The sequence below is a fragment of the Enterobacter cloacae complex sp. P14RS genome (genome assembly GCF_014895895.1).
Classification (GTDB): Bacteria; Pseudomonadota; Gammaproteobacteria; order Enterobacterales; family Enterobacteriaceae; genus Enterobacter; species Enterobacter bugandensis.
In genome coordinates this window covers 21,306-75,476 of the sequence record NZ_JADBQM010000022.1, presented here as the reverse complement: position 1 = coordinate 75,476, position 54,171 = coordinate 21,306, and the positions used below count along the sequence as shown (strand labels likewise).

68 protein-coding genes, 1 other RNA gene and 1 pseudogene (1 of these 70 cut by a window edge) are annotated in these 54,171 nt (G+C 52.8%); 21 read left to right on the top strand and 49 right to left on the bottom strand.

Annotated features, from left to right (window positions below; translation table 11 throughout):
• The 6 genes from IM295_RS18440 to ffh form a co-directional block, all read right to left on the bottom strand.
• Positions 1 to 112: the 5' portion of a DUF2946 domain-containing protein gene (locus IM295_RS18440; RefSeq protein WP_193067150.1), read on the bottom strand. Its footprint begins 293 nt before the window's first position; only the first 112 of its 405 coding nucleotides appear in the window; the start codon lies at positions 110 to 112; the stop codon falls past the left edge of the window.
• Between the two features lie 132 nt (positions 113 to 244).
• Positions 245 to 592 carry a 50S ribosomal protein L19 gene (gene rplS, locus IM295_RS18435; protein WP_002914145.1) on the bottom strand — a complete coding sequence of 116 codons (348 nt, stop codon included), beginning with the start codon at positions 590 to 592 and terminating at the stop codon, positions 245 to 247.
• A gap of 43 nt (positions 593 to 635) precedes the next feature.
• Positions 636 to 1,403 carry a tRNA (guanosine(37)-N1)-methyltransferase TrmD gene (trmD, locus tag IM295_RS18430; RefSeq protein ID WP_003863138.1) on the bottom strand — a complete coding sequence of 256 codons (768 nt, stop codon included), beginning with the start codon at positions 1,401 to 1,403 and terminating at the stop codon, positions 636 to 638.
• A 31-nt stretch (positions 1,404 to 1,434) separates the two neighbouring features.
• Positions 1,435 to 1,974 (bottom strand): ribosome maturation factor RimM, encoded by a 540-nt coding sequence (rimM, locus tag IM295_RS18425; protein ID WP_006811638.1) that lies wholly within the window; start codon positions 1,972 to 1,974, stop codon positions 1,435 to 1,437.
• A gap of 15 nt (positions 1,975 to 1,989) precedes the next feature.
• Complete coding sequence (gene rpsP / locus IM295_RS18420) at positions 1,990 to 2,238, bottom strand: 30S ribosomal protein S16 (RefSeq protein ID WP_022649067.1); 249 nt, start codon at positions 2,236 to 2,238, stop codon at positions 1,990 to 1,992.
• Between the two features lie 116 nt (positions 2,239 to 2,354).
• The gene (ffh, locus tag IM295_RS18415; RefSeq protein WP_003863132.1) at positions 2,355 to 3,716 is read right to left on the bottom strand and encodes a signal recognition particle protein; all 1,362 of its coding nucleotides are present in this window, start codon (positions 3,714 to 3,716) and stop codon (positions 2,355 to 2,357) included.
• A 166-nt stretch (positions 3,717 to 3,882) separates the two neighbouring features.
• Here ffh and IM295_RS18410 point away from each other — a divergent pair, with 166 nt between their 5' ends.
• Together IM295_RS18410 and IM295_RS18405 are read left to right on the top strand one after the other, a co-directional pair.
• On the top strand, positions 3,883 to 4,674 hold the full coding sequence (locus tag IM295_RS18410; protein ID WP_032645009.1) for an inner membrane protein YpjD: 792 nt from the start codon (positions 3,883 to 3,885) through the stop codon (positions 4,672 to 4,674).
• Between the two features lie 19 nt (positions 4,675 to 4,693).
• A complete protein-coding gene (locus IM295_RS18405) occupies positions 4,694 to 5,980 on the top strand; it encodes an HlyC/CorC family transporter (RefSeq protein ID WP_193051892.1) in 1,287 nt (428 codons plus the stop codon).
• A gap of 51 nt (positions 5,981 to 6,031) precedes the next feature.
• Here IM295_RS18405 and grpE read toward each other — a convergent pair whose 3' ends face one another.
• Positions 6,032 to 6,625, bottom strand: coding sequence for a nucleotide exchange factor GrpE (gene grpE, locus IM295_RS18400; RefSeq protein ID WP_032644906.1), 594 nt, complete (start codon positions 6,623 to 6,625; stop codon positions 6,032 to 6,034).
• Between the two features lie 122 nt (positions 6,626 to 6,747).
• On the opposite strand from grpE, the gene nadK reads away from it, so the two are divergent.
• The 3 genes from nadK to bamE all read left to right on the top strand — a co-directional run bounded on the left by nadK (position 6,748) and on the right by bamE (position 9,850).
• Positions 6,748 to 7,626 carry an NAD(+) kinase gene (gene nadK, locus IM295_RS18395; protein ID WP_008502500.1) on the top strand — a complete coding sequence of 293 codons (879 nt, stop codon included), beginning with the start codon at positions 6,748 to 6,750 and terminating at the stop codon, positions 7,624 to 7,626.
• A gap of 85 nt (positions 7,627 to 7,711) precedes the next feature.
• Positions 7,712 to 9,373 carry a DNA repair protein RecN gene (gene recN, locus IM295_RS18390; protein ID WP_045260866.1) on the top strand — a complete coding sequence of 554 codons (1,662 nt, stop codon included), beginning with the start codon at positions 7,712 to 7,714 and terminating at the stop codon, positions 9,371 to 9,373.
• A 138-nt stretch (positions 9,374 to 9,511) separates the two neighbouring features.
• The gene (bamE, locus tag IM295_RS18385) at positions 9,512 to 9,850 is read left to right on the top strand and encodes an outer membrane protein assembly factor BamE (RefSeq protein WP_028014132.1); all 339 of its coding nucleotides are present in this window, start codon (positions 9,512 to 9,514) and stop codon (positions 9,848 to 9,850) included.
• Between the two features lie 102 nt (positions 9,851 to 9,952).
• Here the strand turns inward: bamE and IM295_RS18380 are convergent, their stop codons facing one another.
• Positions 9,953 to 10,240 carry an RnfH family protein gene (locus IM295_RS18380; protein ID WP_045260867.1) on the bottom strand — a complete coding sequence of 96 codons (288 nt, stop codon included), beginning with the start codon at positions 10,238 to 10,240 and terminating at the stop codon, positions 9,953 to 9,955.
• Positions 10,230 to 10,667 (bottom strand): type II toxin-antitoxin system RatA family toxin, encoded by a 438-nt coding sequence (locus IM295_RS18375; protein WP_008502504.1) that lies wholly within the window; start codon positions 10,665 to 10,667, stop codon positions 10,230 to 10,232. Before IM295_RS18375 ends, IM295_RS18380 begins: the two co-directional genes overlap by 11 nt.
• Before the next feature lie 156 nt (positions 10,668 to 10,823).
• Between IM295_RS18375 and smpB the strand changes: the two genes are divergently transcribed.
• The 5 genes from smpB (at position 10,824) to IM295_RS18350 (ending at position 14,246) form a co-directional block, all read left to right on the top strand.
• Positions 10,824 to 11,306 carry an SsrA-binding protein SmpB gene (gene smpB / locus IM295_RS18370; protein ID WP_008502505.1) on the top strand — a complete coding sequence of 161 codons (483 nt, stop codon included), beginning with the start codon at positions 10,824 to 10,826 and terminating at the stop codon, positions 11,304 to 11,306.
• Between the two features lie 89 nt (positions 11,307 to 11,395).
• Positions 11,396 to 11,759, top strand: a transfer-messenger RNA (tmRNA) gene (ssrA, locus tag IM295_RS18365).
• 167 nt (positions 11,760 to 11,926) lie between these two features.
• Positions 11,927 to 12,847: a hypothetical protein gene (locus IM295_RS18360; RefSeq protein WP_193067149.1), complete on the top strand. Its 921-nt coding sequence runs from the start codon at positions 11,927 to 11,929 to the stop codon at positions 12,845 to 12,847.
• 262 nt (positions 12,848 to 13,109) lie between these two features.
• A complete protein-coding gene (locus IM295_RS18355) occupies positions 13,110 to 13,349 on the top strand; it encodes a DinI family protein (RefSeq protein WP_063157299.1) in 240 nt (79 codons plus the stop codon).
• Between the two features lie 225 nt (positions 13,350 to 13,574).
• Entirely contained in the window at positions 13,575 to 14,246 is a 672-nt protein-coding gene (locus IM295_RS18350) for an SOS response-associated peptidase (RefSeq protein WP_135346170.1), read from the top strand.
• Positions 14,247 to 14,305: 59 nt separating this feature from the next.
• Here the strand turns inward: IM295_RS18350 and IM295_RS18345 are convergent, their stop codons facing one another.
• Entirely contained in the window at positions 14,306 to 14,662 is a 357-nt protein-coding gene (locus IM295_RS18345) for a DUF4440 domain-containing protein (RefSeq protein ID WP_193067148.1), read from the bottom strand.
• A gap of 162 nt (positions 14,663 to 14,824) precedes the next feature.
• Between IM295_RS18345 and IM295_RS18340 the strand changes: the two genes are divergently transcribed.
• Positions 14,825 to 15,265: a GNAT family N-acetyltransferase gene (locus IM295_RS18340; protein ID WP_174259823.1), complete on the top strand. Its 441-nt coding sequence runs from the start codon at positions 14,825 to 14,827 to the stop codon at positions 15,263 to 15,265.
• Positions 15,266 to 15,327: 62 nt separating this feature from the next.
• Here the strand turns inward: IM295_RS18340 and IM295_RS18335 are convergent, their stop codons facing one another.
• A complete protein-coding gene (locus tag IM295_RS18335) occupies positions 15,328 to 16,596 on the bottom strand; it encodes a Y-family DNA polymerase (RefSeq protein WP_193067147.1) in 1,269 nt (422 codons plus the stop codon).
• Positions 16,597 to 16,598: 2 nt separating this feature from the next.
• On the bottom strand, positions 16,599 to 17,018 hold the full coding sequence (locus IM295_RS18330; RefSeq protein WP_193067146.1) for a translesion error-prone DNA polymerase V autoproteolytic subunit: 420 nt from the start codon (positions 17,016 to 17,018) through the stop codon (positions 16,599 to 16,601).
• A 340-nt stretch (positions 17,019 to 17,358) separates the two neighbouring features.
• Here IM295_RS18330 and IM295_RS18325 point away from each other — a divergent pair, with 340 nt between their 5' ends.
• Entirely contained in the window at positions 17,359 to 17,919 is a 561-nt protein-coding gene (locus IM295_RS18325) for a serine acetyltransferase (RefSeq protein ID WP_193067145.1), read from the top strand.
• A gap of 29 nt (positions 17,920 to 17,948) precedes the next feature.
• On the opposite strand, the gene IM295_RS18320 is transcribed toward IM295_RS18325, so the two are convergent.
• The 22 genes and pseudogenes from IM295_RS18320 to IM295_RS18215 form a co-directional block, all read right to left on the bottom strand.
• Positions 17,949 to 18,458, bottom strand: a complete 510-nt coding sequence (locus IM295_RS18320) for a tail fiber assembly protein (protein WP_062936141.1) — start codon at positions 18,456 to 18,458, stop codon at positions 17,949 to 17,951.
• A complete protein-coding gene (locus IM295_RS18315; protein ID WP_193067144.1) occupies positions 18,458 to 20,191 on the bottom strand; it encodes a phage tail protein in 1,734 nt (577 codons plus the stop codon). The genes IM295_RS18320 and IM295_RS18315 overlap by 1 nt, the downstream gene beginning before the upstream one ends.
• Before the next feature lie 2 nt (positions 20,192 to 20,193).
• On the bottom strand, positions 20,194 to 20,745 hold the full coding sequence (locus tag IM295_RS18310; protein WP_192979443.1) for a phage tail protein I: 552 nt from the start codon (positions 20,743 to 20,745) through the stop codon (positions 20,194 to 20,196).
• On the bottom strand, positions 20,738 to 21,652 hold the full coding sequence (locus IM295_RS18305; RefSeq protein ID WP_193067143.1) for a baseplate J/gp47 family protein: 915 nt from the start codon (positions 21,650 to 21,652) through the stop codon (positions 20,738 to 20,740). The genes IM295_RS18310 and IM295_RS18305 overlap by 8 nt, the downstream gene beginning before the upstream one ends.
• Positions 21,642 to 21,989 carry a GPW/gp25 family protein gene (locus IM295_RS18300; RefSeq protein ID WP_192979445.1) on the bottom strand — a complete coding sequence of 116 codons (348 nt, stop codon included), beginning with the start codon at positions 21,987 to 21,989 and terminating at the stop codon, positions 21,642 to 21,644. The genes IM295_RS18305 and IM295_RS18300 overlap by 11 nt, the downstream gene beginning before the upstream one ends.
• A gap of 38 nt (positions 21,990 to 22,027) precedes the next feature.
• Positions 22,028 to 23,146 (bottom strand): contractile injection system protein, VgrG/Pvc8 family, encoded by a 1,119-nt coding sequence (locus IM295_RS18295; RefSeq protein WP_192979446.1) that lies wholly within the window; start codon positions 23,144 to 23,146, stop codon positions 22,028 to 22,030.
• 1 nt (position 23,147) lies between these two features.
• On the bottom strand, positions 23,148 to 23,363 hold the full coding sequence (locus tag IM295_RS18290) for a tail protein X (RefSeq protein WP_023311224.1): 216 nt from the start codon (positions 23,361 to 23,363) through the stop codon (positions 23,148 to 23,150).
• The gene (locus tag IM295_RS18285) at positions 23,338 to 23,799 is read right to left on the bottom strand and encodes a phage tail protein (protein ID WP_370551816.1); all 462 of its coding nucleotides are present in this window, start codon (positions 23,797 to 23,799) and stop codon (positions 23,338 to 23,340) included. The genes IM295_RS18290 and IM295_RS18285 overlap by 26 nt, the downstream gene beginning before the upstream one ends.
• Before the next feature lie 5 nt (positions 23,800 to 23,804).
• Entirely contained in the window at positions 23,805 to 25,613 is a 1,809-nt protein-coding gene (locus IM295_RS18280; protein WP_193067142.1) for a hypothetical protein, read from the bottom strand.
• Between the two features lie 114 nt (positions 25,614 to 25,727).
• A complete protein-coding gene (locus IM295_RS18275; RefSeq protein ID WP_126345278.1) occupies positions 25,728 to 26,015 on the bottom strand; it encodes a phage tail assembly protein in 288 nt (95 codons plus the stop codon).
• 55 nt (positions 26,016 to 26,070) lie between these two features.
• Positions 26,071 to 26,577, bottom strand: coding sequence for a phage major tail tube protein (locus IM295_RS18270; RefSeq protein ID WP_023311220.1), 507 nt, complete (start codon positions 26,575 to 26,577; stop codon positions 26,071 to 26,073).
• Positions 26,574 to 28,043: a phage tail sheath C-terminal domain-containing protein gene (locus IM295_RS18265; RefSeq protein WP_126345277.1), complete on the bottom strand. Its 1,470-nt coding sequence runs from the start codon at positions 28,041 to 28,043 to the stop codon at positions 26,574 to 26,576. The genes IM295_RS18270 and IM295_RS18265 overlap by 4 nt, the downstream gene beginning before the upstream one ends.
• A gap of 38 nt (positions 28,044 to 28,081) precedes the next feature.
• Positions 28,082 to 28,705 carry a phage baseplate assembly protein V gene (locus tag IM295_RS18260; RefSeq protein WP_133550951.1) on the bottom strand — a complete coding sequence of 208 codons (624 nt, stop codon included), beginning with the start codon at positions 28,703 to 28,705 and terminating at the stop codon, positions 28,082 to 28,084.
• Complete coding sequence (locus IM295_RS18255; RefSeq protein WP_166720850.1) at positions 28,698 to 29,252, bottom strand: hypothetical protein; 555 nt, start codon at positions 29,250 to 29,252, stop codon at positions 28,698 to 28,700. The genes IM295_RS18260 and IM295_RS18255 overlap by 8 nt, the downstream gene beginning before the upstream one ends.
• Before the next feature lie 8 nt (positions 29,253 to 29,260).
• Positions 29,261 to 29,923 carry a hypothetical protein gene (locus tag IM295_RS18250; protein ID WP_126345274.1) on the bottom strand — a complete coding sequence of 221 codons (663 nt, stop codon included), beginning with the start codon at positions 29,921 to 29,923 and terminating at the stop codon, positions 29,261 to 29,263.
• Position 29,924: 1 nt separating this feature from the next.
• Positions 29,925 to 30,281, bottom strand: a complete 357-nt coding sequence (locus tag IM295_RS18245) for a hypothetical protein (protein WP_126345273.1) — start codon at positions 30,279 to 30,281, stop codon at positions 29,925 to 29,927.
• Entirely contained in the window at positions 30,281 to 30,616 is a 336-nt protein-coding gene (locus IM295_RS18240; RefSeq protein ID WP_133550954.1) for a DUF2190 family protein, read from the bottom strand. Before IM295_RS18240 ends, IM295_RS18245 begins: the two co-directional genes overlap by 1 nt.
• A gap of 68 nt (positions 30,617 to 30,684) precedes the next feature.
• A pseudogene (locus tag IM295_RS18235) lies at positions 30,685 to 32,763 on the bottom strand (ClpP-like prohead protease/major capsid protein fusion protein).
• Positions 32,753 to 34,273 carry a phage portal protein gene (locus tag IM295_RS18230; protein ID WP_126345271.1) on the bottom strand — a complete coding sequence of 507 codons (1,521 nt, stop codon included), beginning with the start codon at positions 34,271 to 34,273 and terminating at the stop codon, positions 32,753 to 32,755. Before IM295_RS18230 ends, IM295_RS18235 begins: the two are co-directional and overlap by 11 nt.
• An 8-nt stretch (positions 34,274 to 34,281) precedes the next feature.
• On the bottom strand, positions 34,282 to 34,497 hold the full coding sequence (locus IM295_RS18225; protein ID WP_166720847.1) for a hypothetical protein: 216 nt from the start codon (positions 34,495 to 34,497) through the stop codon (positions 34,282 to 34,284).
• Positions 34,494 to 36,611 carry a phage terminase large subunit family protein gene (locus IM295_RS18220; RefSeq protein WP_193067141.1) on the bottom strand — a complete coding sequence of 706 codons (2,118 nt, stop codon included), beginning with the start codon at positions 36,609 to 36,611 and terminating at the stop codon, positions 34,494 to 34,496. The genes IM295_RS18225 and IM295_RS18220 overlap by 4 nt, the downstream gene beginning before the upstream one ends.
• A 3-nt stretch (positions 36,612 to 36,614) precedes the next feature.
• On the bottom strand, positions 36,615 to 37,118 hold the full coding sequence (locus tag IM295_RS18215) for a DUF1441 family protein (RefSeq protein ID WP_129252749.1): 504 nt from the start codon (positions 37,116 to 37,118) through the stop codon (positions 36,615 to 36,617).
• Positions 37,119 to 37,546: 428 nt separating this feature from the next.
• On the opposite strand from IM295_RS18215, the gene IM295_RS18210 reads away from it, so the two are divergent.
• Positions 37,547 to 37,807: a hypothetical protein gene (locus IM295_RS18210; RefSeq protein WP_153852289.1), complete on the top strand. Its 261-nt coding sequence runs from the start codon at positions 37,547 to 37,549 to the stop codon at positions 37,805 to 37,807.
• Between the two features lie 36 nt (positions 37,808 to 37,843).
• Here IM295_RS18210 and IM295_RS18205 read toward each other — a convergent pair whose 3' ends face one another.
• From IM295_RS18205 to IM295_RS18135, 15 genes are all read right to left on the bottom strand, one after another.
• Positions 37,844 to 38,359, bottom strand: coding sequence for a hypothetical protein (locus IM295_RS18205; protein WP_193067140.1), 516 nt, complete (start codon positions 38,357 to 38,359; stop codon positions 37,844 to 37,846).
• The gene (locus tag IM295_RS18200) at positions 38,356 to 38,892 is read right to left on the bottom strand and encodes a lysozyme (protein ID WP_193067154.1); all 537 of its coding nucleotides are present in this window, start codon (positions 38,890 to 38,892) and stop codon (positions 38,356 to 38,358) included. Before IM295_RS18200 ends, IM295_RS18205 begins: the two co-directional genes overlap by 4 nt.
• Positions 38,892 to 39,107: a class II holin family protein gene (locus IM295_RS18195; protein WP_000286102.1), complete on the bottom strand. Its 216-nt coding sequence runs from the start codon at positions 39,105 to 39,107 to the stop codon at positions 38,892 to 38,894. Before IM295_RS18195 ends, IM295_RS18200 begins: the two co-directional genes overlap by 1 nt.
• Positions 39,108 to 39,177: 70 nt before the next feature.
• A complete protein-coding gene (locus tag IM295_RS18190) occupies positions 39,178 to 40,230 on the bottom strand; it encodes a site-specific DNA-methyltransferase (RefSeq protein WP_193067139.1) in 1,053 nt (350 codons plus the stop codon).
• A 237-nt stretch (positions 40,231 to 40,467) separates the two neighbouring features.
• Positions 40,468 to 41,070, bottom strand: coding sequence for a hypothetical protein (locus IM295_RS18185; protein ID WP_182931092.1), 603 nt, complete (start codon positions 41,068 to 41,070; stop codon positions 40,468 to 40,470).
• Between the two features lie 149 nt (positions 41,071 to 41,219).
• Positions 41,220 to 41,912: a bacteriophage antitermination protein Q gene (locus tag IM295_RS18180; RefSeq protein ID WP_193067138.1), complete on the bottom strand. Its 693-nt coding sequence runs from the start codon at positions 41,910 to 41,912 to the stop codon at positions 41,220 to 41,222.
• A gap of 21 nt (positions 41,913 to 41,933) precedes the next feature.
• Entirely contained in the window at positions 41,934 to 42,995 is a 1,062-nt protein-coding gene (locus IM295_RS18175; RefSeq protein WP_193067137.1) for a DUF968 domain-containing protein, read from the bottom strand.
• Positions 42,992 to 43,684 (bottom strand): phage antirepressor KilAC domain-containing protein, encoded by a 693-nt coding sequence (locus IM295_RS18170; protein ID WP_193067136.1) that lies wholly within the window; start codon positions 43,682 to 43,684, stop codon positions 42,992 to 42,994. The genes IM295_RS18175 and IM295_RS18170 overlap by 4 nt, the downstream gene beginning before the upstream one ends.
• Positions 43,685 to 43,698: 14 nt before the next feature.
• On the bottom strand, positions 43,699 to 44,085 hold the full coding sequence (locus IM295_RS18165) for a RusA family crossover junction endodeoxyribonuclease (RefSeq protein ID WP_032623266.1): 387 nt from the start codon (positions 44,083 to 44,085) through the stop codon (positions 43,699 to 43,701).
• On the bottom strand, positions 44,082 to 46,016 hold the full coding sequence (locus IM295_RS18160) for a DNA cytosine methyltransferase (protein WP_193067135.1): 1,935 nt from the start codon (positions 46,014 to 46,016) through the stop codon (positions 44,082 to 44,084). The genes IM295_RS18165 and IM295_RS18160 overlap by 4 nt, the downstream gene beginning before the upstream one ends.
• Positions 46,009 to 46,896 carry a phage N-6-adenine-methyltransferase gene (locus tag IM295_RS18155; protein ID WP_193067134.1) on the bottom strand — a complete coding sequence of 296 codons (888 nt, stop codon included), beginning with the start codon at positions 46,894 to 46,896 and terminating at the stop codon, positions 46,009 to 46,011. Before IM295_RS18155 ends, IM295_RS18160 begins: the two co-directional genes overlap by 8 nt.
• Positions 46,893 to 47,747, bottom strand: a complete 855-nt coding sequence (locus IM295_RS18150; protein WP_059446194.1) for a conserved phage C-terminal domain-containing protein — start codon at positions 47,745 to 47,747, stop codon at positions 46,893 to 46,895. The genes IM295_RS18155 and IM295_RS18150 overlap by 4 nt, the downstream gene beginning before the upstream one ends.
• Positions 47,737 to 47,916, bottom strand: coding sequence for a DUF4222 domain-containing protein (locus IM295_RS18145; RefSeq protein ID WP_193067133.1), 180 nt, complete (start codon positions 47,914 to 47,916; stop codon positions 47,737 to 47,739). The genes IM295_RS18150 and IM295_RS18145 overlap by 11 nt, the downstream gene beginning before the upstream one ends.
• Positions 47,917 to 48,088: 172 nt before the next feature.
• Complete coding sequence (locus IM295_RS18140) at positions 48,089 to 48,637, bottom strand: YmfL family putative regulatory protein (protein ID WP_023294083.1); 549 nt, start codon at positions 48,635 to 48,637, stop codon at positions 48,089 to 48,091.
• 22 nt (positions 48,638 to 48,659) lie between these two features.
• Positions 48,660 to 48,875: a Cro/CI family transcriptional regulator gene (locus IM295_RS18135; RefSeq protein ID WP_001515606.1), complete on the bottom strand. Its 216-nt coding sequence runs from the start codon at positions 48,873 to 48,875 to the stop codon at positions 48,660 to 48,662.
• A 99-nt stretch (positions 48,876 to 48,974) separates the two neighbouring features.
• Here IM295_RS18135 and IM295_RS18130 point away from each other — a divergent pair, with 99 nt between their 5' ends.
• The 8 genes from IM295_RS18130 to IM295_RS23100 form a co-directional block, all read left to right on the top strand.
• Positions 48,975 to 49,601, top strand: a complete 627-nt coding sequence (locus tag IM295_RS18130) for a LexA family transcriptional regulator (RefSeq protein WP_193067132.1) — start codon at positions 48,975 to 48,977, stop codon at positions 49,599 to 49,601.
• An 803-nt stretch (positions 49,602 to 50,404) separates the two neighbouring features.
• Positions 50,405 to 50,944: an HD family hydrolase gene (locus tag IM295_RS18125; protein WP_193067131.1), complete on the top strand. Its 540-nt coding sequence runs from the start codon at positions 50,405 to 50,407 to the stop codon at positions 50,942 to 50,944.
• Positions 50,932 to 51,129: a hypothetical protein gene (locus tag IM295_RS18120; protein WP_161177113.1), complete on the top strand. Its 198-nt coding sequence runs from the start codon at positions 50,932 to 50,934 to the stop codon at positions 51,127 to 51,129. Before IM295_RS18125 ends, IM295_RS18120 begins: the two co-directional genes overlap by 13 nt.
• On the top strand, positions 51,126 to 51,416 hold the full coding sequence (locus IM295_RS18115; RefSeq protein ID WP_193067130.1) for a hypothetical protein: 291 nt from the start codon (positions 51,126 to 51,128) through the stop codon (positions 51,414 to 51,416). The genes IM295_RS18120 and IM295_RS18115 overlap by 4 nt, the downstream gene beginning before the upstream one ends.
• Positions 51,413 to 51,982: a 3'-5' exonuclease gene (locus IM295_RS18110; RefSeq protein ID WP_193067129.1), complete on the top strand. Its 570-nt coding sequence runs from the start codon at positions 51,413 to 51,415 to the stop codon at positions 51,980 to 51,982. The genes IM295_RS18115 and IM295_RS18110 overlap by 4 nt, the downstream gene beginning before the upstream one ends.
• Positions 51,983 to 52,016: 34 nt before the next feature.
• The gene (locus tag IM295_RS23105) at positions 52,017 to 52,223 is read left to right on the top strand and encodes an excisionase (protein ID WP_226859510.1); all 207 of its coding nucleotides are present in this window, start codon (positions 52,017 to 52,019) and stop codon (positions 52,221 to 52,223) included.
• A complete protein-coding gene (locus IM295_RS18105) occupies positions 52,184 to 53,350 on the top strand; it encodes a site-specific integrase (RefSeq protein ID WP_193067128.1) in 1,167 nt (388 codons plus the stop codon). Before IM295_RS23105 ends, IM295_RS18105 begins: the two co-directional genes overlap by 40 nt.
• 237 nt (positions 53,351 to 53,587) lie before the next feature.
• On the top strand, positions 53,588 to 54,171 hold a 584-nt coding region (locus IM295_RS23100; protein ID WP_226859509.1), incomplete at its 3' end, for an ATP/GTP-binding protein.

The window sequence follows — 54,171 nt, the reverse complement described above, 5'->3', positions numbered from 1 at the left end:
CTTTCTGCAACGAGACGGAGATAAGGGGTGCCACCACGATCAGCAGGATCGCAAACAGCGCGGTCAATGCCGCTGCGCGTTTCCTGTTTTGCTGATGCAGTACGTTATCCACTTCCCCTCCATTCAAGAGGCAAGCATTGTAAATGATTTATGACGAAAGGGTTAATGCGAGAGGTGCGATGGGATAAAAAAAGGGCCAGCCTTTCGGCCAGCCCTTTCTAACAGGATGTCGCTTAAGCGAATCTTAGTTCAGACGCTCTTTAATACGAGCAGACTTACCAGTACGCTCACGCAGGTAGTACAGTTTAGCTTTACGTACAGCACCACGACGTTTAACAGCAATGCTGTCAACTACCGGAGAGTGAGTCTGGAAGACACGCTCAACGCCTTCGCCGTTGGAAATTTTACGAACAGTGAATGCAGAGTGCAGACCGCGGTTACGAATAGCGATAACCACGCCCTCGAATGCCTGCAGACGTTTTTTGGAACCTTCAACAACCCATACTTTCACTTCCACGGTGTCACCTGGACGGAAGGAAGGTACGTCCTGCTTCATCTGCTCTTGTTCAAGTTGCTTAATAATGTTGCTCATAATTTAATCTCTTATCCTGGGTAAACTGATATTCGGGAGCGTATTACGCCTTCCCATCATGTTCATGCTGCTGGTGCGCGTGTTCAGTTTTGAACTCGGCCAGCAACTTTGCTTGCTCTTCAGTCAGAGCCAGGTTTTCCAGAAGTTCAGGTCTTCTAAGCCAGGTTCGGCCCAGCGACTGCTTCAAACGCCAGCGACGTATCTCGGCATGGTTTCCAGACAGTAACACTGCCGGTACTTCCATCCCTTCTAACACTTCAGGACGAGTATAGTGTGGACAGTCCAGCAATCCATCGGCAAAGGAATCTTCCGTTGCCGAAGCTTCATGGCCCAGTACCCCCGGAATAAACCGGGCGACGGAGTCAATCAGCGTCATTGCCGGTAACTCACCACCGCTGAGAACGTAATCGCCGATAGACCATTCTTCGTCAATCTCGGTTTGAATTACGCGCTCATCTATCCCTTCGTAACGACCACAGACCAGAATCAGCTTTTGATTCGTCGCCAGTTCGCTCACGCCCGCTTGATCAAGCTTGCGTCCCTGAGGTGACAGATAAATCACCTTTGCGCCTTCACCTGCCGCGGCTTTTGCTGTGTGAATGGCGTCCCGTAAGGGTTGCACCATCATTAACATCCCCGGTCCGCCGCCGTAAGGACGATCGTCCACGGTACGGTGCCGGTCATGAGTAAAGTCACGAGGACTCCAGCTCTGGATGCTCAGCAGGCCATTCTTTACTGCCCGGCCAGTTACCCCGTAATCGGTAATCGCGCGGAACATTTCAGGAAACAGGCTAATTATGCCAATCCACATAGCGCCGTCTTTTACCGTTTATCCGGAGAATTTAAAAACCAGGATCCCAATCTACTTCAATGGTTTGAGTAGCGAGATCGACTTTCTTGATAACCTGTCCATCGAGGAACGGGACCAGCCGCTCCTTGATGCCAAATGCATCTTTCAGGTTTGCCTTAATGACGAGAACGTCATTTGACCCGGTTTCCATCATATCGATGACTTTCCCCAGGCTGTAACCTTCAGTGGTGACTACCTGGCAGCCCATAAGGTCTTTCCAGTAGTAGTCGCCCTCTTCCAGCTGTGGCAACTGCGACGAATCCACGACAATTTCACAATTAGTCAGCGCATTCGCGGCATCACGATCGTCAATGCCTTTCAGCTTGATGATGATGTCCTGATTGTGGTGACGCCAGCTTTCCAGCTCGACCTCTTCCCACTTACCGGCTTTCTGGATAAACCAGGGCTGGTAATTAAAAATGCTATCAGCGTCTTCAGTGGAGGAAAACACTCTGAGCCAACCACGGATACCGTAGCAAGAACCCATTTTTCCCAATACGATCGGTTCAACAGGTGCTTTATTGCTCATCATGACCACCGTGACAGATTAAGCTGCTTTGTTTGCTGCTTTGATCAGCGTAGCAACGCGATCGGAAACAGTAGCGCCCTGGCCAACCCAGTGAGCGATACGATCCAGATCCAGACGGGTTTCTTCTTCTGCGCCAGAGGCCAGTGGGTTGAAGAAACCAACGCGCTCGATGAAGCGACCGTTGCGTGCATTACGGCTGTCAGTCACAACAACCTGGTAGAACGGACGCTTTTTAGCGCCGTGACGTGCTAAACGAATAGTTACCATAACATCCTCTTGTGTGAATAAAACAACCGGGCCCCATCGAGGAACGGAGCCCGGGTGTCATATTAAAAGCCCGAAAATTTTACTCATTTTCGGGCAAAAAGCAATCTCAAAAGCGATTAACGCCCTGGAAAACCGGGAGGCATCATGCCTTTCATGCCGCGCATCATCTTCGCCATGCCGCCTTTCTTCATTTTCTTCATCATGCGCTGCATGTCGTCGAACTGTTTCAGAAGGCGGTTAACGTCCTGCACCTGCATGCCGCAACCGGCAGCGATACGGCGCTTACGGGAACCTTTGATGATTTCTGGCTTGGCTCGTTCTTTCAGCGTCATGGAGTTAATGATCGCCTCCATACGCACCAGCACTTTGTCATCCATCTGGGATTTAACGTTGTCAGGGATCTGGCCCATGCCCGGCAGTTTGCCCATCAGGCTTGCCATGCCGCCCATGTTTTTCATCTGACGCAGCTGCTCAAGGAAGTCGGTCAGATCGAAACCGTCGCCTTTTTTCAGCTTGCTGGCGAGCTTTTCAGCCTGCGCGCGGTCGACCTTGCTCTCGATATCTTCGATCAGCGACAGCACGTCGCCCATGCCGAGGATACGGGAGGCGATACGGTCCGGGTGGAACGGCTCCAGCGCTTCGGTTTTCTCGCCCACGCCGAGGAACTTGATCGGCTTACCGGTGATATGACGAATAGAAAGCGCCGCACCGCCGCGGGCGTCGCCGTCCACTTTGGTCAGCACCACGCCGGTTAACGGCAGCGCTTCGTTAAACGCTTTCGCGGTGTTCGCCGCATCCTGACCGGTCATGGCGTCAACGACAAACAGGGTCTCTACCGGGTTGATAGAAGCGTGCACCTGCTTGATTTCGTCCATCATCGCTTCGTCAACGTGCAGACGACCGGCGGTATCCACCAGCAGCACGTCGTAGAATTTCAGCTTCGCTTCTTTCAGCGCGGCGTTAACGATGTCGACAGGCTTCTGGGCAACGTCGGACGGGAAGAAGTCCACGCCGACCTGCTCGGCCAGCGTTTCCAGCTGCTTGATCGCCGCCGGGCGATAGACGTCCGCAGAGACCACCAGCACTTTCTTCTTGTGCTTTTCGCGCAGGAATTTACCCAGCTTACCGACGCTGGTGGTTTTACCCGCACCCTGCAGGCCCGCCATCAGCACCACGGCCGGCGGCTGAGCCGCCAGGTTAAGCACCTGGTTCTCTTCGCCCATCGCCGAAACCAGTTCGTTACGAACGATTTTGACGAACTCCTGACCCGGGGTCAGGCTCTTGTTAACTTCATGACCAACCGCCTTCTCTTTTACGCGGTTGATAAAATCACGAACAACCGGCAACGCCACGTCTGCTTCCAGCAGCGCCATGCGCACTTCGCGCAGCGTTTCCTTGATGTTCTCTTCAGTAAGGCGTCCGCGGCCGCTGATGTTGCGCAGCGTGCGCGACAAACGATCGGTTAAATTATCAAACATTGTCTCTCGCCTGAGTAGAAACGTTGGGCCGCATTGAGCGACACATACACAGAATTTTGCCGGAGTATAACATGAAGGCGCCTTTGTTGTTATGCAACGGTTGGAGCAGGCGTCACGTAACGTTATACTGCTTCTCTTTCTTATTAAGACAACTGTCGATGCCTATATGCCTGTTTTCGCACTGATCGCCCTTGTTGCCTACTCAGTCAGCCTCGCGCTGATCATTCCTGGCCTGCTGCAAAAAAACAGCGGCTGGCGGCGCATGGCTATTCTTTCGGCGGTCATCGCACTGATAAGCCACGCGTTTGCGCTGGAATCACGCATTATTCCCGGCGACGGCAGCGTGCAAAACCTGAGCGTCCTCAACGTCGGCTCGTTGGTCAGCCTGATGATCTGTACGGTAATGACCATCGTCGCGTCTAAAAATCGCGGCTGGCTGCTGCTGCCGATTGTCTATACCTTCGCGCTGATCAATCTGGCTTTAGCCACCTTTATGCCTAATGAATTCATTACGCATCTGGAGGCGACACCGGGGATGCTGGTGCACATCGGCCTGTCACTGTTCGCCTATGCGACGCTGATCATCGCCGCGCTTTACGCCATGCAGCTCGCCTGGATTGATTACCAGTTGAAAAACAAAAAGCTGGCGTTCAACCATGAAATGCCGCCGCTGATGGTCATTGAGCGTAAGATGTTCCACATCACCCAGATAGGCGTGGTGCTGCTGACGCTCACGCTCTGCACCGGCCTGTTTTACATGAAGAACCTGTTCAGCGTGGAGAATATCGATAAAGCAGTGCTCTCCATCATCGCGTGGTTTGTCTATATTGTCCTGTTGTGGGGCCATTATCATGAAGGCTGGCGCGGTCGTCGCGTCGTCTGGTTCAACGTCGCGGGTGCGGGCATTCTCACCCTTGCCTATTTTGGCAGCCGCTTCATACAGCAATTTGCTGGCTAAGTTATAAAAGGAGTTCCCCCTGGAACACATCTCTACCACCACGCTGATCGTTATCCTGATCGTCATGGTGGTCATCTCCGCCTATTTCTCCGGCTCGGAAACCGGCATGATGACCTTAAACCGTTACCGGTTGCGTCATCGTGCTAAACAGGGTAACCGTGCCGCCCGCCGCGTTGAAAAACTGCTCCGCAAGCCGGATCGGCTGATAAGCCTGGTGCTTATCGGCAACAACCTTGTCAATATTCTGGCCTCAGCCCTCGGCACCATCGTTGGGATGCGCCTGTACGGCAACGCCGGGGTCGCGATTGCCACCGGCGTGCTAACGTTTGTGGTGCTGGTGTTTGCCGAAGTACTGCCAAAAACCATCGCCGCGCTTTACCCGGAAAAGGTGGCCTACCCGAGCAGCTTCCTGCTGGCACCGCTGCAGATTCTGATGATGCCGCTGGTCTGGCTGCTGAACATGGTCACGCGCATTTTAATGCGGATGGTGGGGATCAAAGCCGACGTCACTATCAGCAGCGCGCTCAGCAAAGAAGAGCTGCGCACCATCGTGAACGAATCCCGCTCGCAGATCTCCCGGCGCAATCAGGATATGCTCCTGTCGGTGCTGGATTTGGAAAAAGTGAGCGTGAACGACATCATGGTGCCGCGTAACGAAATCGTCGGTATCGACATCAACGACGACTGGAAAGCCATTGTCCGCCAGCTGACGCACTCTCCGCATGGGCGCATCGTGCTCTATCGCGACTCGCTGGATGACGCCATCAGCATGCTGCGCGTGCGCGAAGCCTACCGTCTGATGACCGAGAAAAAAGAGTTCACCAAAGAGGTGATGCTGCGCGCCGCCGACGAGATTTACTACGTGCCGGAAGGTACGCCGCTCAGCACGCAGCTGGTGAAATTCCAGCGCAACAAGAAAAAAGTCGGCCTGGTGGTCAACGAGTACGGCGATATTCAGGGCCTGGTGACGGTCGAAGATATTCTGGAAGAGATTGTCGGAGACTTTACCACGTCGATGTCCCCTTCCCTCGCGGAGGAAGTGACTCCGCAGAACGACGGTTCGGTGCTGATTGACGGTAGCGCGAACATCCGTGAACTCAACAAAGCCTTTAACTGGCATTTGCCGGAAGATGAAGCTCGTACCATGAACGGGATGATTCTGGAAGCGCTGGAAGAGATCCCAGCGGCGGGCACGCGGGTGCGCATTGAGCAGTACGATATTGATATCCTGGATGTGCAGGACAATATGATTAAGCAGGTGAAGGTGCTGCCCGTTACGCCACTTCGGGAAAGTATTGCCGAATAAAACGTAGGCCGGGTAAGGCGAATGCCGCCACCCGGCACTACAGGTAGCAAATTACGCTTTCGCTTTCGCCACGGTCACCATCGCAGCGCGAATGGTACGGCCGTTCAGGGTGTAACCTTTCTGCATCACGCCCAGCACTTTACCGGCTTCAATCTCTTCAGATTCCACCATCGCAATGGCCTGGTGAACGTTTGGATCCAGCGGCACATCTGTATCCGCAATCACTTCCACGCCAAACTTACGCACGACGTCGAGCATGGATTTCAGCGTCAGTTCGATACCTTCGATCATCGCCGCGTTGTCCGGATTCGCTTTGTCAGCCACTTCCAGCGCGCGGTCGAGGCTATCGATCACCGGCAGCAGTTCGTTGACGAATTTCTCCAGCGCAAATTTATGCGCCTTCTCAACGTCCTGCTCGGTGCGACGACGCAGGTTTTCCATTTCCGCCTTGATGCGCAGAACCGTGTCGCGTTCGCGATTCTGTGCTTCTACCAGTTGGGCTTCCAGATTCGCAATTTTTTCATCGCGCGGGTCCACCTGCTCAGCAGATGCGTCTGGCTCTACAGCCTCAACTTCATCGTGCTGTTCCGTGATAATTTCTTCAGGGGCTTGCCCCTCAGGCGTTTTCTGTTCTTTACTACTCATGAATTTCTCCGCGTTTTTCTGCATTCATCTCGCTAACTTCGCTTATTATGGGGATCAGTTTCCTGGATTCAAGGGAACAAGAGAGATTGTCATCATTCATCAGGCACAAGGACCTCCAGAAAATGAATAATCATTTCAGGTGTATTGGGATCGTCGGGCATCCGCGTCACCCTACCGCATTGACGACACATGAAATGTTGTATCGCTGGTTGTGTAGCAAAGGCTATGAAGTGATGGTCGAGCAGCAAATTGCGCAGGAACTGCAGCTGAAGAGCGTCAAAACCGGCACGCTGGCGGAAATTGGCCAACAGGCCGATCTCGCCGTGGTGGTGGGCGGCGATGGCAACATGCTCGGCGCGGCACGCACGCTGGCGCGTTATGACATCAAGGTCATCGGTATCAACCGCGGCAATCTCGGCTTTTTAACCGACCTCGACCCGGACAACGCGCAGCAACAGCTGGCCGACGTGCTGGAAGGTCATTATATCAGCGAAAAACGCTTTTTACTGGAAGCGCAGGTGTGCCAGCAGGACTGTCAGAAGCGCATCAGCACCGCGATTAACGAGGTGGTGCTTCATCCCGGCAAAGTGGCACACATGATTGAGTTCGAAGTTTATATCGACGAAATCTTTGCCTTCTCCCAGCGTTCTGACGGGTTGATTATCTCCACCCCGACCGGCTCAACCGCCTACTCGCTTTCTGCGGGCGGCCCGATCCTGACGCCCTCTCTGGATGCTATTACGCTAGTGCCGATGTTCCCGCACACGCTCTCCGCGCGCCCGCTGGTAATTAACGGCGACAGCACGATACGTCTGCGCTTCTCGCACCGCCGTAACGACCTGGAGATCAGCTGCGACAGCCAGATCGCGCTGCCAATCCAGGAAGGTGAAGATGTTCTTATTCGCCGGTGTGATTACCACCTGAACTTGATTCACCCGAAAGATTACAGCTATTTCAACACATTAAGCTCGAAGCTTGGCTGGTCAAAAAAATTGTTCTGATTTTGCATCCAGTACTTTACTGTATAAAAAACCAGTTTATACTGTATGAAAAAACAGTTATGGTTTTTCATACAGGAAAACAATTATGCTGGCACAACTGACCATCAGCAACTTTGCCATTGTTCGTGAGCTTGAGATCGATTTCCACAGCGGCATGACGGCGATCACCGGCGAAACCGGTGCGGGTAAATCCATTGCCATTGATGCCCTCGGCTTGTGCCTTGGCGGCCGTGCAGAGGGCGACATGGTGCGCATGGGCGCAAACCGTGCCGATCTTTGCGCACGTTTCTCCCTGAAAGATACCCCTGCAGCCCTGCGCTGGCTGGAACAAAATCAGCTCGAAGATGGACGTGAGTGTTTACTTCGCCGCGTGATCAGCAGCGACGGGCGCTCCCGTGGCTTTATCAACGGCACGGCAGTCCCGCTCTCCCAGCTCCGCGAACTCGGCCAGCTGCTTATCCAGATCCACGGTCAGCACGCGCATCAGCAACTCGTCAAACCAGAACAGCAGAAAGCCCTGCTTGATGGCTATGCGGGTGAGTACGCGCTTACTCAACTTATGGCGGAGCACTATCGCCAGTGGCATCAAAGCTGCCGCGAGCTCGCCCAGCACCAGCAGCAAAGCCAGGAGCGCGCCGCGCGTGCGGAGCTGCTGGCGTACCAGCTTAAAGAGCTGAACGAATTCAACCCGCAGGCGGGTGAGTTTGAACAAATTGACGAAGAGTACAAGCGCCTCGCCAACAGCGGCCACCTGCTCTCAACCAGCCAGAATGCCCTCAACATGCTGGCAGATGGCGAAGACGTTAACCTGCAGAGCCAGCTGTACAATGTCCGTCAACTGGTCACCGAACTGGCCGGCATGGACAGTAAACTTTCTGGCGTACTGGATATGCTGGAAGAGGCCGCGATTCAAATCTCAGAAGCCAGTGACGAACTGCGTCATTATTATGAACGGCTGGACCTCGACCCGAACCGCCTGTTTGAGCTGGAGCAGCGCCTTTCTCGTCAGATTTCACTGGCGCGCAAGCACCATGTCACGCCGGAAGAACTACCAGGCTATTATCAGTCTCTGCTCGAAGAACAGCAGCAGCTTGACGATCAGGCGGATTCGCAGGAAACCCTCTCTCTGGCCGTGAACCTGCATCATCAGCAGGCGCTGACCACGGCGAAAAAACTGCATGAGATCCGTCAACATTACGCTCAGGAGCTAAGCCAGCACATCACCGACAGCATGCACACGCTGGCGATGCCGCACGGTGTATTCACCATTGATGTCCGTTTTGAAGAGAACCACCTGACGGCAGAAGGGGCGGATCGCATCGAGTTCCGCGTCACCACCAACCCGGGGCAGCCGCTGCAGGCAATCTCCAAAGTGGCATCCGGTGGTGAACTGTCGCGTATTGCGCTGGCGATTCAGGTGATTACCGCGCGTAAAATGGATACCCCGGCGCTGATTTTCGATGAAGTGGATGTCGGCATCAGCGGCCCAACGGCGGCAGTGGTGGGTAAACTGCTGCGCCAGCTAGGTGAGTCAACGCAGGTGATGTGTGTCACCCACCTGCCGCAGGTCGCGGGCTGTGGTCATCATCACTTTATTGTCAGTAAAGAAACCGACGGCGAAATGACCGAAACGCACATGAAGCCGCTGGATAAACGCGCGCGTCTTCAGGAGCTGGCACGACTGCTCGGCGGCAGTGAAGTCACGCGTAATACGCTCGCGAACGCGAAAGAACTGCTGGCGGCATAAACTTTTTCGGGATCTCAGGGTCATACAGAACAACAAAAACGCCGCCAGACCGGTTTCAAAGTGGGGCAAGGTCTATTATCATCGGCATATTACATATGAGCCGCGTTCTGCTCGGGCCCGAAAAGGAATCAAATCACTATGCGTTGTAAAATGCTGACCGCTGCCGCAGCGGTTCTTCTGATGTTGACCGCAGGCTGTTCCACTCTGGAGAAAGTGGTTTACCGTCCTGACATCAACCAGGGGAACTACCTTACCCCTAACGATGTGTCCAAAATCCGCGTGGGGATGACACAACAGCAGGTCGCTTATGCACTGGGAACCCCGATGATGACCGATCCGTTCGGCACTAACACCTGGTTCTATGTATTCCGTCAGCAGCCAGGCCACGAAAGCGTGACCCAGCAGACCCTGACGCTGACCTTCAGCAGCGCCGGTGTGTTGACCAACATCGACAACAAACCTGCCCTGACAAAATAATCAGAAGCCAGAAATGCAAAAAGGTGCTCAACGAGCACCTTTTTTGTTTTTCTTTATCCCTTTCCCCCTTTGGGAAGAGAGACAGGGTGAGGGGGAAACACGCTACTTAGCCGACTTCTCCGCGCGCTGGCGACGCAGCTCTTTCGGGTCGGCAATCAGAGGACGATAAATCTCCACCCGATCGCCCTCTTTCAACACGTCGCCCAGCTTCACCGGACGGCTGTAAATCCCGACCTTGTTCTTCGCCAGGTCGATATCTCTGCGAAGCTCAAGGATGCCGGACGCGCGGATAGCCGCCTCTACGGTTGCCCCCTCTTCCAGCATTACGCGCTGTAGGTACTGCTTCTCCGGCAGCGCGTAGACCACCTCTACAGCAATCTTATGCGACACTGTAAACCTCTTTGGCGCGGGTGGTAAACGCCTGAACCATATTTGACGCCAGCTCTTTAAAGATGCGGCCAAACGCCAGCTCAATTAGCTTATTGGTGAACTCAAAGTCCAGATGGAACTCAATGCGGCAGGCGTCAGCGCTCAGTGGCGTAAACTTCCAGCCACCCATCAAGGTTTTAAATGGACCATCCACCAGATGCATCAAAATACTCTGATTGTTAGTCAGCGTATTGCGGGTGGTGAACGTCTTGCTGATCCCCGCTTTGGAGACATCCACCGCCGCAGTCATCTGCGTCGGGCCAGACTCCAGAACGCGGCTCCCGGTACATCCCGGGATAAACTCTGGATAAGACTGAACATCGTTCACTAACTGATACATTTGTTCCGCGCTGTAAGGAACGAGCGCAGTACGGCTAATCTGAGGCATAGCATTTTCCATGGTCACACAACGGACAAATAATAACATTTATCACCTGTTAAAAAAACGCTAAGCCTCATCTCGTGCTAAGATAGCGCGTTAGACCTCACAGGACGCAATGAGGTGACTTTTTGAAATCAGATTACCGACGGCTTTACGACACTTATGACGAAGAAAAAAGCACATAAACCAGGCTCGGCGACCATTGCGCTCAACAAGCGTGCTCGCCACGAGTATTTCATTGAAGAAGAATTCGAAGCTGGCCTTGCGTTGCAGGGCTGGGAAGTAAAATCGCTGCGCGCCGGGAAAGCCAACATCGGCGACAGCTACGTGATCCTTAAAGATGGCGAAGCCTTCCTGTTCGGCGCGAACTTTACGCCGCTGACCGTCGCCTCGTCGCACTACGTATGTGACCCAACGCGCACCCGTAAGCTACTGCTGAACAAGCGTGAGCTGGAATCCCTCTACGGACGCATCAACCGTGAAGGTTTCACCGTAGTCGCCCTGTCGTTGTACTGGAAAAATGCCTGGTGCAAAGTGAAAGTTGGCGTCGCGAAAGGTAAAAAACAGCACGACAAACGTACTGACCTGAAAGAACGCGAGTGGCAGTTGGATAAAGCGCGCATTATGAAAAACGCAGGACGTTGATTCTGCACACTTATTGTACTATTCAATAAGTTAGCGTTCCGGGCTGGTATCCAGGAAGTGAAATCTGGTATACTTAGTTCAACACTATTGGGGCTGATTCTGGATTCGACGGGATTTGCGAAACCCAAGGTGCATGCCGAGGGGCGGTTTGCCTCGTTAAAAGCCGCAAAAAAATAGTCGCAAACGACGAAAACTACGCTTTAGCAGCTTAATAACCTGCTCTGAGCCCTCTCTCCCTAGCTTCCGCTCTTAAGACGGGGATCAAAGAGAGGTCAAACCCAAAAGAGATCGCGTGGAAGCCCTGCCTGGGGTTGAAGCGTTAAAACTAATCAGGCTAGTTCGTTAGTGGCGTGTCTGTCCGCAGCTGGCGTGCGAATGTAAAGACAAACTAAGCATGTAGTACCGAGGATGTAGAAATTTCGGACGCGGGTTCAACTCCCGCCAGCTCCACCAATCATGATTGGACAGTGCTAGGACAGCACTAGCAAAAACAGGAAGTTAGCAGTCTCGGCAGGACACCGACCAGACGGTGATGAGACAAAAAAGGATACGCAAAGGAGCCGCGGCTCTTTAGTTACACAGAAGCCCGCTAACGCGGGCTTTTTTATGGGGTAAGACATATGAATCAACTGCAAGAAATCATTCAGATACTTAGTTCTGGTGATGAAGGCACGACTAATGCTCTCATAAAAACGAAGATCCTGCTCTTCTCTATCGGGAAAAAGGAGCTTGCGGCATGGGTAAACCATGAAATTAACGGCTATCCTGATTCAGTTACCCTTCCCGATTATAGAATTGTTGGCACAAGAATTCTTGCAGACCTGAACAATAGCGTTCGTCTTTACAGTGCTTATCCGTTACCTATTGGTTATCTAAGTGAAGATGACTATGACGACGCTACAACCAGTAAAGTGCGGCTTTCTATCAGTCAAATTGAAGACTTGGTAACCAACGCCGGTGATAGCAAAACTCTTCAGCAGCCAATTCCTTTGGATTTAGCGTTGGTTAAATATTGCAAAGGTATCGATAAAGGCTATGAGTTAACACGCTGTTATAAAGAAATTGCACTACATAACTTCACTTCCATATTAACTCAGGTCAGATCACGTCTGCTTGATTTCATACTTGAGCTTTCTGATCAGGTTTCTGAAATTTCTGACGAAAAAAACATGACAGAAAAACTTAAAAATATCGATACGTCTTCATTGTTCAATAACTCAATCTTTGGAGATAATACCGTCATAAACTTCGGAAATGAAAACTCATTTTCCGTAAGTAACAACGTCGTAAAAAACGACATTGAGTCATTAAGAGAGTATCTCTCAACTCAGGGATTCTCTAAATCAGATGTTGACGATTTAGAAATTGCTATTGATGAAGATGGCCCAATAGCTAACAAACGTGGTGAATATGGTCAATCTGTTAGTAAATGGCTGGCCAATATCGCTAGTAAAGCTGCTAATGGGACTTTGGGAATAGGAATAGCTGCTGCAACTCAGGTAGCAATCGCGGCTCTGAAAAAATACTACAACCTACCATAACTGACATGGGGTGTCGGGGGGCGGAGGTTCAAATCCTCTCGTGCCGACCAAAAATACATTGAAAACCAGCCTCTTATGGCTGGTTTTTTTATTGGTAATTTTCTTTTGGGGAAACATTGGGGAATAACTGGGGAATAACTACCGATAATTTTTCTTCAATCGGACGAACAAATCCCATCCTGTAGACCGAATCACTCGCTTGACACTGTATGTATTTACAGTAAAAATATAACCTCCCATCACAGAGATTAAGTAGACTGTTATGTTTGTTGAGTTGGTTTACGATAAGCGAAATGTTCAGGGCTTGGATGGCGCAAGAGAAATTATTTTGGCTGAGCTGACGAGGCGAGTTCATAGCATATTCCCTGATGCTGAAGTGAAGGTTAAGCCTATGCAGGCTAACGGATTGAATAGTGATGCCAGCAAAAGTGACCGTGAAAAGTTGAACCGTATGCTGGAGGATATGTTTGAAGAGTCTGATATGTGGCTTACTAATGAATGAATTTCCATATTGTCATCACAGCGAACCCGGATCCCCTACCGGATTTAGCGTTCTCTTTTGGCTTTGTCGCAACTTTGCGTAGCTCCTTCCTGTTTCACAACGTATCGCTTTATGCATTTCATCCTCATCAGCATAATCACCGCGAATCCGTTTGTAAGACTTAACCAGCGCGCGCTACTTTTTCACCCTGCCCTATACTTTCAGTCTGACTGACTGGAGGTTTTTATGTGTGGACGTTTTGCACAAGCCCAAACCCGTGAAGAATATCTGGCATACTTAGCCGATGAAGCCGATCGTGACATTGCGTATGATCCGGAACCTATTGGCCGGTACAACGTGGCGCCTGGTACCAAAGTTCTGCTGCTGAGCGAACGCGACGAGCAGCTGCATCTTGATCCGGTCCTGTGGTCTTACGCGCCAGGGTGGTGGGATAAAGCACCATTGATAAACGCGCGAGTCGAGACAGCGGCCACCAGCAGGATGTTCAAGCCTCTCTGGCAGCATGGCCGGGCAATCTGCTTTGCTGATGGATGGTTCGAGTGGAAGAAGGAAGGCGAAAAGAAGCAGCCATATTTTATTCACCGAGCAGACGGCCAGCCGATTTTTATGGCGGCGATCGGCAGCACACCGTTTGAACGCGGCGATGATGCGGAAGGTTTTCTCATTGTGACATCGGCAGCAGATAAAGGTCTGGTAGATATTCACGACCGTCGGCCACTTGTTTTGTCGCCAGAAGCCGCCCGGGAGTGGATGCGCCAAGATATAGGCGGGAAAGAAGCTGAGGAGATAGCCGCAGACGGTGCTGTGCCAGCTGACAAATTTATCTGGCACGCCGTGACGCGCGCCGTAGGTAATGTGAAGAACCAGGGGCCGGAGCTAATCGAGGCGGTACAATGAAAAGTAAATGAGACCAGACGCGTCTGAAATGAGCGAGGAGCGGACGTTGAATATGACGACTATATGCTCTGTGCCTCAGGTGTTCCCTGATGGAATACCAATTTCCATTGCCCGTTCTCAGAGATTTCCCAGCATGAAGAACGAAGGGATGCATGACTTCCATCTGGATGGACCGTTCTGTAATGCAATATTGCGAAATTATCTCTAACGATGATAAGCCGGAAATCACTACTAAGAATAGCTGGAACGCTGTCTTCCCCCGAAAGGGCTTCAATAGTCTGTACACGATCAACTAATACTCCTGAGCGCGTTATTTCGCTAAATCTCTCATGGAGTATCTGTTCAAGCCATTTCCGATCTTTCCGCCTGCTGCCATGAAGAAAACATTCGAGTCTTTTTAACGTATCCAGTAGCATAGTATTTGCCCTCATCACAATCGAACATTAACTCTTTAAGTGACAATCGTTGGGATGCAACTTCCGTCCCCTGCACAGATCTAATGTGAAATGCGGCGCTGTTGATCTGCTATGAGCGTGTTAATCATCAAAATTACACAGTATCATGAATGGAATAATACGATGAATATTAGGACAAGATTAGCTCTACCCTCTGATATAAAGGGTATTTTTGACGTCAGGACTTCGGTTAAAGAAAATCATCTCAGTCGAGAAGAAATGGAGCGGATGGGAATTACCGAGAGCGTTGTCACCGATATGATTGAAAAAAGTCGTTGCGCATGGGTTGCTGAAGATGATGGTAAAGTGACTGGTTTTTCAATGATTTTGCCTGATGAAGCATGCCTTTTTGCGGCATTTGTTCTACCTAAATATGAAGGACGAGGTTTAGGTCGCATACTTGTTGGACTCGCAGAACAGGAAATTTTCAAACAACATGAGGTGGCCTGGCTTGAAACCGACAAAAACAGCCGCGCGGCAGGATTTTATAGGCGGCTGGGCTGGATTGAGAAAGGAAATGTTAGCGAATCCGATATTAGATTAGAGAAACTTCGCTGCGTTTGAGCAAAGACCTCTTTCGTAAACGTCCGCTCCTGGCACAAAGCGGACCAAGACATCAGGAATACTTATCGGACTCTTAGCAGATCTGAAAATCTCGTCGTATATCGAGGCGACAACATTTCTCGCTTCATCTGCCACTGCTGTTGAATGCCCTGCCCTGCAAAGAAGAGTGTTCCTTTCCCGTCTTTCGCGTTCAAGTGATCGAGCACCTCCATCAACTTATCGCTTCCAGCGCGCGGCGCGTGTTCATCGAAAAGGTTCAGTTGGGCAACGCCTTGGCTGAAAAAATCTCCCAGCATGATTCCAGCTTTTTGATAGCGGTGGCCATCCTTCCAGATTTTGTCCAGGCACTTTACCGCGGCGTTGATGATGTCGCGGGAATCCTGAGTGGGGGTGAGAAGCTTCACTGACGCGCTATTACCGTAATACGGCTCGTTCAGGGCAAAAGGCGACGTCTTCACGAACGCAGATATAAAACGGCAATACTGGTGTTCGCCGCGAAGCTTTTCAGCACCACGCGCCGCATAGCTGCAGATAGCCTGCCGCATCTGTTCGTATTCGGTAACGCGTTCACCGAACGACCTGCTACAGACAATTTCCTGCTTAGCTGGTGCAAACTCCTCCAGATCCAGACATGGTTCGCCGCGCAGCTCCCGGACAGTTCGCTCCAGGACGACATTGAAGTGCTTTCGAATAATCCACGTACTCTGCTCAGAGAGATCCAGAGCAGTTTTGATACCCATCGCATTGAGCTTTTTGCTGATGCGTCGGCCGACGCCCCAGACATCCTCTACAGGCACGATCGCCAACAGCCGACGCTGCCGATCAACATTTGACAGGTCAACTACCCCGCCCGTCTGCCGCTGCCATTTCTTCGCTGCATGATTGGCAAGCTTCGCCAGTGTCTTTGTCTGGGCAATGCCAACCCCGACGGTGAGGTGCGTACGCTTCAGAACCGTCGCGCGTATCTCTTTGCCAAACTCCGTCAAGTCCCGGCAATTGCGAACCCCAGTCAGGTCGCAAAAGGCCTCGTCAATGCTGTAAATTTCAACGCGGGGGCTCATTTCCTCAAGCGTCGTCATTACCCTGTTGGACATATCAGCGTAAAGCTCGTAATTGCTGCTGAAGCAAACCACGCCAGCGCGCCGGAACAACTCTCTTTGCTTGAAGAAAGGCTCCCCCATTGTAATTCCAGCGGCCTTGGCCTCGGCGCTGCGCGCGATTACGCAGCCATCATTGTTCGAGAGAACAACAACCGGGCGCCCTCTCAGATCTGGCCTGAACACCGTCTCGCATGATGCGTAGAATGAATTCACATCACAGAGCGCAAACATGGTCAGCTCGCAGATTTAACGATGAAAGTCACGACACCGAACACATCGAGCGTGTCCTCGCTACCGACAATTATCGGTGAGTAAGCGCTGTTCATCGGTATGAGCTGGACTGTCGGGCGTAGCTGCAGGCACTTAACTGTAAATTCCCCTTCTACCGCGGCGATAACGATATCTCCATGCTCAGCATTGCGGGAACTATCCACAACCAGCAGATCGCCGTCGCTGATCCCAGCCTCAATCATCGAGTCGCCTGCAGCCTTGACGAAATATGTCGAGCTGGGATGAGCAACAAGAAGCTCATTAAGATCAATGCGTTGTTCTACATAATCAGCCGCTGGGCTGGGGAAACCACACTGGACTAAGTCGCTGAAAAGCGGAAGCGCGATAATTTCTCGCAGTTCAGCAGGTCTGATAAATTCCATTACACACACCTCATATACTGTTTTTATATACAGTAGTTTTCTTTTTGAGGGTGCGCAATACGTCAGATCCCCTATGACTGTCTAAAAATTCGCCGCTTCGTTTCTAAGTTTCTGTGACGGTTCGAATTATTGATTTTGTAAATTATTCAATGGTAGATTTAAGCGAACAAAATTACGCCGACGTTGCATGTTACAGGAATGAACCGCATAGCACGCGAGTTAACATTAGTCAGAAACAACAGCCCGCTATTGCACATGGCGTGGCTGCTCAGTTAGGATTGAGCGAAGTAAACTAGCGAAGTGGCTAGTGATAATACTATAGATAGGTGCAAATTTTAGGATGAATAAAAAAGAGTTAAAACGCCACTTGCATGAATGTTTACAAACGGAAGTAATGAAAAGTAAAAAACCATTTTCTTGGACTCGCGCTGTTCATAAAGCTTTTAAATGTCCAGAAAGACGTTTTAACTTTTGGTGGCGAATTTCATCTTATCTTTATAAAGCTAATATTTGTAAAAACTTCGCACGCAAAATCAATAGAAGGTTGACCATTAAATACGGTTGCGAAATTCAACTCGGAGCCTCAATCGGCCCAGGATTGATTATCAGTCACTTTAATGGAATTGTTATTAACGGTAGCTGTTGTATAGGCTCTAATTTTAGAATTAGACAAAACTCCACAATTGGAATCGGTGGTGGGAAAATGCCTGACTCCGGAAAGCCAAGCATTTTGATAGGTGACAACGTAAGTGTGGGGGCTGGTAGTTGTATTATTGCAAACTCCATAGTGATTGGTAGCAATGTTGACATCGGCGCGATGAGCTTTATCAACAAAGACATACCGAGTAATTGTATCGTTTACACCAAAAAAACAAATGAAATCCATTTCAAAAAAACATGATTTATCAACCTGAGGGTTTTCCAAGCATCTTAAAGTTTCGCTGGTTCCTCAGGCCAATTATCCCCAAAGTTCAGCCGCATCAATTTAACTCGATACTCTTTCCATTGCACCAATGAATCAATTTCTTTTTGCGTTGCGATATTTAGCTCTACAGCATCATTAAGAGGATCAATTACTGATGATGTATCTAAAAGCAGTTTACTTCTTTTGGAATTAAAAATTTCTTTTAACTCGTTCTCGGTATACGTCCTCGGAACGATTTTGCCGTCTATGAACTGCCAGTTCCCAGCCCCATCCAGCCCAGACGGCACCTCATCTACTGATACCTCTACTACAGATAATCCGTCAGGCCATAGAAGCTGTGCATCTTGCCCGAACATTCTTATGACCCCTTGGTCATCGAAGCAAATTTTAAAACTATCATCCTGAAAGCGAGTTCTATGATAATACCAATCAAGTCCATCTTCCGACTGGAGGTAAATGGCATCAAATAATATGTAATCCGGTGAGTAAATAGAGAATTTTTTGAAAGTTACCATTATGCTATGTTCCCACATCCAACCCAACCAACGGAAGGTATGTATTTCATCAACTGACGATAAAATATTGTATCTCCACCAGGGGTGTTCCCTTCTGTGTACCAACCTGTCATTACGCACCCGTTAGGCACTACAAAGGTACCTCCGCCGGGGAGAACGCCTGATCCCTGCGCACCTAAACCTGTTTCTGTAATAAAATTAGACGAAGTCCATGTTTGCGTTGCAAAATTACTATTTACCCAGTCTCTCTGCGCAAGATAAACAATCGCTCCAGTAGATTCTTGTCGCATATATGGAGCAGCAGGGTTATTAGCTTCAAGCCCTACGAATGTAATAGCGTCTCTTTTTGCATAAGGGTTTAAATCCTGTTGTGGCGGTGGGTTATTGGGCGAGTACACCCGTACTCCTGGCGTGTCGTAAAGGCCCTTCCCCGCCTGAATCAGCCCCACACTGCTGATGTTTCGCCCTGAATGGATATCATCCTTTGCCTCAAGATAGTTAGGCGCAATCACGTTTCCGTTTGATTGAACATCTACTGAAGGTCCCTGCGCTGCGCGAAGATGAAGCACTTTATCATCTGAGGCATAAACGAGCCCCATTTCTGCACCGGAAGCATTAAAAAACCAGAGGTGTTTATTACCTGCACCTCGAATATTTATCGCATTTTGTGAAAGCTCTGCACCTCCATTGACAGCCTTAAGCGCCCCAGGGATGGTAACAGTATTATTATCATTATCGTATTGCACCGCCCTGAAATACCGCCAGCCGATATTGTTGCCATCATCCTCACGAATGGCGAGGATCAACTTCGAATTCGTGTAACTCACGAACTGGACTAACGGCCGGTTTACCCTTCCCCCCTGAGCGGGGCCGGTAGCACATACGACATCGATATAGTAAAAATCCTGCGTCAGGAATGGCGGGGTGTTGGTACATCCACGGGTATCTATAAACAGTGATTCACCGACGACAAAGGGGTAAGTCGCAAAATCAATCGCACCATGATTTGAGTCGGAACTAAAGTTCCCTTTATAACCAACCGGCACGAGCGCACCCGCTGCATTGTCAGCAACATCCCTGACAGCCGCCGCCCTGAGTTCTAAATGTTCTCTGGCTAACGCCTTATCCTGAACATCAGAAAGATTATTTTCTTTCTGCAGGGCATTAACGATACGATGGTCATCCCCGGCGGCGACTGTATTCGCCGTTGTACCAACATCCAGTACAGCGGCACCTTTTAGCCCAATATTTTTCCGGGATTCACTGGCATCCTTCACATCGCGCAGGTTTGCATCCTGGCGAAGGAACAGGCCGTCCCCGGTTGCCACCTTCAGTTCGATATCCGCCGTTTCTGAAACGGCAAGGCGAAACTGGAGCGTCACACTGATGCCACTTACTGGCTTCTCAATTGCTGCACAGTTCGCCACGGCATACAGTTCGCCGGCATCGGTTAACAGCCCGACCTCACGAACAACGAAGCCCCCCACACCGGGAGGCAGTACCAGCTGCGCAATAAACTGATTCGCCTGATCCGGCGAGACTTGCAACGCTGAAATTCCCGAACGATACACCTCATGTATCAGGGCGGTTAATGCCGGATTAGGTGTTACGGGCTGGCCGTTACCGTCACCCACCACAAAGTCTTTAATAATGACGGGTTTCCCGGTCGCAGAAGACTGCGCCTCCAGCTCTTTACCTCTGTTGGTCAGAATACTGTAATATTTCTCAGCCATGGCTAAACTCCTGCCTCAATATCGACATCAATCCAGGCGGTAACAGCACCGCCGGTATAATAAGTTCCCCTGGCGCCCAGGTCGGCAATCACGTCAATGGAGGTCAACAAACTCCTCAGGTTCTTCGCTTTATCGACCTGCCGCCGGATACGCTGATACAAAGCGTCATCAACTTCCTGAAGGCTGTAAACCTCAACGCGGAAGGTGTAGGGAGCCTTACGCGGCTGATCCTCCCACCACTCCACCACTGTCGTCGGGAGACTGACAGCGCTCAGTGACCGCCTGACAGCGCCGGCAGTACCGCGATGCTGATGGACATAGGCGGCATTTTTTAACACTTGCCGCTTTTCAGCCTCTGTCCAGGCGTCTTCCCAGGAATCAACCGCAAATTCCCATGCTAGCCAGGGCAGCAAGTGCGCCGGGCAGGTATCGGGGTCTTTCACTTTACGCACCATGCCCGTATCCAGTGCGGTGCTCTGCTCCGAGCTGGCCTGCTCCTGCGCCCGCTCAGGCTGAATGGCGGAGGGCGGTAGCAGGGAACGAAATTTATCCAACGGAGCCTCCTTTGCGGGTGACGTTTATCGCACTACACCAGGGAGCCTGCCCGGCGGCCGCTTCAAGATCTGCGACCGGACTTATCAGCCTGACTCTGGAAACACCGGGCTGCTGGAGTGCAGCGTAAATCGCGGAAAGCGGCACGAGGCCGTTTATGCGATGTGAAAGCAGGGTGTAGCTGGTCAGCGTGCTGATGGCATGCTCCAGCACCGTCTGCGAATCCGGTCCGTCGGGTATGTCCAGTTCAGCTGCTACCGCATAACTGACAATGGTGGCGCTTTTGACGCTGACATAATCAGTCAGAGGCCTGACCTCATCGGCGCTTAGTTCGCTCATCACCTTTTCCGTCAGGCCGGGGCTGGCCTCACCATTACCGGTTCGCGACAGGACATAGACATCCACTTCACCCGGGCGGTTGTGCGTTTCCGGGCCATAGGCATCCGCATCCAGCACATCGTTATCCGCGGATTTGGCATGAAAGCGGTAAGCGTTGCGCGCACCTGCCGTATTCAGCTGCGCCCACGAAAGCTGGATACGCTCACGGAAAGCGTCATCGTCTTCATAGACAGGATCGACGGGTGGCACGGCATCCGGATCACCGGGATTTATCACCAGGCGGGAAACATTAAAACCCGCACCTATCTGGTCAAGATCGGCTCCTCTGGCGCTGGCAAGGAAAACAGCACGTACCGCATCATTGACACGCTGAAACGCCAGGGTGAGCTGGTAAGCGTTGATTTCCCCCTGTTTATACGCCGGATCAGATTCGACCAGCGCGTCGAATTCTGGATCCAGTTCGCGCAGGCGCGCCAGCCAGCGGGTAAAAATATCGGCGGCATCCGGTACCACAATCGCATCCGGTACCGCCAGCGCAGACAGGTTAATTACGTCATAACTACTTGCCATAAATCTGTATGCCTCCGGTGCTGACGGGAAGATTATTCTCTTTATTGATCCCCTCGATATCGACGACACACCCTGCTTCATCTGCCGGGAAAGTGACCATTACACGCGTGACCCGCAACCGGGGCTCCCAGCGCGCCAGCGCTGAGGCCGTGGCCGCGATAATCCGCAGTCGGGTAAGATCGTCGCGAGGGTTGTCCACCAGCGAAAACAGGTCACTGCCGTAATCACGAACCAGCACGCGGCTGCCGACGGGGGTGGAGAGGATGTCGCTGACGGACTGGCGCAAATGATCGCTGCCGGACAGGCGTTTACCGGTCCGGCTGTTTACACCGTTCATAATGTTTTTCCGTATGAGGATCGCCAGGAGGCGGAAAGTTAACCGAAGTAATCCGGGCCGGTTTTATCCTTGCTGCCGGATTTTTTAGAGGATTTAGCAGGCTTGCGAATATCAACCACCAGGTTGTACGTGTAGCTGAACCCGGCGGCCGTCAGGGAAAAGGCGAGAGATTCAACCACCCAGGCGCGATCTTCACGCTCGCCAAAGCCGGACGTGGACACGCCGGATTCTGCCGTGAGGGGAACATGTTTCGGTCGGCACGGGCCGGTAACCGTCATCTTCTGCTCATTGCGGCGGGCCTGCGTCTTTCTGGATTTGGCCTGCTGGTCGGCGGTGGCCTTTGCCGGCTGGGTATACGGATTCGCCATCGAGGGGCCGTCATGGTCAACAGTGGTAGTTTTGGTCTTCCCGTCCGCTTCATCGTAATAGCGCACACCGATTTTTCCCGATGACTTACCGCTGCTGCCGGTGGCTTTCCCCGTCGAACTCCCCCGCTCGCCCTCACTGTATGACCAGTTTGAGACTTCCTCCGGGGTGATAACCAGCTCCCCGGTCTGCTCACCTGAGGCGTTAGCCGTTGCGCCCTGCCGGAGAAAAAGCCAGTAACCGCCGGAAGGTTTGCTGACCGCATTCCAGGTCCTGGCAAGCCGGGTCAGCAGGTTCGCATCCGATTCTGCCACCTGGTCAACATGGTCAATATGGATATCGGCGAGCTCCGCGGCTACTTTTGACTTCAGCCCGTTTTCCGTGGCGATGGTCCTGACCAGATCCGCCAGACGAATGTTATCCCAGCTGCGTGTTTTCTGGCTGAGCACATCACCGGGCTGTTTTTGCGCGTTCATGGGCGCGGCGGTGGCATAAATCTCGATACGCCGCGGCGGACCGCTGCTGCCGACGCCGGACACCACAAACCAGCCCTTATCCACCAGTTGGTCATTAAACCCCAGCGCCACGCGCAGTCGTGCCCCTTTTGTCGGCAAAGGGAGCGTTTCCGACAGCAGCGTGATTTTCAGCTCATCCGCCTTTGTCGTGGCACCGCCATAATCGGTCAGCGTCAGCTCTGCCAGACTTTGCTGCAGCGCGCGGGTGATATCTTTCCCCTCGGCGCTGACGCTGAAAGCGGGAGCATATTCCGGTTTAACTATCTGTTCAGTCATATTAATCCCACAGGCTGAAAGCAGAATCCTGAACCGGCGGAGCCAGATCCGGCAGGGTAATAAAGAGACCTGACGGGTAAACCGCACCGATATCAGCCAGCCCCGGATTCGCTTCAAGTACCTGCGTCACGATAAAAGACAGGTTTTCCGTGCCGTAATGCGTTGCGCAGACTGCATCAAGCACATCACCGTCACGGGTTTGATATGTCATCGGCATAATGTTTCAGCGTCATCGTCCAGTTTTTATTTCGGTGGCCACCACCGGGCAGGAAACGGTTTGTCGTGTCGGAGAAGTCGATCACCACCCACCAGCCCAGCACATCCCCTTCACCGCTGACCAGCTGCTGTGGCTTGTTCTGGTCGGCGAGATCGTAGAGATCGTTAACGGCATCCACCCCCTTACGAAAGAAGGCATGCGATTCTCCCTCAAGCCGGACGGTTCGCCCAGGCTTGCCGGTGTACTGCAGCAGGTCCTGTTTGCCGATGCGCTCCAGCTCGCTCCATCGCCAGCTGGCCTCACGGGTCAGCTGGTTATACGCCGTGGTATCGATGGAAAAGGCGAAATCGCCCAGCATCATCATCACCCGGGCGGCCTGGGCACCACGCGCCGCGCTGGCACCGGCCTGCCCGAAGTCTTCAAAGACAGGAATAATTTCACTCACCAGATTTGCCCTCCGTCCAGCATGCTGTTATTACCATTAAAAGCAGGGCTGCTTTTCGTCATACCCTCGACCTCATCAGCAATCGCCCGCTCGTCCTGCCCGGGTGCACCATGAATTTCAAACCGGTATTCAAAGCGGCGATTGTCTGTCAGCTGTCGGGGTGCGGCGGGAGCATCTGTTGAATCCAGCTTCTGCAGCAACATATCCCAGCGACCTTCAGCCTCTGTGCTGGTAGCCTGCTGGAGTGAATCCTGCTCCGTAATGTCCGGTACCACCTGCGGCGATGTTTCTGGCGGTAACGGCGACAGCAGGGTCCGGGGATAATGATCCCATGCCGTAGGGCCGGTACCGGACGTGACAGACTGCGGCTGTGCCGGCTTCATTAACCCGTCCGTCCCGAACAGTGCGCCACTGTTCTCCGGGGTGAGATATTTATCAAGGGTGGTGTTAAATGTCTCCTCGTCATCACGGAAAAAGCCCCGCGTATCCCGGTAGGATTTTTTCACATCGTCCGGCAGATCCGGTTTTTCTTTAAGCTGCTGTTCGAACCACTCTCCCTGGCCGTTGCGCTGCGCGGTCATGCGGGCGATATCGACCGAGCCGGTCATGGCCAGCGATTTGAGCACGTCCCGCTGATCGCTTCGCTCATCCGGCAGCAGCCAGGACAGTTTTTTCGCCAGCGCGTACGCCACTTTTCCGACGAAAAAGATCCCCTGCCCGAACGTCAGCACGCCGGGGTAGAGGTCATTACGCAGAAAACTGACGATGCGCTTGATCCCCCCGCCTTTAAACCACTCCGCCATATCGTCCGTCAGACGGCGCACATCCGGCGCCAGTTCGTTACCGAGCTGACCGGAGATTTCCGCCACAGCAGAAGAGAAGACGGTCTGCAGGTTGGTAATAGCGCGGTTGCCCTCCATTGCACCTTCAGCCCCCTCTTTCGTGACGAGGTTATACCGGCGCTGCTCGTCCATCAGGTCGCGGTAACTCTTCCCGGACTGCTTCAGCAGCATCAGGAGCTTGCTGGCCTCGCCGCCAAACAGCGAATCCAGCGCAAATGAAGCTTTCGACTCATCCTGCAGGCTGAGCGCGCGCTCAACGATTTTTTCAAACTGTGCCATATCGCTGAGCCCGGCCAAATCCCCCGCCTTAAACCCGAGCGTCTCAAACGCGTCCTGCAGCGAGCCCTGCTTACCGTTCTGCTTGTATTCCCCTGCCTTGTGCAGATACTCCTCAAACAGATCGCCGATATTCTCGCCGTTCATGTCGTACTGTTTTGCGAGGGTGTCCCAGGCATCAAACGTCGGGATGTCCACGCCATAACTTTTCGCCACGCCCGCACGTCGGGCCGTCTCCGCATTGGTAGCCGCCGGTGCTATCAGGGTGCCCAGCGCGGAAGCCACCACCCCACCGCCGCCGATCGCCAGCCCCGGTGCCACCATGCCGCCCAGCTGTCCGGCGATACCCAGACCGCGGCGAAACAGGCCTTTACCGGCCCCTTTAAATGACGCCAGCCGCTGCGCCTTCTGCATCTGCTGGTTCAGCTTCTGCTGTTCGGACTCCGTTTTACGGATTTCACGGGACACATAGCTGTAACGCCGTTTCAGATCGCCAAGGCTCTGCCCGGCAAGCTTTGCTTTTTTAATCTCCGCCGCCAGCTTCGCCTGGTCTTTGGTCAGTTTTTCTGACTGCTTCCCGACGTCCTTCAGGCTCTTTTGCAGGCCGTTCGCTGAACGATTCCATGAGCTGTCGATATTGCCGCCAAACGTAATGACGGCCTTAAGATTTTGGCTTAGTCCGGCCACGATTTACCGCCTCCACTTCGTCGGTGAGAAAATCAGAAAACACGCTGAACGGCATATCCAGGTATTCCGTCATGGGAAAATGCAGGCGCCGCCCGAGAAAGCGTATCGCCCGGATCAGGCTTCTTTCGGTCGCTCCCCGGGCGGGAGCATAAAAACATTAAATGTGTCCAGCAGCTGCGCATAATCTGCCGCTGTCAGCTGCCAGATATCCTGCTCACTGAGATTGCACAGCAGCGCAATCATGCGCGCCTCTTTTTCTTCTTCGCTGCCCCGATCCTTGGAAAAAGCAATGCGATCGCGCACCAGCGGCTCGCGCAGCGTCACCTGTTCGAGCAGGCCACCGTTCTCAAAGGAAACAGGGGAATACAGTTTGATAACGCGGGTTTCACCAGGAAAACTCATAACACTCTCCGTAAAGTAAAAACGGCCCGAAGGCCGTTACAGGATAAAGACAGGCTCAGAGACGGACTTTCGCCGCCAGGCCGGACAACACATCCACGCCATTTACCCGGCGCGAGAAGCGCTCCGTATCAATTTCAAAGAGCTCGCGGCCGTCTTTGGTCTGGCGGTAATAGCTCACGGCGATGTCCACTGTGACGGCATTTTCGGACAGGCTGTCTTTGCCCCGCGCATCCGGCGTGACGGTCTGTACAAAGCCCTCGATCTCCTCGATGGTGCCCAGCGCGGTGCCGTTCGCCAGATAGCCCTGATAGGCCGTAAAACGCGGGCGACTGCCACTGACAAAACCAAAGGCAGTCAGCATGTCCGTGTCCACCCCGTAAAACTTCAGCTGGCAGGTCAGCGCCTCCATGCCGTCATCCACGGGAGAGGGGGCGTCCTGTGCGCCGGTGCGCAAATCGGTTTTGACAATGGACAATGCCGGCGGCGTAAATTCATGTGCGCCCTGAATACGGATCCCCTGCCGGAAGAAGGTCCAGACGCGTAACGTGTTTTTTTCGCTCATGCTGCCAGCATCTCCTCAAGCGCATAGTTGTTATTCACCCGGACGCGCAGGCTGATAAGTTCAGTCGGCGATTTCGGACCAAAGTCATAGTTGATGTACAAAACACCAGCCGCCATGCTCTCAGCGGTATTAAGCTCCTCATCCAGCCAGGCACGACCGCCGAAAATGGCACCGAGGCCGATCAGCTGACGCATATAGGCGTTGATGGTGCCGATGATGTCGTCGGCGTTTTCCCGGTCGAGTGGGCGGTCAACGTATTCCAGCATCGTCTCCTGAATGCTGTCCTCGATGACGTCTGCAGTGCGGCGAACCGATTCAAAGCGCCACTGGGGATTGGTTCCGCACAGGCGGTTACCCCAGTGCTTAAACCCGGCACGGCGTATAATAGTGGACACGTTCTGCATGTTGAGCAGGTTCGCATCGCAGTTTTCATCGCCGAGAATGAACTCGTCGACCTGCTCCACGCCGAGGATATTGTTGATGTCCTGGTTGGATTTGCTCCACCACCAGCCCTTCTCAAAGTCGATACGGGCGCGCAGTCCCGCCGCAAACGCTGAATACGGACGGTAGACCAGCTGGCCGTCGGCATTGCTGACCTGAACGCGCGGGCGCAGCAGCTCAGTACGCATGCCGTAGGACTGACGACGCTGAACCACTTCCTGTAGGGTGGCGCCGGATTCACAGTCTACATACGCCACTGCGCGTAGTTTGCCAGCAACGGTTTCCAGTGCCTTGCCCACGGCGTCATCCTCACTGAACCCCGGCGCAATGACGATTCGGGGCTGGTACGTCGTCACCGATTTTGCAGATGACAGCGAGCCGATCCCGGTAAGCACCGCTGCACGCTGTTTCGCTTCGTCGGTTTCTTCCGACACACGAACCACCACCGTCAGGGCATTTCGCTGATCGTTGATTTCGGTCAGCGCCGGTTTCAGCGAGCCCTTCTCCCCCAGGCGGGAGAGCATCGTGGTACCGACAATTGCCACCGGCGTATTCAGCGGGAACGGCTCATCCTCGCCACCGGAGAGCTGCAGGCTGAACGGCGTGACAATACCGCTGCCGGTACCCTTCGCGGTCACTTTCACATCCGCCACCGCGTTCACGGCCGTGACCACCTCTGCTGGCGTTGCCGTCAGCTTGCCGGATTCATCACAGCCCAGCGTGATGGTCAACGTTAAAGCCGTTGCGTCCCACACAGCCGTCGTCTCCACCGCGGCGGGATTTTCTGCATCAGGCACCCCGGCTACCGCCTCAGCCAGCAGGACATTGCCCGCCCTGCCGGCCTTCGTCGCGGTAAATTCGACAACGTTATCCAGAATAGGCGTCCCGACGGTACCCGCTGCCGGCGTTCCGGCTGAGACATCCGGCGCGGTACCCACCAGACCGATAATAGCCGTCTGGATCGTCGTGACCGCGACCGTACCGGATGTCAGTTCGATCGTTTCCACACCATGTAAATTTGCCATTCATTTTCTCCAGGCATAAAAAAACCTGCCGCGGCAGGTCACATTTTTTGATTGGGGGGATTCGTGGTACCGCCGCCGTCACCATTTTCTTCATGGTCATGGCCATTGTAAGTTTCGCGGATCGCGCTCATTTTCCCGGTACCGTCCGAAATCTCCTGAGTTGCACCAATATTTCCGGCCACGTTCGCGTCGGCATTGAATTGCGACACGCCCTGCACGGTGAGGGTTTCAGTAATTTCCACCGGACCGTCCAGCGTACCTTTCCCGATGATTTTGTAGGTGCCGCCCTCCGCCAGGGTAATGGTCAGGGCATGCGCGGCACGGTCATAGCGGATCTCGGTACCGTCGCCGTATCGGGTGATATGCTCGCTGTCGCTGCCCTCCGGTACCGGCAGCGCGCCGGTATTCCAGCCGGGAAACACCCGGCCATTATTCAGCTCGCCCGCCTCCGACAGTACCGTGACCGCATCCCCGACCGCATACGGATTGGAGTCAGCCCGGTTAACACCCGAAAAGCCCTGGCAGAGCGGTAGCCAGGTGGTGGTGATGTCGCCCAGGTCCACCCGGCATTTCGGTATGCCGTCATGCTTTACGGAATGAATAACCCCGCGCCTGACAATATTTGCCAGACGGCGCTGTAAATCGCCCTCGATATCACTCATCGGGTTTTGCCTCGTAAATCAGCTGATAGTCATCCACATGTGTCCGACCGATATCCGGTGCCTTGCCCAGCCAGGCCGCTTTCAGCGGGGCATTCAGCTGTGCAAACGGATCCGCACCAAAGGCGGCTGACTGTGTGAAGGAGATTCGCCAGACCAGGTAATCATCCATGCGCGGATCAAACTCATCGCGTGCTGCATCGATAAAGATGGCTGGCTCCAGATGGGTCAGGCCGAACTGCTGGCCGTCAATCCACTGCGTGATATCTGCGGCCGCCGTGCGCAGGAAAATTTCCGGGCGACTGACACCTGCCCCGGCTGCATCCACCACCACGAACAAATCGCAGGACAGATTAACGTTGAGCTGCCCCTCGTTGCCCCCGCCCTGTTCCCAGCCGTTAATGGAGAAATAGACCGCCGGGGTGGTCAGTCCGGTAAATCGGGGGACATTTTTTTCCGGATAGGCATCGGCGTCGCGCACCCAGTCAATTTTTTTCAGCGCGCCGGTGACAGCATCGTGATACTGCCCCAGCAGCAATGGCTCAGCCATGGTTTACCTCAGACAGATATACGGGCTTTCACACGCCCGCGCAGATCGGTTTCAAAGTGATGCATGAAAATCTCCATCGCCTCCGCAAAGGCGTTATCCTCGATGTAGTTCAGCATCGGCTCATAAATATCCACTTCCGCCTCGCGGGTACGACGGGAATCCGGATCGCGAATAACCACCGTCCGCCGGTTTTCACGGCGGGAGCGCGCCACCTCCCCGTTTTCAAACGTGCGCGGGGAAAGCAGGCTGCCCTTTGGGGTAAAGCCCGCGTTTTCTGCCTGGCGTCGCGCCTTTATATACCGCCCGGTGGATTTATCCCGCCGGGTATGGTGAGGCCTGACCCGCCCGTTAATCCGGCCTTTCAGGTCTTTTACCTTGATGGCATTGAGACCAAACCAGAGACGAAAATTATCCAGTTGTGACTGAGAGGCGCGATCAAGACGAAAGGAAAGCAGACGCCGGCGCACCAGATCCAGGCTGCGTGGCGCCAGCCCGTCTTTCAGGTCTGCCATCGCTTTTTTACGCAAGGTGGCGGCGGTACGTTTCAGGGCGCGAGAGTACGCCGCCCGAAACTGTTTATGGGTGGCACCGATGTGCTCCGCTATCCGCCAGATGGCATTCACATCGATATCGACAGGCAAATCCCGTCGCAGTCTGGACTCACGCGCCATGTCAGCTCCACTTATTGATATCCGGCTGCACCTTACCCGGTGCGCCATACACCAGCGTGACGCGGGTGCGGCCATCTTCATCAGCCCCGACGTGCGTCACACGATAAGCCGTGCCGTTGATCTCAACGCCGTGATGCTTCTCAAGCCCCGCGATATCGGCGGTCATCGCGCTGAATGCCGGAGAGCGATCCTGAATTTGCCCCCCGCCGGGCACATCAACCGGGGCATCAGGCGTCTCGAAAATCACGGTAACAGGACGCAACTCAGCGTCGATAGACAGGACGGCAGGCACCTCTTCGGCAAATGCCCGGGAAATCCGGGCATCCGCTTTTAACAGGCGTTGACGAAAGCGGTTCATCAGTAGCCAAGCCGGACCGGAACAGTTCCGACATCAGCCGCCGAGTCTGCCCAGGCCGTGCCCGCCAGAGGGTTCGGTGCTGCCGCCTCCCCCGCTTCTGCTGTCAGCTTACCGTCAGCCAGATACAGCTTCTGGCCGAGAGTGACCGCTTCCGCTGCCTTTGGCAGAACGAACACGCCCGTGGTGTGCAGCACGCCCCACAGCCCTGCCGGGATGTCATCGTGAGCGACGCCAACCAGCGCCCCTGAAAGCACGGCGTCACCCGAATGAATATCGGTTGCACCGGTATTCTGAAAATCAAGGGTGCTGCCGTCCTGCTGATAATTTTTAGCCATTTTTCTCTCCAGAAAAAAAAGGAGCAGCACGCGCCGCTCCGTAATAAAAAACCGTCAGATGACGGTCGTTATTTTTTGGTGACTTTAACCATGCCGCGCCAGTCAAGCGGTGCCACACCTGCATCGATACGTACCTTGAACGCGGCACCGTCAACGGTGAAGCCCTGTTGCTGCTCCAGATACGGGGTGTCGATGCCGTCGAGATAGGCCACTTCGATAGTGTCGCGTCCCTGTGCAGCGGTCAGGTAGTAATCCGTCGGGCTGCTGTCGTCCAGGCGGGCCTCAGAAGCCACCGTCACAAAGTTCTGGATCGGGTTCACGATACCGCTGTTCGCATCTGCGCCTGGTACGCTTGCAGACTTGATCAGCTGGTTAGCCCGGGACTCGATAGCCACTGGCGTCAGCATGTAGGCCGGGCGAATATTCAGACGGCGATCGCCCGATTTTTGCAGCAGCATCGCCTTACGCGCCGTATCCAGGCCTTCGATACTCAGGTCGGCGGAGACCAGGTTGCCGTGGTCAGCGTGGAACAGCGGCTTACCGTCCGACATTTTCGGGTTGCTGGTCAGCACCGCCCACACCAGATCGCCCACGGTGGCACGCGCAGCAAGCCCCATTGCCTGCGGGATACGAGTCAGCATGTCCAGGTCGTCGTTTATGATGGTCTGGCGGTCAATGCTGAACAGTTCGCCGTAGGTCGCCAGCGCAATTGGCTCCCCGCGATCCTTGATGGTGACATATTTATATTCCGCCCCGGCGCGAACCTTGCGAAGCGATGCGAGTGATTCCAGACCGACGCGGTGCGCGGTTTTGAAATCGGTCAGCGTGCCCTTGCGGGTCCACTGTTCGAACGTCTCTGTGGCCTCATCCCAGCCCATCAGCGCCGCCTTGTGCGCCACATCCATCAGGATATTGCCGAAATCGCTGCTGCTGTGGGTGAACGCCAGCCCGACCATCGACTGTGCCGTACCAGCTCCGGAGATACCAATGCCGCGATCGACCAGGGAAGCGCGCGCAAGTTCGCGCAGGGTGTAACCGTTATAGGCGTTATCCTTCTCGGCCTGCGCATAGCCCGCACGGGACATTACCGCAGCGCGAATGGAATCACCCACCAGATTGCCGTTGCCAGCATAAAGGTGAATGGCACCCGGACCGGCGCTCGGGGTGGTACCCGCTGCCAGCGCCTGCAGAAGTTTGTCGCGGGCCTTTTCGGCGTTGCAGGAGAAATCGGCCAGGCATTCCGCCTTCAGCGTCGCGAAGGTCGGGAACGCCTCAAACACGGCTGAGACGGAATTCACGCGCTCCGCGTTCGCCGTCTGCATCTGCTGCTGCAGCTGCTGGGCCAGCGCGGTGATATCGATGTTTGCCATCTGCTGCACAGGCTGTTGTGGCGCTGGCGGGTTCAGGTTTGCCTGTACCGGCGCGGGCTGCTGTACAGGGGCAGGCTGCTGTGGCTGATTCACCGGAGCTTCGGCGCGCGGCGCAAAAAGGGATTTAATCTGTTCTGGCATGTTCTGGTAATCCTTCAGTTTATTTTCATTCACACAGGCCGCGGCCTGCAGTTCAGGTTCAAGCGTGTCGGCAAAACCTTTTTCCACCGCTTCGGCACCGTTAAGCCAGGTCTCCGCTTTCAGCATCGCTTCCAGCTCCTCCTGCCCCAGTCCGGTTTTGTTCATGTAGGCGCTGAGCATCAGGGCTTCATTCCGGTCAAGCCAGGCGGCATAGTCGCGCATGTCATCAGAGTCACCGGCAATGCCGCCCCACGGTTTGTGGACCATAATCCAGGCGTTCTCCGGCATGTGCACCGTGGCGCCGGGCAGGCAGACAATCATCTAGGCCATGCTGGCCGCCACGCCGTCTACCCAGATATCCACCTTCGCTTTCAGCCGCGACAGGGTGTTGTAGATGGCAAAACCCTGCATGACATCGCCACCCGGGCTGTGGATATGCAAATCCACCGCGCTGGCCTCAAACACCCCCGCCTCTTTACAGTCGGCGACGAACTGCTGGGCAGTGATACCCCAGCCGCCGATCACGTCATAAAGGAAGATTTCGACCCGTCCGGCAGCCAGCGCGCGGATTTCGTACCAGCACTGGCCGTTTGCCGCATCGACACCCGCCAGGCTGGCGCTGGGGTTAATCATCATCGTCCGGCTCACGCCGTTTATCGTCTGGTTTTGCCGTTGCATCTGGCATCGCTCCTTTGTCATTGGCGGCGTCGGAATCAAACACCAGCCCGTGTTTACGGTTAAATTCAGTTTCACGCAGCCGCTGGCGCTTAACCTCCTGAGGATTTTTCCCCCTTGCCCGCGCCCATTCCGCTTCAGTACCGGCACCGCCACGCACAATGGCTTTCCAGGCGTTCGCCTCTTTGCCCGGATCAATCCACGGCATCACCGGCCCGAGATAAAGCGCGTTATAGAGAGAATTCGGATCCACATCCGGCGGGACTTCAACGCCGCTCAGCAACGCCATCGCCAGCCATGCGCGGTAAACGGGCCGGCTGTGCTGGCCGACAAACCACTGTTGCAGGACGTTGTACCCTTCGAAGCTCTCCACCAGCTCCTGTCGCTGGGAGCTGTAGGTGCCGTTATAGTCCCGGGCAATGCTGGAATAGCTGCCGCGTGTACCGGCGGCCACAGCCCGCATCTGTCCGTTTCGGAATTCATAGAGGTGAACGTTCGGGCGGTTTGACTCCACCATGCCCAGGTCTTCGCCGGGTCGGAGTTCGTCGTAAATCATGCCCGGCGCGATATCGTAGTGACGCTGACCACCGGGCGGTGAAAACTCACTTTCATCGCCAAGTGACTGTGCATCGCCGCGCTTGATGTAGAAGCCCAGCGCAGCGGCAATACGGGCGGCCACGCGCTCGCTCTCTTCATAATCCTTGATGTCTGACAGACGGGTAATGACCCCGTGGATCAGGCTGATACCCCGCAGCTGGTGCAGTCGCTTGCGCTGTGCCAGGTGAAGCATGTTGTCAGCAGAGACGGTTTTAAGTTCCGCGCTGAACCGCGTCATGTTCGCAGGATGATATTTGTAAACGCGGTACCCGACGGGACGCCCCCAGTCGTTCACAATGATGCCCTGGCGAACCTGCTGACCTGCAGTGCTGTTGAGGTTGAACGGCACAAAATCCGCCTCCAGCATTTCCAGCGAGAACGGTACCGACGTAGCATGCTGCAGGCCGGGTACGTTTCCCCTGACCAGTTGGGTAAATACTTCGCCGTCACGCAGCGCTGAACGCAACAGCAGGCGCTCGGCTTCCGGACGGGTAAACATGCCGGTCACTTCCGGACGCACGGACCACTCCGCCCAGAGGGCCGAGAGCTGCCCGGCGAAATCGGAATGGAGGTTTCCCTCCAGATCGAGGGGCTGGGGCTCAACATGGATGCCATGAGCACCAATTACCCGGTCTTCCATTTTGTCGAACAGGCCGATCACCAGGTCGTGATTTTCATCGAGCCACCGGGCCTGTTCCCGCAGTGACTGACCTGCAGCAAATACCGAGGTGTCTGCTGACTGGCTTTGTTTTTTGGCCTTGTGCAGCCGTGACGGGTTTGCCGCTTCATACGCATTGAGCCTGAGGCGGTCCCGCGCACGTGCGGCTGCCCACCCGGGGGAAATTGCCCCCAGTGTTCTTTCAAGAATGCCCATAGAACGCCTTACAGAAAGTTAGCGAGTTTGTACGAACCGCCGCGGCAATTAACCGTCCGCCAGCGCCGTTCCCAGTATTCAAGCTCGTCGCGCAGCGCTTTCGGATCGTGGTTGGTGATGGCACGACCGTTAACGCCAGTGAATGAAATGCTCTTGCCGTCCAGCGAGTCCTGGTAGGCCTGACGCACCATCAGCAGCGTTTTCCAGATGTCGGCTTTCGTCACAGCCAGCCTCCCTTACCGGAAGACCCAAGCCAGCTGCCGGAGAGAGCAGTGTCCTTTTCAAGCTCAGCCTTAGCTGGCGTTTGAACGGGTTTTGTTTTTTTCACGGTTATCTCCCGGGGGCGTTCCCCTTCAAAAATATTTGGATTGAGATCCTGTAGCTCCGCCCATGCCGGCGGTTTTTCCCAGTCACGGATTTTTTCGTACCCGCGCAGGACCGCCACAGCGTGGGCATAGCAGAACAGGTCAAAGGCTTCATTGGCGCCCTTACCCGGTTTTCGCCATTTGCCGTCAACACCGCGTTCTTCGTAGGTCAGTTCCTCGTAGAACCACTCTCCCAGCCAGTCAGGAAAATGGATGTAACCGCCACCGGGGGTTTCGCGGTCCAGATTGTTGCTGAGCTGGTCCTTAAGCAGGTCGGTCTGCAGCAGATACACCGGCACCTCGCCACGCGCATCAGCACGACGGTCGCTGCGTTCGGTATTGTTCGGGTGGGTTTTGGTGATAATTTTCTGGCGCTTTGTACTGTCGCCCTTGACCAGGTAAACGCGTTTACCCAGGCCATCGCGCCGGCACTGGCGCCAGAATTTATAGGCGTTGTCCGTTACGCCTTCTTCACCGCCGCTGTCGACGGCCATTGCCAGCACCGGCATACGCCGCACCGGGTCAGACTGCAGCGCATAGGTTTTTTCCAGTACATCGGAGACCAGCAGCTGCCAGTCCTCCGGATAGGCGCCAGGGTGAACAGGCTCCGCCTCGCCATGTTCATTGCAGCGCAGCGACTGACGGATGTTGTAGCGGTCCACCAGCCAGCGCTCACCGTTATCGCCATAGCCAATAATCTGCACGACAAAACGGCGCTTTTTCCCACCCTGAACATCAACGGCCGCCAGCAGAAAACGCACTTTTGGCGGAACCAGACGTTTACCGTAATCCTCCGCCCGCTGCATCAGCGCATCGGCGCGTCGCTGTTCGCTTGCCGAGCGCGGCAGGTACGGCAGCCCCCAGTCGGTGTTGATAACCGCCTTGAGGGTTTCTTCGCTGCCCGTGGCCTCGTACTCCTGCTCAGCGGTCAGCAGCTTATAGACCAGTTGCGCCCAGGTCTGATACGCAGCTGCAGGGCCTTCCATCCAGAAACTGGCGATACGGGAGCGGCGCGGCTCACCGGAAATATTGCCGTCACGGTCAATACTCTGACCTTCACGCAGCCAGACTCCCACCCCGTTAAGCTCGCGCTTTTTATCTGCGGTGATAACGCTGCTGCAGTGCGGGCAAAGCAGATGGGCTGACTCGCTGGCTTTCACCGGATCAGGCTCATCGCGGTAGCCGGTCATCGCCTCCATCGCTGGCTGAAAATATTCACCACAGTGCGGGCACGGCCAGTACCACCGACGGCGATCGCCGCGGTTGTACAGAGAAAGCGCACCTGTCGTCGGTGGCGCTTCATGAGGAGACTTACGGCGCCATTTGCTGTCGCGAATATCACGCCCTGGAGAACACTCCACCAGCGTCATCCCGGCGGACATAAACGTCGTGGTACGCTTGGAAGCCAGCGTAAAGCCATCACCCTCGCCGTTGATGTCCTCAGGGAAGCGGTCATAATCCGTGAGCGCCACACACTTAAAATCAGACGACGACATGATGTTGATGGATGGCCATCCGATCTTGAGGTAGTTCCCCGCCAGAAAAGTACGATCATGGACGTTGTTGTCATTACGTAACGGGCTCAGACGCTTTGCCACCTCAGGACTGACACGGAAGGTTCGCGCCAGTCGCTTTTTTGAGTGCTCGCGGGCTTTCTCTTCGGTCATCTGAACGACGAGCATATCGGACGGATCGCAGACGATGTTGTAAACCACCCAGCCATCCACCAGGCCGATCGTTTTCCCCGTTCGTGCCGGTCCAACAAACACCACCGCATCGTATTCACGCATCGCGAGGCAGTTCATTGGCTCGATCACATAGGGAGCGACAGCAGGGTCCCAAGGTACCGAGTTACCGGCTCCCATAGGTACGCGCATAAATTTTTGAACCGCCTCAGCCACAGGCATACGGCGCGGGGCTTTGAGAATGGCGGAAGCGTTACGCCTGACTTCCGCTGCCGTGGCCTGTCGCATGATTTACTCCTCTTCTGGCATATCCTCCTGTTCTGGTGAGTCGGCCTGCTCAACTTTGAGGGCTATCTGGTCGCGCAGATCGTCAATAACCTGCTGCACCCTGACAACTGCAGAAGGGGTCATGGCGCAGTCTCGTTCAAGAATGTCAGGTAAGGTCTCCAGCACCTGAACCATCGCTTTTGCCATGGAGGAAAATTCTCGGGTGACTTCGGAGGCCGGAATTAGCTCCCCTGTTTCCTGCTGAAACTTGAGCCTTTCACGCTCCGACTGAAACCAGGCTTTACGATCGGGGGGAAGCATTTTGTCGACGTCCACCAGCTCGGACGGTGTGGTGCTTGTCAGCAGCTCCCGCAAAATATCGGTGACGGCATAAAGCTTAAGTTTCGGATTGCTGCCAGGTGCGGGCTGCACATTTGCCAGCTTGCCGGCGACCGTCTGGCGGTGCAGATCGGTAATGGCTGCCAGCTGAGTGATATTCAGCCGGAAATTTTTCAGTTCGTTATCCATGATGATGAACAAAAAATAGTCATTTCGACATCCTGCAAATGCCCAGGACTGAAATATCAATAGGTTAAACGGATGATGATGAAACCCATAAAATGCAAAAAACTAGCCGCTTTCCGCGTGTCCGCGCCCCCTCGGTGTTCAGAATCGCCAGGAGTACCTTTCGAAAATGACATTCATTCTCACTATCACCTTGATGCCAGCAGAGCCACTCCCTGCTGATCGCTGCCGCCAGAGATTTGGCGAGCATCTCAGATGGGATAGGGCTCGTGTTTGCTCTAGCAACCCTGAAAGGAGAAAACGATACATCACCATAAGTGCTCAGTTCAGTAACTCTCGTGGCGAATTGTAAAACGCAGGAATGAACGTAACGGTTGGAAAAATGATATATTCCACTTGCATTTTCGCGATAACTGAAAAGAGGTGATTTAATGCAAGACCTTGAAAAACGCGTGAGCGAATTAGAAACAATCGTTGAAGATTTACTGTTGGATCAACATGCAGCAAGAATTGCTATAACCACAATGTCTACCGCATGGAATTCGTTGGCTAATAAGCCGGGATTGTTGGGCGATACTTATGACACTGCAGTTAAGGCAACATCGCCGTATAAATTTGATAATCCCGTAAATGACGGATACGCAGAACAGCTTCATGAAAGGGTAATTGCTCTCCTTTCAAAATCCTTATAATTAAATATGAGGGCGGCCTGCACGGAGTCCTCTTCCTCATTGCCTCTCTTTTTCAATCTCTCTAATGCCAGCGAAGTTATTGTTGCCCTTTTCAATCACTGCCAGCAGCGGCTTAATCCACAAAACAGCCTGGCAGTACGTTATTGAGCTGGTGGCAGCGGTACGATCATCGGCTGCGTCAGGTCCGTCGGTATCGGTGTGCAATGCGCTGGAACGTAAACGGTGCGCGTATTCGAGCAGCCCACCAGCGACATCAGCAGGAACAGGCAGATCACAGGTTTTTTCACGGCGGAGAATCTCCCGGTATTCGATTACGGTTTCTTCGGTGCTGGTGTCGATCAGGGAGTTGAGCTTATTGGTATGTTCTGCAACCTGATTGAACCGATTGAAGTTGAATGCCTGGGTGGCGATCACCTGCCCCTGCAAAGAGTTGTCACTTCGCAGAACGTCGTTATCGCTCTGAAGGTTATTGGCGTCCGAGCAACTCTTAACGAGGGCGACCGAAAGTCCAGCAATAACAACAACGCCGATAAGACCCAGATTAATTTTCATTGGCCCAGCCCCCAGCACGCCAGCGCACTTTCCTGATCACGCCGCTCGACCTGCCCATAACAGCCATTCTTCTGGCCTTTGGTCAGACGACAATCACGGCCACCGTCTTTAATCCACCAGCGGATTGCCTCGCATGCACCGATGCGGTCACCTGCGTTGATGCGCTTATAGAAGGTCGATGGGAAACATTTACCGGGGCCGATGTTATACGGGCAGAAGGATGCGATACCCACCTTCTGTGGCTCTGTCAGAGGCACTTTGATATTGCGATCAACCCAGGCTAATGCTTTATCGCGTTCAATAGCGTTAACCTTCCGGCACTGTTCCTCAGTGGCCGTCATGCCTTTAACAACACGCCTGCCATCGATAACGGTCACGCCGTGACATAAAGACCAGACTCCCCCCGGATCAACAACGGCCACCAGCGCATTGCCTTCTTTCTCGCTGATGAATTGGTCGAAAATGAGTGGAGCAGATGCCCCTGACGCGATTAGCGCCAGCACTGCTGCGCTGAGCTTTGCTTTGTTCGACATCATTCACCCCGCGCAGCTTTGCGGCGATCCGCTTTGATTTGGAAGTACAGACTCGTTAACCACGTCAGCAAACCAAACATGAGGCTACCGAGCACACCAATGGCCGCCCATTGAGATGGGGAGACTTTATCGAGGAGCTGAAGCAACCAGTATCCGGTCCCCCCTCCCGATGCGCCGTATGCAATACCCGTCGTGATTTTTTCCATTCGATACATGCTCTCACCTCGCTACGTTGCGGGTGTCCAGTTGAGGTAATAAAAAGGGCCGCGATAGCGACCCAAGCTTTTATTCCCCTGCCAGCTGCCTTACCTCACTTACCGTCTGGTTGAAACGTTCCTCTTCCAGTTCTACGCCGATAGCCTGGCGGCCCAGTTCAATGGCTGCTTTAACAGTTGATCCCGAGCCCATAAAGAAATCAGCTACCACATCGCCGGGCCTGCTGCTGGCGTTGATGATTTGCCGCAACATATCAGCGGGCTTTTCGCACGGGTGTTTGCCTGGATAGAACTGGACGGGTTTATGTGTCCAGACGTCTGTATAGGGCACGGCTACTGTCACAGAGAAATGCCGCCGAAGAGATTTGTACTCTTCCAGCAGATCAAGGTATTTCCGGTTCAACGAATGCCATGTGGCCACCAGCTGGTGATGCGGTGCTTTGAGTTCAGAGGCGCGGTGCTTCTCAATGGCGATCTGAGTGAACAATTCCTGCAGCTTTTCGTAATCCTGCTCGTTCGGTAGTTGCCACTGGCTGGCACCGAACCAGTGAGACGCCATATTTTTCTTTCCGGTGGCGTCAGCTATTTGCCTGGACGTGACTCCCAGTTCGGCTCGTGCATCCCGAAAGTAGGTGATTAACGGAGCCATGACGTGCTGTTTGACCTCGTTGCTTTTCTCAGCAAATCCGTCCCTTTTCGGCTTATATGGCCCTTGATAATGCTCAGCGAAAAGGATGCGTTCCGTCGCGGGGAAGTAAGAGCGCAGGCTTTCTTTATTACACCCGTTCCAGCGCCCTGATGGCTTCGCCCAGATAATGTGATTCATGACGTTGAAGCGTTCACGCATCATGATCTCAATATCGGATGCAAGTCGGTGTCCTGAAAACAAATACAGGCTGCCGGCAGGCTTAACTACTCGCCAGAACTGGGCAAGACACATATCAAGCCAGCGAAGATAGTCGGCGTCACCGTTCCACTGATTATCCCAGCCGTTCGGCTTCACCTTAAAATAAGGCGGATCCGTAACAATAAGGTCGATGGTGTTATCTGGGAGGGTTGCGAGGTATTGCAGGCAGTCAGCGTTGACAAGCTCAACACTGTTTATATTTACAGTATTTTTCATAGATCCGTAAGCGTAACTCTGATAGGCTCACTATGCTTTTGCGCTAAAGCAGTGGGCCTTGGTTAGCTTGTGACCTGAAAGCATGAGCTAATGGCTGGTTGGGTGCTACAACACCCACCAGTCGCCCATTTTCACAGCCGATGGCACCATTGTGATGGTGCAGTATTGTTTAAACAAGTAAAAGAAAATGAACATCAAAGGGTTTACAGCATAAAGCAACATTCGACAATTCTATGTTCAAATTTTGGCTTGTTCTCTCTCAAGGATGTCATGAAATAAATTAAGAAATTGTCCATTTTCTTCGGCTAAAGAAATCCATTCAGTCGGTAAGTCAGTTGAATACTCGCTAAAATATTTAGCAATTCTATGCTCTAATTTTGCAATCATTTCACTGAGGGGCTCGAAAGAAGGATCGTTTGGCCCAATCATAAGAAAAATTAAACTAGTACAATGTTTTAATTTATATGCATCGCCTTTCAATTCTGCAATTTTTTCGAATGGTATTTTTGCTCTATCACCTTCATATTCATCGAACAACATTTCGACATATTCTACACTTGTGTCATAAAGTGATAAAAAATTCGAAAATAAATCTCTAAGCTCGTCGCATTTTTTCTGTTGTGCTGCAACTGTTATCTGTCGCTTAATAAGTTCATTATTATATTTGATAGTTTTCCATGCGATATATGCAGGTATACTACCAGCAATTACAGAACCAAGAATGCTTTCCCAAGGAAAACCACTATCAACCATGATGGTGGGTAATTTTGAAATCTGCAGAACGATGTCGTTTTGAGTTACTGATTCAATAAATGGGAAAGGTACGCCGTTCCAAACCATGATGACCTCCAAAGATTTTGAAGCATCATAGCAAAAAACCCGCTCACTGGCGGGTTAATAAAACTGTGGCAACATATCAAATTAGCTTCAAATATCGCTCATTTTGTTGCATTTTGCAAGCCTAATTGAGGGAGTTAGCGAAAGTTACCTCACATTTTCACCACTTTCAGTTCTTGGTACTCTTCGTACCGTGTCAAAATTTCGCTTAGTGCCTGGCTGTCCATTTCAGCAAACGACGTTTTGAAAGCCGCCCAGTGACCAGAATACACTCTGAGCCAGGTGGAACGCTCAACGCTGACCATGCGCGCCAGAGCTGCACCAGCATACTCCTGATAGGTATCGTTATTACGAGAGGCAGCAACTTCTTGCGCCGCCAGCCAGACAAGCCCTATCAGTTTCTTAGTGACGCGGTTCTGGATTTTTTTGCTGCTATGCTGACGCTGAAACTCTTCCCACACGTGCTGGCACATTAATGTCTGGTACCGGAAAGTAAGGTCATAGCCATAGCAGTACCGCACCCAAGCCTGCAAATGCTCACCCAGACCATTGACCGAACGACGCCATGCTGAACAAGCGAACTCCGTATCTTTAATAGGCGGTAAAGGTAGACGACGGCTCCTTGTCTCAAGAACATAAAGTGGAGTGGCCAGCGTTTTTACAACCTTAGACCCACAGCCTTCCCCACCCTCCATAACGATTTCAGGATGGTGCCGGGGGTATTTGTTCTTATCTGCTGGTGGATGCTCACTGAACGCCTGCAGCTGTCCTTTTGTCGATCCTGATAAATCCGCCAGCGCGCGGCGCAGTTCAATCCTCGTAAATTCCAGTTCTTGTAAATTCATTATGATCAGCGCTCCATACAATTACGCTTTTGTTATTACGCCGATCGCCAGCGCTTGATTCATAAACCGGAATAGCAGCTCCAGCTGGGTACCGTGTTTTTTCTCGAACGCTGCAACATCAGCATGTAAATTGTCGTGACACTCTCTGCACAGAGGGATCACGAACAAATCGTGGGCTTTAGTGGCGGTACCGCCCATGCCGTGACCAATGACATGGTGTGGATCATCCGCTGGCCGCCGGCAACCTTCACAGGGCTGGGTTTTAACCCACCGGGTATAGTCTTCATTCACCCACCTGCGGTGTTTTGGGCGCAACATGAATGATTCAGGGGATTCAGGATCTGCATGCAGAGCCAGAACCTTTGGCTGGTCATAGGCCACTTCCTGATTTGCTCCATGCTTTAATTTCACAGCCGTGACTGCAGGGGTGGCCTTCTTCTGCAAAATGCTTTTTGCAGGGGGCATCGGCACAATGTCACTTTCTCGATATACGGATAAAAACGGCTCATCCGGTAAGCGAAGCGCATGCTGGGCCATCCTTTCCGTGATTGCATCAGCAATGCCTGAATAAACGGCCCACCAGCACAATTCACCGAGGGATAGTTCACGCTCGTTGTTGTAGCCAAGCGAAGACAGGATGGAACTGATCAGCCAGTTAATGAGATTACGCCGGGCCAGTTCTGCCAGCGCCGCAGTGGTTTGCTCGCTCAGCTGGTTATCGCAATGCCAACAGAGCAACATTGATCCAGGGGGATGTCTCATCGTTACCAGCTCATGATGGTGATAATCAGTGTGCGGGTACTGGCATTTCTTCACGTTACGCTCTAACCAGTATTCCAACGCGGTCAAACCGCCTGCTGCACGGATAACTCTCTCGTCGGTGAAGAATTCCTCGAGCGACTTATCTTCTGCCAGCGGCTGCCTGGCATCAGGGACGAGCCCCGACGGAAGCCCAGCCATACTTTTTGGCTGAGGCTCCACCAGCACTCGCCCCTGTTGAAACAAAGACATCAGTTCGCTACCCGGCTTTAAAACCACAAGCCCCAGGCGCGGTACAGTCTCGGCTGTAAACAGTCCTCTCACGCGGCATGCCCCTTAGCGATGTGTGCCGTCCACAGACCGCCGATCCACTCGATGCCTTTGGGTGTAAAGCGTGCCTGGCTAAAGGCGTAGTTTGTTTCGCTCGAAGTGCCTGTTTTCACTTCAAACCGCCCGGCAGCAATATGCTGGTGCCGCGGTGTCAGCACTCCACTGAGCCGGTACAAAATACCGCTCTCAATGAGGAACAAGCGGAAATCGGTCTCTTTGGCCTGCAACAGCTTTGCCACCTGGCGGAAAGACATTGAGCCTTTAGCAGTACAATACCGATCGACAAACTCAACTTTCGGCGCGGCAGCGGCTAACTGCTGACTGAGTTGTTCTTTCTGCTCGGCCAGATCCGCGGCGAGACGTAATGCCTCCGGCAATGTTTGCGGGACACTTACGGCCTGACTGTTCTCCAGCTCTTGCCAGCGATCGACAACAGCGGCGGTAAATTCTGGCGACAGCCTGGCGACGATCACCAGAGAATCACGTTTGTTGAACCAATACTCCTCGTAGGTTTGCCCGTTTTGCGGGTGTGTGTAGGGGGTGTGCGCCAACGGCGCGGTTAAAATACCAGCAGATGCAAGGCGCTCAGCTGAGCGCTTCACATCACCATGTTTGCTCTGCACCAGCCTGGCAATTTCACGGCTGGACATTGTCACAACACCCTTTGCGGTTAACTGATTCATGCTATTTCTCCATATCAGGCGGCTGCACCCGCCGGTTCGTAAATGCTGATCGTTATTTCAACCTTTCCTTTCGGCACCACTGGCCCCCACTCCACCAGCATGCGCTTTACCTGGCTGTCGTCCTCCCACACGCCAGCATGTGTCAGCGCGTCAAACAGCGCTTTGTTGTAATTATCCAGATCCCGACGGCGCATATCCGGAGGGAACAGGGTGATTTCTACCGCGGCTGATGCGGTAGTTGGTTTCGGTAAACGGCGCAGCTGCTCAATGATTGCGGCGCATGCTGCACTTTGATATTTGCGGCCTTCAGCACTGATTAAGTGGCGACCGGCCAGCGGCCCCTTATTAGGGGCACGCCAGTAGGTGTTCACACTCGGAGGAAAAGGAAGCACCAGTTTCACGCCACCTCCTGCTGGTTGTCAGAACAGAACTCAGGAAGATTTGCCTCAACCAGCGCGCGGGCGAACGGCGGTGGAACTGCATTACCGCAGCGGGCTACCTGCTTGTCTTTGGCGTAACGGTTACCGCGGTAGTCCTGATCGATAACGTAGCCATCAGGGAAGCCCTGCGCCTTATAAAGCTCATGCGGTTGCAGCATGCGCATTCCGATATCGACGATCTGGTACTTAACCCCCTCGATCGTCACCAGCCATTCATCCTCGCTTTCACCGCAGTAGGTTTCGAGGAATGTCCGGACCTCGCCAACGTGCTGGCCACCAGCGGTAATCGTCGGCATAGGAGTATCCATCGTCTGACCGTCGCGGCAGGTTCCGCGCAGCTTCACCAGGTGCGACGCAACTACCGCATGGTGATCAACAGTGGTAACGGAATGCGCGGGTTCATCCAGACCAACACCTGGGCCCGTGTAATTCCCACCATAGTGCTTCGCCAGAAACGCACTCACCGTTGCAAACTTATTACCACCAGCAGTGACCGTGCCGAGCGGGTTATTCAGTTGAAGAACACGCGGTTCTTGCCCTAGGCGTTCGCCGTACCCCATCTGGATCAGTGTTGGAGTTACCAGCTGCGACTTACCGCCACCACCTGCAGTAATCGTCGCGCTCGGTTCGTCAGCCCTGTGCCCAACACTGGCACCAAACTGGCGGGCGATGACCGGCGCAACCACGCACGCGCGGGACTGCTTGAGGATTGTATGAGCGGGTTTATCCAGCGGGCGCGGCTTTGCCTGGTACTCACTGCCGCCATTGCCAGCCAGGAACGGTGTCAGGGCGGCCTCAACTACGCCAAGCGCATGCCCATTCCCGCCCGGGCGCGCCGACGTACCAGCGGTGACAGTTGGAACCGGCTCGGTCACTGGCTGCCCGGTGGCCCCGGTGCGGAATTTAGTAAGATGCGGTACCGCCAGCGCGTAGCCATGCTTTTTAGTGATGGTCTGCAATGGCTCTAACAACGATTGCCCGCGGAAACAGTCATAACCTCCTTTCGTCGTGGTGTGGTTACACTTCACGATGAAAGGTGATGCGCTTTCGATAACAAAGCGCTGGATGCCGCGCGCGATACGTTTGAGCGTATTTTCCGCCAGCGGCTTTTTGCGGTCGAAGATGGAACGGGCCGGGATGTTCCAGTCAATGCACTCCGCCGCGGTACGCCATGGCGCCAGCTTGCCGCTTTGTACTTCCAGTGATTTTGGATCCCCATGAGTCGCTTCAGGCCAATTAATCTTTCGGCCGTCACAGCGCATGACCATGAAGAAACGCTTTCTGATCGTCGGCGCGCCGTAGTCACAAGCGCGCAGCTCACGATAATCGACCTCATAGCCAAGCCCGGCGATCAGCTGTTGCGCCTGCTGGCCGTGCGGCTCAATGGCAAGAAATTCACAAACCTCAGCCAGTGCTGGGTGATTCGCCGCGATACCAGCCGACAGCATGCCGACAAATGCCTCGAATGTTTCACCAGCACGCTCAGGATCCGGGCGTAATTCTTCATCCAGCAGCGGGCCCCATGTCTTAAATTCTTCGACGTTCTCCAGCATCATGACTCGGGGACGTACTGCCAGCGCCCAGCGCAGGACAATCCACGCCAGCCCGCGAATCTCTTTCTTAACTGGCTTAGCGCCCTTCGCTTTGGAAAAGTGGCGGCAGTCAGGGCTAAACCAGGCCAGGCCGACAGGTTTACCGCTGGTGGCTGCGATGGGGTCAACGTCAAACACCGACTCGCAATAATGCAGCGTGTCCGGGTGATTCGTCTTATGCATCGCAATAGCGTTTTCGTCGTGGTTGATAGCGATATCCACGCTACGCCCGATTGCCAGTTCAATGCCGGTACTCGCGCCGCCACCACCGGCAAAGTTATCAACGATAATTTCACGCATTGACGGCCCCCTGCATGCTGTTAACCAGACCACCAGCCACGCTAATTATTTCACTGGTAGGCACGCGCTCCAGCCAGAGTTGGTTGATGTTGGCCTTCAACTTGTTCTGTTGGCTCACCCCCAGAGAATCCGCCCCCTCGACCTGGTTGAATACCAGACCAACTTCCAGCGGCCAGATGCGTGACTCTGCATCAGGCGTTGCAATGGGAGCAGGCATTACTTTTTCCGGCACCGACGGAAGGGCCATTTTTGCCGCGGCAAATTGAGCCAATGACAATGCTGCACGCCCTTTTTCTTCCAGTTCGGTGCGATTGATATAGCTGAAGCTTTCACCACGCCAGGTTTTGTCGAAGACAGCGATTGCCCCGGCAAAAAATGCGCTGGTGGGTTGCTGCTTCTCGTCAGCGGGAACAAACCAAACAGGAAGATCGAACCCAATACGGCCACGAATAAACATGATGTGATCGGCATCTTCCGGCCACCATGTTTCACTTGTGGCTGACTTCACGAGATATATGTAACGACCACCTTTATCACGCATCGCCATTGTGTGATTCATGATGTGGGTCATGCCAGTGATGGCCTGCTTTTCATGGTACTGAGAACGGCTGTATGGAGGGTTAGCAAACGCGGCGCCACCGAGCTCTGCCAGACGTTCTGACCAGTCCTGCGTCAGCGCGTTATCTTCGGCGGTATACCATGCAGGGCATTTAGCATTGCTATCATCTGCAAACAGATCCAGAACCATCGGGCCAAATATCGAATTAATGCCCCAAAACAGAAGATCTGGAGTGCGCCACTGATCACCAACCTCTTTCAATTCATGCGCTGGTTTTGAACGGAGTTCAGCCAGTGCGCGGCAGTATTTATTTTCCGTCATCCTCTGAACCCCTCTGGAATCTTGGTATCAACCGGGCCGAACTTCATCGGATCGTGTTTCTTTTCACCCCAGCTTTCACGCGGTGGACGCCCCTTCTTGTCCCAACGGATCCCGCTTTGCAGATAACCCTCAAACTTTTTCGGGCCAAATAGCGTTTCAGGGCGCATGTACTGGTACTGCACGTCATTGCCGTTCCAGTGCTCATGCTTAAGATCGATCACCAGCTGTAAGTCGCTAACGGTGTAACCTTCACGCAAACGAGCACGGATGTTTTCCAGAGAAGTTTTTGATTTTTGGTATCGTGAGCCGCTAACCAGGTTCAGATGATTTAGAACCAGGATGGCGTTATCGGTGATCATCACTTCAGGGTCTGGTTGCGGCGCAACCGGACAAGAAGGTTTTTTAACTGATGGATCAGTAGTTGTATTTACTGACGGATCCCCCCCAGATTCTGACGGGTGAAAACCGCCTTTTTCATCGTTTTTTGATGCCTCAGATTTTGACGCGTCGGTTTTTGAGGCATCAGATTTTGATGCGTCAGAATCTGACAGGTGAGAAAAGGCAGCAGCCTGCAATTTCGCAACATTGAGCTGGTAAACGTTCGATGCATTGCGGTTGCCTTTACGGCGCTGCTGGCGGGTTAACCACCCGTCTTTTTCCAGTTGAGATATGGCTGTGCGTACAGTGCTCTCACCGGCACCAATCTGGCGCGCGATGGTAGCGATGGAAGGCCAGCTAACCCCTTCATCACTGCTGAAGTCTGCCAGACGCGCCATGATGGCAACGCTGGACAGCTTCATGCCAGAAGCGGCACAAGCGTCCCAAACGTAACCCGTTAATTTAGTGCTCATGGTCGTCCTTTAAGTCTGTAAACTTGCGCTTGAATTGTTCGAGCGGGCTGAAACATTCGTGGTTATAACCATCCCGCAGGTAGATAACTCGTTGAGTCTCTGGCTCCCACCTGATAACCCGAACGGGGATCCCTCTGTGGTCTTTGAACCTTCGGTTAACTTCGCGCATAAGCGTTTCGCCTTCCTGTAGTAAACCCCCACAATTGCGACCGCCCGACTGTGGTTACATGGCACCCAGCGGTTTGCTATTCTGCGTTCATACCGAAACAACGGAGCGCCCGGTACCGGGATCATCCTGAGTTGCGGCAAACGGTTAAAAGCCGTTAAACTGGTCATGCGGATTACTTCTCCATACAAGATTTGTCTGCCACGACGCCCGGAGCTGCACACTCGCGGGCGTCACTCTTTTCCGGCGCACAAAACACACGGAAAAGCAGCGTCAAATGTTCCTGCCACTTAGCCATCACCTGATAGCTGTTCTCTTCGATCTGGGCGCGTTCCTGAGCATCAATAACGCCGTCAGCGGTAGCTTTACGAACGTACTGTGAATGCCTGCCGATCCACTCAACTGACTCCATGAGACGCTGGTTGATATCGCCGTTCTCAATCTCTTCAACATCAGCCAATGGCACAAAAACACCGTTCGAGTGACGCGCAATAGCGTTCGCTATGTGGTTTGAACCACCAGCACGTTGAAGCACCATCGCCCAACCGAGCGGGAAGATCTGATCGCCATCGGTACGCAGCCGGTTAAACAGCGCGTTCTCGGTCACACCCAACCACTCAGCAGCTTCTGAATATCCGCCAGGCAGCTCGGTGATCGTTTTTTTGATTGCGGCCACCAGCCAGGCTGGCTGCTTATCTACTTTCCATTCAGGTTCTATACCCACGGCTAGGTCCTCCCTTCTGTGGTTATTTCTGATCGTTAGGCGATGTATTCTTGCCATAACGTTCTGGGTTGAATTCCAGTTCACCAGCAGTTCGATACGCAGCTTCAGCAGCTCGTCCTTTAGGGATTAAGCGTCCGGGGCGATTACGCCACTGGTAAACGGCCTCACTGGTGATGCCAAAAAATTCGGCAACTTTCTCAGTGCTGCCGAAATGTTGTTCAATCTCGTCGGTTGTCATGAAGCCCCCTTGGCTAAGTTTGGTTAGATATTAATAACCAATCTAACTTTGGTCAATAAAAACTAAGATTACTTAGTCTTTTTTAAATTTGGTGCTTTCATGGAAACGGTTGGTCAGCGCATTAAAGCCCTACGCAGGGTTACAAAAACCTCTCAAAAAGAACTGGGTAAGTTCTGTGGGGTTAGTGACGTAGCGGTGGGTTATTGGGAAAAGGATGTGAATATCCCAAACGGAGAATCGCTGGTTAAGCTGGCTAAATTCTTCAATACATCAATAGATTACATTCTTTACGGCACTGAATTTGAAGGTACCCTCATAACTAAAATGAGGCGTGTGCCCGTGATTTCCTGGGTTCAAGCTGGGCAGTTTACGGAATGTAAGGCCGCTGAGTTATTCAGTGATGTTGATAAATGGGTTGAAACATCACTACGCATTGGGGATAGCTCGTTCGCTTTAGAGGTCAAAGGGGATTCAATGACCAATCCAAATGGCCTCCCAACAATCCCTGAAGGGGCAACCGTTATTGTTGATCCAGATGCCGACCCCCTTCATGGCAAGATTGTTGTTGCGCGTATTGATGGCACTAACGAAGCGACTGTTAAAAAACTGGTCATTGATGGCCCACAAAAATTTTTAGTCCCACTAAATCCTCGCTATCCCAACATCCCGATCAATGGTAACTGCCTCATTATTGGCGTAGTTAAAGGCGTTCAGTACGAACTCTAACCCCTTCCCGCTCTTCCTCTAAGCATCAAGCTAAGTTTAGTTTGATGTTTTCACTTGACCAACAAACTAAGTTAAGTTAGTTTTTTTTTGGTCGGCACCAAACCACCGCGCCTGATGTGGTTAAAAGCAGGCCAAAGCAATAAGACGTGTTTCCTGTTCTGGCTGCTCACTTTCCCCTTGAGGGTGACAGCCAGCTTTTTAAGGGCACAACGTGAAAGCGCACTCCTTCTCTCTTTCACTGCGGGGGCAGGTTTGTTACCGAAAGAGTGCGCTTCCAGTTGTGGTAATGCGGCTCTGCGCACGTGACGAGGCCAACAAGTTTTTATTTCAACTTTTGAAATGAATACGTTTCTTGAGGTGTAGCGTCGCCGGTTCTGGCCGGTCCGGCAGGTGGAGGCACCACCGCCACAATTTTGCGGATATAAAAAAACCCCGCCTAAGCGAGGTTCTTAAATTGGTGCGGGCATGGGCTACTCATCTCATCGAAGAGTATGGTTCGGACGGTGTTTAAAGCCCCTACTCAGCTTTGCATCAGGTTTGCAGCCCGCAGCGCATACCCGCAAGTTACTAATACAAAGATTTCAGTGAATACAGTTGCATTCATAGCGATTTCTCCTGTTTTGATGAATGGATAGATGGTCAAAACGTCGGCTACTAACGCTAATGCAGCTACTGAAATAGAGGACAGATTGGCACCGAACAACCAGAGTTCGTTTGGAATAATCCGTTCTCGAATGATAACACAACCAACGGGCACTTAACAAGCAACCAGGGTGCAGACTGGTGAATGGAGAAGTTTGACGATGAGTTATATTCAGACACTTTCAGGTAAAAAATTCGATTACCTCAATTCAACCGCTGACGATGTGGAGATCGAGGATATCGCGACCGCACTTTCCCACATCTGCCGCTTCACTGGTCATCTGCCGGAATTTTACAGCGTGGCCCAGCACTCGGTGCTGTGCAGCCAAATTGTGCCGCCTGAGTTTGCCTTTGAAGCCCTGATGCATGACGCAGCTGAAGCCTATTGCCTGGACATCCCTGCTCCCCTGAAAGCATTGCTTCCAGATTACCGTCGCATTGAAGAGCGGGTAGAACACCTGATCCGGGCCAAATTCAGCATCACCCCTGATATGTCAGCGGTAGTGAAATACGCCGATCTGGTGATGATTGCCACTGAACGCCGCGATCTGGATATCGACGACGGCTCACTCTGGCCTTGTCTTGAAGGTATACCGGCAAGCGACATTATCCAGATCGTCCCTCTTCGCCCAGGCCAGGCATATGGCTTGTTCATTAACCGTTTCAATGAGCTTACGGAATTACGCGCATGCCTCGCATGAAGATTAAAGAACTGGTTGCCGCAGCCCATGCTGCGGCCGGGAAACTGCAACCAGCAGAAGCCTCTCTGATGCGTGAGGTAGCCACTCGCCTTGACGTTACATTTGCCGCCTTGACGGAATCGATGGACCAGCGAATGAGCCTTGACGCCGAAATTAACCATCTTCGTCAGGAGTCCGTCCAATGACCACCAACAAATATGCGACTCTGCGCGGCACAATCGCCAGAGCCAAACGCCACGACTGTCAGAAAGTCGTGATGCGCGTGACGTTAGCAGAAGAACTTCTCGAGCAGTTGTCAAAAGCAGAGGAGCGGATCGCGGAGCTGGAAGCGATATTGGCATGTGATAGGTGCGGGACAATTTGTAATCGTCCTGACGGGGCTCATTATTGCCACATCAGCGACAACGCCGACTCGCGCTACAGCCCGCCAGTGAATCAAAAGCCAAGATGTAACAATGGAGAAAGAAATTGAACGACTTAATGATTGACCTCGAATCAATGGGAAAAAAGCCAAACGCGCCGATCGTCTCAATTGGTGCCGTCTTTTTTAACCCTCAAACAGGTGAACTTGGCCAAGAATTCTATACGGCCGTCTCGCTTGAAAGCGCAATGGCTCAAGGCGCGGTACCGGATGGAGATACAATTCTTTGGTGGCTAAAACAAAGCCCGGAAGCACGCTCAGCTATTCGTGTTGATGACGCGATGCCTATCACTGATGCATTGTCGGAACTTAGCCATTTCATTCACCGGCACGCAGATAATCCAAAATACATGAAGGTCTGGGGTAACGGTGCCACCTTTGACAATGTAATTCTGCGTGGAGCTTACGAACGCGCCGGCCACATTTGCCCTTGGGCCTTTTGGAACGATCATGATGTGCGCACTATTGTTACGCTCGGTCGCAGTGTCGATTTCGATCCGAAGCTTGACATGCCTTTCATTGGGGATGTTCACAACGCCCTAGCTGATGCACGCCATCAGGCAAAATATGTTTCAGCAATTTGGCGGAAACTGCTCCCTACCACTAGCGACAAATAATTACTCGGGTGCAGCCGAGTTAATGGAGAAGTATATGCTGACCCTCGATTGTGTTCCCATCTCAACTTATTGCAAAGAGACTGGCGAAACCCCTGATGCTATTAACAAGCGCATACAGCGCGGTGTGTGGCGTGAAGGGATTCAGGTGCTAAAGGTCGAAGGCGTTAAGGAAAGATGGATTGATCTTTGTGAGGTTGCAAAATGGGCACGACAGAATCGCCTAAACTCCCACGCGGCGTAACCATCAGGAAACATCGCAACGGTGAAACCATAAATATTACCTTCACTTATAAAGGGGTAAAATGCCGTGAGCCCCTTTCTAATCTGGACGTAACTCCAAAAAACATTAAGTACGCCGAGCGCACACTCGGAGAAATATATAACAAGATCGAAAGGGGGACTTTTGTTTATGCGGAATACTTTCCTCGTTCTAACCGGTTAAGAATTTTTGGCAACGCTGCCGCAGGTAAAACTGTGAAGATGTACTTGGACGAATATTTGGTGATATGCGAAACGAGGAAACTGTCCCCTTCAACAATTGGCGGATATAAGAAATGCCGAAGCGCGCTGTCAGCACTTCATATTTTTCCTGCATGTGAGTTGACGCCGGCTGCATTGAAGACATGGATCCAGAGCCAGAAAACCACATTAAAGACTATTCGAAACCAGCTGTCATTCCTGCGTTCTGCTTTGGATGAGGCGGTGACGGATGGTATTCTTCAGATTAACCCTGTATCACTAGTGACCGCCTCACGTTACCAAAGTGATAAATCAGAGGCAGAAAGTAGTTATGTGGTAGATCCTTTGACGCCAGCAGAAGTTGACGCATTACTCTCAGCTGCTGGCAATAAGCAGTGGGAGAACCTGTTCCGTTTCGCATTCAATACGGGTTTACGTAGCTCTGAGCTGTGTGCGTTGCGCTGGCATGATCTCGACAATATAGCTAAAACAGCTCACGTTCAGGCGGCAAGTGTCGTTGGTGTTCTGAAAGGTACCAAAACAAAAGCCGGTACCCGTAAAGTAGAATTAAACAGCGAGGCGCTGGCCGCACTGCAGGCGCAGAAACAATTCACGTTCATGAAAAGTGAGTTTATTTTCAGCGATCCTAAAACGGGGGAGCCCTGGGCGAACGCCGACGCAATACGAAAAAAAGCATGGGTGCCAACCCTCAAAAAAGCTGGCGTTCGATACCGTAACCCGTACCAAACCCGCCATACATTCGCCACCAGACACATTAGCCAAGGCGTTAACCTCTTCTGGCTTGCTGGGCAGATGGGGCATAAAGGGCCGGAAATGTTATTCCGCCACTATGGATCCTATCTAGCGGACTATGATGGACGCACCTCACCAAACATACCTAAGGTTTAGAGTGGTAACTTTGACAACATCCTAATATTCATGAAGTTATGCAAGAAAAACCGGCTCAAACAGATACTGATTTTCCTAAAAATGCTGATGAGACATAAGATAGTTAGCAGTAATCCAATCATGGTGTACAATGGTCTTAAGGTAAGTTAACTGTGATTTTTTGACAAAATTTGTCATTTTTAAACGCTAAAGGGCCTTTAAGGCCTTTTATAAAAAGGAAAAATAAGGGAAAATATTATGTTAATTGAGTTTTCCGTACAAAATTATAAATCGATTTCTGAAAGGCAAACTCTTAGTCTAGTTGCGTCAAAACAAAATGAATTGACCAAGAATTTGTTTAATATTGAAGAGCCAAAATCATTAGAATTACTTAAAAGTGCTGTAGTTTATGGTCCGAATGCAGCGGGAAAATCTAATATTATTAAAGCCATGACAAAGATGGCTGAATTGATTGTTCTCTCAGCTACAGGTTATAAGAGTGGTGATAAGTTAGATATTACACCTTTCCGTTTAAACTCAAAAAAAATTAATGAACCTACTGAATTTGAAGTGCATTTCATTGCAGATGGAATTCGCTATCAATACGGCTTTTCAGCCACTAATGACATTATTCATGACGAATGGTTATTTGCTTTCCCTAAAGGCCGCTCACAAAAATGGTTTGTGCGTTTATGGAATGAAGAAACTTTAACTCATGAATGGGATTTAGGCCCATCTTTGATGGGTGAAAAACAAACATGGTTGAAGTCCACTCGACCTAATGCATTATTTCTTTCAACAGCAGTGCAGCTTAATAGTTCTCAGTTAAAAACTATTTATGA

Excerpts from the sequence above, each read along its gene's own strand:
- IM295_RS18215 (WP_129252749.1), bottom strand. The coding sequence starts at position 37,118 with ATGGATAACGAACTGAAAAATTTCCGGCTGAATATCACTCAGCTGGCA.
- IM295_RS18275 (WP_126345278.1), bottom strand. The coding sequence starts at position 26,015 with ATGAGTTTTCCTGGTGAAACCCGCGTTATCAAACTGTATTCCCCTGTT.
- IM295_RS23105 (WP_226859510.1), top strand. The coding sequence starts at position 52,017 with ATGCTGACCCTCGATTGTGTTCCCATCTCAACTTATTGCAAAGAGACT.
- IM295_RS18360 (WP_193067149.1), top strand. The coding sequence starts at position 11,927 with ATGAATCAACTGCAAGAAATCATTCAGATACTTAGTTCTGGTGATGAA.
- nadK (WP_008502500.1), top strand. The coding sequence starts at position 6,748 with ATGAATAATCATTTCAGGTGTATTGGGATCGTCGGGCATCCGCGTCAC.
- IM295_RS18200 (WP_193067154.1), bottom strand. The coding sequence starts at position 38,892 with ATGTCGAACAAAGCAAAGCTCAGCGCAGCAGTGCTGGCGCTAATCGCG.
- rimM (WP_006811638.1), bottom strand. The coding sequence starts at position 1,974 with ATGATGAGCAATAAAGCACCTGTTGAACCGATCGTATTGGGAAAAATG.
- IM295_RS18350 (WP_135346170.1), top strand. The coding sequence starts at position 13,575 with ATGTGTGGACGTTTTGCACAAGCCCAAACCCGTGAAGAATATCTGGCA.
- IM295_RS18250 (WP_126345274.1), bottom strand. The coding sequence starts at position 29,923 with ATGGCGCGTGAGTCCAGACTGCGACGGGATTTGCCTGTCGATATCGAT.
- IM295_RS18255 (WP_166720850.1), bottom strand. The coding sequence starts at position 29,252 with ATGGCTGAGCCATTGCTGCTGGGGCAGTATCACGATGCTGTCACCGGC.
- IM295_RS18190 (WP_193067139.1), bottom strand. The coding sequence starts at position 40,230 with ATGAAAAATACTGTAAATATAAACAGTGTTGAGCTTGTCAACGCTGAC.
- IM295_RS18340 (WP_174259823.1), top strand. The coding sequence starts at position 14,825 with ATGAATATTAGGACAAGATTAGCTCTACCCTCTGATATAAAGGGTATT.
- IM295_RS18355 (WP_063157299.1), top strand. The coding sequence starts at position 13,110 with ATGTTTGTTGAGTTGGTTTACGATAAGCGAAATGTTCAGGGCTTGGAT.
- IM295_RS18115 (WP_193067130.1), top strand. The coding sequence starts at position 51,126 with ATGACCACCAACAAATATGCGACTCTGCGCGGCACAATCGCCAGAGCC.
- IM295_RS18315 (WP_193067144.1), bottom strand. The coding sequence starts at position 20,191 with ATGGCTGAGAAATATTACAGTATTCTGACCAACAGAGGTAAAGAGCTG.
- IM295_RS18170 (WP_193067136.1), bottom strand. The coding sequence starts at position 43,684 with ATGAATCAGTTAACCGCAAAGGGTGTTGTGACAATGTCCAGCCGTGAA.
- IM295_RS18150 (WP_059446194.1), bottom strand. The coding sequence starts at position 47,747 with ATGAGCACTAAATTAACGGGTTACGTTTGGGACGCTTGTGCCGCTTCT.
- IM295_RS18130 (WP_193067132.1), top strand. The coding sequence starts at position 48,975 with ATGGAAACGGTTGGTCAGCGCATTAAAGCCCTACGCAGGGTTACAAAA.
- IM295_RS18220 (WP_193067141.1), bottom strand. The coding sequence starts at position 36,611 with ATGCGACAGGCCACGGCAGCGGAAGTCAGGCGTAACGCTTCCGCCATT.
- IM295_RS18245 (WP_126345273.1), bottom strand. The coding sequence starts at position 30,281 with ATGAACCGCTTTCGTCAACGCCTGTTAAAAGCGGATGCCCGGATTTCC.
- IM295_RS18300 (WP_192979445.1), bottom strand. The coding sequence starts at position 21,989 with ATGAACGGTGTAAACAGCCGGACCGGTAAACGCCTGTCCGGCAGCGAT.
- IM295_RS18330 (WP_193067146.1), bottom strand. The coding sequence starts at position 17,018 with ATGGAATTTATCAGACCTGCTGAACTGCGAGAAATTATCGCGCTTCCG.
- IM295_RS18265 (WP_126345277.1), bottom strand. The coding sequence starts at position 28,043 with ATGGCAAATTTACATGGTGTGGAAACGATCGAACTGACATCCGGTACG.
- IM295_RS18135 (WP_001515606.1), bottom strand. The coding sequence starts at position 48,875 with ATGACAACCGACGAGATTGAACAACATTTCGGCAGCACTGAGAAAGTT.
- IM295_RS18345 (WP_193067148.1), bottom strand. The coding sequence starts at position 14,662 with ATGCTACTGGATACGTTAAAAAGACTCGAATGTTTTCTTCATGGCAGC.
- bamE (WP_028014132.1), top strand. The coding sequence starts at position 9,512 with ATGCGTTGTAAAATGCTGACCGCTGCCGCAGCGGTTCTTCTGATGTTG.
- IM295_RS18145 (WP_193067133.1), bottom strand. The coding sequence starts at position 47,916 with ATGCGCGAAGTTAACCGAAGGTTCAAAGACCACAGAGGGATCCCCGTT.
- IM295_RS18155 (WP_193067134.1), bottom strand. The coding sequence starts at position 46,896 with ATGACGGAAAATAAATACTGCCGCGCACTGGCTGAACTCCGTTCAAAA.
- IM295_RS18305 (WP_193067143.1), bottom strand. The coding sequence starts at position 21,652 with ATGGCAAGTAGTTATGACGTAATTAACCTGTCTGCGCTGGCGGTACCG.
- recN (WP_045260866.1), top strand. The coding sequence starts at position 7,712 with ATGCTGGCACAACTGACCATCAGCAACTTTGCCATTGTTCGTGAGCTT.
- IM295_RS18240 (WP_133550954.1), bottom strand. The coding sequence starts at position 30,616 with ATGGCTAAAAATTATCAGCAGGACGGCAGCACCCTTGATTTTCAGAAT.
- IM295_RS18210 (WP_153852289.1), top strand. The coding sequence starts at position 37,547 with ATGCAAGACCTTGAAAAACGCGTGAGCGAATTAGAAACAATCGTTGAA.
- IM295_RS18270 (WP_023311220.1), bottom strand. The coding sequence starts at position 26,577 with ATGAGCGAAAAAAACACGTTACGCGTCTGGACCTTCTTCCGGCAGGGG.
- IM295_RS18295 (WP_192979446.1), bottom strand. The coding sequence starts at position 23,146 with ATGACTGAACAGATAGTTAAACCGGAATATGCTCCCGCTTTCAGCGTC.
- trmD (WP_003863138.1), bottom strand. The coding sequence starts at position 1,403 with ATGTGGATTGGCATAATTAGCCTGTTTCCTGAAATGTTCCGCGCGATT.
- IM295_RS18260 (WP_133550951.1), bottom strand. The coding sequence starts at position 28,705 with ATGAGTGATATCGAGGGCGATTTACAGCGCCGTCTGGCAAATATTGTC.
- IM295_RS18120 (WP_161177113.1), top strand. The coding sequence starts at position 50,932 with ATGCCTCGCATGAAGATTAAAGAACTGGTTGCCGCAGCCCATGCTGCG.
- IM295_RS18105 (WP_193067128.1), top strand. The coding sequence starts at position 52,184 with ATGGGCACGACAGAATCGCCTAAACTCCCACGCGGCGTAACCATCAGG.
- rplS (WP_002914145.1), bottom strand. The coding sequence starts at position 592 with ATGAGCAACATTATTAAGCAACTTGAACAAGAGCAGATGAAGCAGGAC.
- smpB (WP_008502505.1), top strand. The coding sequence starts at position 10,824 with ATGACGAAGAAAAAAGCACATAAACCAGGCTCGGCGACCATTGCGCTC.
- IM295_RS18325 (WP_193067145.1), top strand. The coding sequence starts at position 17,359 with ATGAATAAAAAAGAGTTAAAACGCCACTTGCATGAATGTTTACAAACG.
- IM295_RS18335 (WP_193067147.1), bottom strand. The coding sequence starts at position 16,596 with ATGTTTGCGCTCTGTGATGTGAATTCATTCTACGCATCATGCGAGACG.
- IM295_RS18320 (WP_062936141.1), bottom strand. The coding sequence starts at position 18,458 with ATGGTAACTTTCAAAAAATTCTCTATTTACTCACCGGATTACATATTA.
- ffh (WP_003863132.1), bottom strand. The coding sequence starts at position 3,716 with ATGTTTGATAATTTAACCGATCGTTTGTCGCGCACGCTGCGCAACATC.
- IM295_RS18195 (WP_000286102.1), bottom strand. The coding sequence starts at position 39,107 with ATGTATCGAATGGAAAAAATCACGACGGGTATTGCATACGGCGCATCG.
- IM295_RS18205 (WP_193067140.1), bottom strand. The coding sequence starts at position 38,359 with ATGAAAATTAATCTGGGTCTTATCGGCGTTGTTGTTATTGCTGGACTT.
- IM295_RS18125 (WP_193067131.1), top strand. The coding sequence starts at position 50,405 with ATGAGTTATATTCAGACACTTTCAGGTAAAAAATTCGATTACCTCAAT.
- IM295_RS18180 (WP_193067138.1), bottom strand. The coding sequence starts at position 41,912 with ATGAATTTACAAGAACTGGAATTTACGAGGATTGAACTGCGCCGCGCG.
- IM295_RS18375 (WP_008502504.1), bottom strand. The coding sequence starts at position 10,667 with ATGCCTCAGATTAGCCGTACTGCGCTCGTTCCTTACAGCGCGGAACAA.
- IM295_RS18230 (WP_126345271.1), bottom strand. The coding sequence starts at position 34,273 with ATGGGCATTCTTGAAAGAACACTGGGGGCAATTTCCCCCGGGTGGGCA.
- IM295_RS18160 (WP_193067135.1), bottom strand. The coding sequence starts at position 46,016 with ATGCGTGAAATTATCGTTGATAACTTTGCCGGTGGTGGCGGCGCGAGT.
- IM295_RS18185 (WP_182931092.1), bottom strand. The coding sequence starts at position 41,070 with ATGGTTTGGAACGGCGTACCTTTCCCATTTATTGAATCAGTAACTCAA.
- IM295_RS18290 (WP_023311224.1), bottom strand. The coding sequence starts at position 23,363 with ATGCCGATGACATATCAAACCCGTGACGGTGATGTGCTTGATGCAGTC.
- IM295_RS18410 (WP_032645009.1), top strand. The coding sequence starts at position 3,883 with ATGCCTGTTTTCGCACTGATCGCCCTTGTTGCCTACTCAGTCAGCCTC.
- grpE (WP_032644906.1), bottom strand. The coding sequence starts at position 6,625 with ATGAGTAGTAAAGAACAGAAAACGCCTGAGGGGCAAGCCCCTGAAGAA.
- rpsP (WP_022649067.1), bottom strand. The coding sequence starts at position 2,238 with ATGGTAACTATTCGTTTAGCACGTCACGGCGCTAAAAAGCGTCCGTTC.